Origin of the sequence: Stenotrophomonas sp. 2619, assembly GCF_040548725.1 — a bacterium.
GTDB classification, from domain to species: Bacteria; Pseudomonadota; Gammaproteobacteria; order Xanthomonadales; family Xanthomonadaceae; genus Stenotrophomonas; species Stenotrophomonas maltophilia_AP.
Map to the genome: position 1 here is coordinate 1 of NZ_JBEPSF010000015.1, position 57671 is coordinate 57671.

Annotated in this window: 44 protein-coding genes and 1 pseudogene (1 of these 45 running past the window's edge); 22 read left to right on the forward strand and 23 right to left on the reverse strand. The window is 67.6% G+C overall.

From position 1 onward, the window contains the following. Nucleotides 1-232: 232 nt before the first annotated feature. From ABIA71_RS15040 to ABIA71_RS15060, 5 genes are all read right to left on the reverse strand, one after another. Nucleotides 233-1567 (reverse strand): amidohydrolase family protein, encoded by a 1335-nt coding sequence (locus tag ABIA71_RS15040; RefSeq protein WP_354286233.1) that lies wholly within the window; start codon nt 1565-1567, stop codon nt 233-235. Between the two features lie 74 nt (nt 1568-1641). Beyond that, complete coding sequence (locus ABIA71_RS15045; protein WP_354286235.1) at nt 1642-2835, reverse strand: MFS transporter; 1194 nt, start codon at nt 2833-2835, stop codon at nt 1642-1644. Between the two features lie 137 nt (nt 2836-2972). Further along, nucleotides 2973-5657, reverse strand: a complete 2685-nt coding sequence (metH, locus tag ABIA71_RS15050) for a methionine synthase (protein ID WP_354286237.1) — start codon at nt 5655-5657, stop codon at nt 2973-2975. A gap of 57 nt (nt 5658-5714) precedes the next feature. Next, complete coding sequence (locus tag ABIA71_RS15055) at nt 5715-6824, reverse strand: homocysteine S-methyltransferase family protein (RefSeq protein WP_354286239.1); 1110 nt, start codon at nt 6822-6824, stop codon at nt 5715-5717. 8 nt (nt 6825-6832) lie between these two features. Next, complete coding sequence (locus ABIA71_RS15060) at nt 6833-7762, reverse strand: ArsR/SmtB family transcription factor (protein WP_354286241.1); 930 nt, start codon at nt 7760-7762, stop codon at nt 6833-6835. A gap of 149 nt (nt 7763-7911) precedes the next feature. Between ABIA71_RS15060 and ABIA71_RS15065 the strand changes: the two genes are divergently transcribed. Beyond that, complete coding sequence (locus ABIA71_RS15065; protein ID WP_128098236.1) at nt 7912-9060, forward strand: acyl-CoA dehydrogenase family protein; 1149 nt, start codon at nt 7912-7914, stop codon at nt 9058-9060. Between the two features lie 105 nt (nt 9061-9165). Continuing rightward, a complete protein-coding gene (locus tag ABIA71_RS15070; RefSeq protein WP_354286243.1) occupies nt 9166-9459 on the forward strand; it encodes a hypothetical protein in 294 nt (97 codons plus the stop codon). A 614-nt stretch (nt 9460-10073) separates the two neighbouring features. Here the strand turns inward: ABIA71_RS15070 and ABIA71_RS15075 are convergent. Genes ABIA71_RS15075 through ABIA71_RS15085 form a run of 3 tightly spaced genes read right to left on the reverse strand, consistent with a single transcriptional unit; the run spans nt 10074 to nt 15196 of the window. Further along, nucleotides 10074-13247 carry a multidrug efflux RND transporter permease subunit gene (locus ABIA71_RS15075; protein WP_354286246.1) on the reverse strand — a complete coding sequence of 1058 codons (3174 nt, stop codon included), beginning with the start codon at nt 13245-13247 and terminating at the stop codon, nt 10074-10076. A 15-nt stretch (nt 13248-13262) separates the two neighbouring features. Then, a complete protein-coding gene (locus tag ABIA71_RS15080; RefSeq protein ID WP_354286251.1) occupies nt 13263-14537 on the reverse strand; it encodes an efflux RND transporter periplasmic adaptor subunit in 1275 nt (424 codons plus the stop codon). Next, nucleotides 14537-15196, reverse strand: coding sequence for a TetR/AcrR family transcriptional regulator (locus tag ABIA71_RS15085; RefSeq protein ID WP_159497179.1), 660 nt, complete (start codon nt 15194-15196; stop codon nt 14537-14539). Before ABIA71_RS15085 ends, ABIA71_RS15080 begins: the two co-directional genes overlap by 1 nt. 346 nt (nt 15197-15542) lie before the next feature. Here ABIA71_RS15085 and ABIA71_RS15090 point away from each other — a divergent pair. The 3 genes and pseudogenes from ABIA71_RS15090 to ABIA71_RS15100 form a co-directional block, all read left to right on the forward strand. Further along, nucleotides 15543-20438, forward strand: a pseudogene (locus ABIA71_RS15090) (NAD-glutamate dehydrogenase); the annotation flags it as partial. A gap of 428 nt (nt 20439-20866) precedes the next feature. Next, the gene (locus tag ABIA71_RS15095; RefSeq protein ID WP_354286255.1) at nt 20867-21637 is read left to right on the forward strand and encodes an NAD kinase; all 771 of its coding nucleotides are present in this window, start codon (nt 20867-20869) and stop codon (nt 21635-21637) included. Between the two features lie 79 nt (nt 21638-21716). Beyond that, nucleotides 21717-22664 carry a 5'-nucleotidase gene (locus tag ABIA71_RS15100; RefSeq protein ID WP_128096738.1) on the forward strand — a complete coding sequence of 316 codons (948 nt, stop codon included), beginning with the start codon at nt 21717-21719 and terminating at the stop codon, nt 22662-22664. A 75-nt stretch (nt 22665-22739) separates the two neighbouring features. Here the strand turns inward: ABIA71_RS15100 and ABIA71_RS15105 are convergent, their stop codons facing one another. The 12 genes from ABIA71_RS15105 to asnS all read right to left on the reverse strand — a co-directional run bounded on the left by ABIA71_RS15105 (nt 22740) and on the right by asnS (nt 33984). Further along, the gene (locus ABIA71_RS15105; RefSeq protein WP_354286257.1) at nt 22740-23318 is read right to left on the reverse strand and encodes a DUF2939 domain-containing protein; all 579 of its coding nucleotides are present in this window, start codon (nt 23316-23318) and stop codon (nt 22740-22742) included. 63 nt (nt 23319-23381) lie between these two features. Next, the gene (locus ABIA71_RS15110; RefSeq protein WP_354286259.1) at nt 23382-24368 is read right to left on the reverse strand and encodes an aldo/keto reductase; all 987 of its coding nucleotides are present in this window, start codon (nt 24366-24368) and stop codon (nt 23382-23384) included. A 5-nt stretch (nt 24369-24373) separates the two neighbouring features. Further along, nucleotides 24374-25060 carry a DUF2461 domain-containing protein gene (locus ABIA71_RS15115; protein ID WP_313422320.1) on the reverse strand — a complete coding sequence of 229 codons (687 nt, stop codon included), beginning with the start codon at nt 25058-25060 and terminating at the stop codon, nt 24374-24376. After that, nucleotides 25057-26496 carry an exodeoxyribonuclease I gene (sbcB, locus tag ABIA71_RS15120; RefSeq protein WP_354286261.1) on the reverse strand — a complete coding sequence of 480 codons (1440 nt, stop codon included), beginning with the start codon at nt 26494-26496 and terminating at the stop codon, nt 25057-25059. Before sbcB ends, ABIA71_RS15115 begins: the two co-directional genes overlap by 4 nt. Further along, on the reverse strand, nt 26496-27860 hold the full coding sequence (locus ABIA71_RS15125) for an FAD-dependent oxidoreductase (protein WP_354286407.1): 1365 nt from the start codon (nt 27858-27860) through the stop codon (nt 26496-26498). The genes sbcB and ABIA71_RS15125 overlap by 1 nt, the downstream gene beginning before the upstream one ends. A gap of 38 nt (nt 27861-27898) precedes the next feature. Next, nucleotides 27899-29176, reverse strand: coding sequence for a kynureninase (gene kynU / locus ABIA71_RS15130; protein ID WP_354286263.1), 1278 nt, complete (start codon nt 29174-29176; stop codon nt 27899-27901). Between the two features lie 838 nt (nt 29177-30014). After that, on the reverse strand, nt 30015-30542 hold the full coding sequence (locus ABIA71_RS15135) for a 3-hydroxyanthranilate 3,4-dioxygenase (protein ID WP_354286265.1): 528 nt from the start codon (nt 30540-30542) through the stop codon (nt 30015-30017). Nucleotides 30543-30568: 26 nt separating this feature from the next. Then, on the reverse strand, nt 30569-31231 hold the full coding sequence (can, locus tag ABIA71_RS15140; RefSeq protein ID WP_128096417.1) for a carbonate dehydratase: 663 nt from the start codon (nt 31229-31231) through the stop codon (nt 30569-30571). 76 nt (nt 31232-31307) lie between these two features. Next, nucleotides 31308-31943 carry an FMN-binding negative transcriptional regulator gene (locus ABIA71_RS15145; RefSeq protein WP_354286267.1) on the reverse strand — a complete coding sequence of 212 codons (636 nt, stop codon included), beginning with the start codon at nt 31941-31943 and terminating at the stop codon, nt 31308-31310. A 6-nt stretch (nt 31944-31949) separates the two neighbouring features. Then, nucleotides 31950-32264 (reverse strand): hypothetical protein, encoded by a 315-nt coding sequence (locus tag ABIA71_RS15150; RefSeq protein ID WP_128096419.1) that lies wholly within the window; start codon nt 32262-32264, stop codon nt 31950-31952. Continuing rightward, nucleotides 32261-32566 (reverse strand): hypothetical protein, encoded by a 306-nt coding sequence (locus ABIA71_RS15155; protein WP_159497167.1) that lies wholly within the window; start codon nt 32564-32566, stop codon nt 32261-32263. Before ABIA71_RS15155 ends, ABIA71_RS15150 begins: the two co-directional genes overlap by 4 nt. Before the next feature lie 23 nt (nt 32567-32589). Further along, the gene (gene asnS, locus ABIA71_RS15160; RefSeq protein WP_354286270.1) at nt 32590-33984 is read right to left on the reverse strand and encodes an asparagine--tRNA ligase; all 1395 of its coding nucleotides are present in this window, start codon (nt 33982-33984) and stop codon (nt 32590-32592) included. A 129-nt stretch (nt 33985-34113) separates the two neighbouring features. Between asnS and ABIA71_RS15165 the strand changes: the two genes are divergently transcribed. The 6 genes from ABIA71_RS15165 to zipA all read left to right on the forward strand — a co-directional run bounded on the left by ABIA71_RS15165 (nt 34114) and on the right by zipA (nt 41066). Further along, complete coding sequence (locus ABIA71_RS15165; RefSeq protein WP_038687654.1) at nt 34114-34452, forward strand: HesB/IscA family protein; 339 nt, start codon at nt 34114-34116, stop codon at nt 34450-34452. 168 nt (nt 34453-34620) lie between these two features. Next, on the forward strand, nt 34621-35058 hold the full coding sequence (rpsF, locus tag ABIA71_RS15170) for a 30S ribosomal protein S6 (protein ID WP_038687655.1): 438 nt from the start codon (nt 34621-34623) through the stop codon (nt 35056-35058). Between the two features lie 11 nt (nt 35059-35069). Continuing rightward, nucleotides 35070-35300, forward strand: a complete 231-nt coding sequence (gene rpsR, locus ABIA71_RS15175) for a 30S ribosomal protein S18 (RefSeq protein ID WP_002804494.1) — start codon at nt 35070-35072, stop codon at nt 35298-35300. Nucleotides 35301-35451: 151 nt separating this feature from the next. Further along, nucleotides 35452-35904, forward strand: a complete 453-nt coding sequence (rplI, locus tag ABIA71_RS15180) for a 50S ribosomal protein L9 (RefSeq protein ID WP_128096425.1) — start codon at nt 35452-35454, stop codon at nt 35902-35904. 878 nt (nt 35905-36782) lie between these two features. Continuing rightward, complete coding sequence (smc, locus tag ABIA71_RS15185; protein WP_354286273.1) at nt 36783-40286, forward strand: chromosome segregation protein SMC; 3504 nt, start codon at nt 36783-36785, stop codon at nt 40284-40286. A 48-nt stretch (nt 40287-40334) separates the two neighbouring features. Beyond that, complete coding sequence (gene zipA / locus ABIA71_RS15190) at nt 40335-41066, forward strand: cell division protein ZipA (RefSeq protein WP_354286275.1); 732 nt, start codon at nt 40335-40337, stop codon at nt 41064-41066. A gap of 42 nt (nt 41067-41108) precedes the next feature. Here the strand turns inward: zipA and ABIA71_RS15195 are convergent, their stop codons facing one another. Then, entirely contained in the window at nt 41109-42215 is a 1107-nt protein-coding gene (locus ABIA71_RS15195) for a pyridoxal phosphate-dependent aminotransferase (RefSeq protein WP_354286277.1), read from the reverse strand. Between the two features lie 138 nt (nt 42216-42353). Here ABIA71_RS15195 and ligA point away from each other — a divergent pair, with 138 nt between their 5' ends. The 9 genes from ligA to ABIA71_RS15240 all read left to right on the forward strand — a co-directional run bounded on the left by ligA (nt 42354) and on the right by ABIA71_RS15240 (nt 55400). Continuing rightward, nucleotides 42354-44816, forward strand: a complete 2463-nt coding sequence (gene ligA, locus ABIA71_RS15200) for an NAD-dependent DNA ligase LigA (protein ID WP_354286279.1) — start codon at nt 42354-42356, stop codon at nt 44814-44816. 51 nt (nt 44817-44867) lie between these two features. Then, nucleotides 44868-45353: a GNAT family N-acetyltransferase gene (locus ABIA71_RS15205; protein ID WP_354286281.1), complete on the forward strand. Its 486-nt coding sequence runs from the start codon at nt 44868-44870 to the stop codon at nt 45351-45353. After that, a complete protein-coding gene (epmA, locus tag ABIA71_RS15210) occupies nt 45350-46294 on the forward strand; it encodes an EF-P lysine aminoacylase EpmA (RefSeq protein ID WP_354286283.1) in 945 nt (314 codons plus the stop codon). The genes ABIA71_RS15205 and epmA overlap by 4 nt, the downstream gene beginning before the upstream one ends. A gap of 225 nt (nt 46295-46519) precedes the next feature. Continuing rightward, entirely contained in the window at nt 46520-47164 is a 645-nt protein-coding gene (locus tag ABIA71_RS15215) for a DUF3011 domain-containing protein (protein WP_354286409.1), read from the forward strand. A 43-nt stretch (nt 47165-47207) separates the two neighbouring features. Continuing rightward, complete coding sequence (gene mtnA / locus ABIA71_RS15220; protein ID WP_038687670.1) at nt 47208-48269, forward strand: S-methyl-5-thioribose-1-phosphate isomerase; 1062 nt, start codon at nt 47208-47210, stop codon at nt 48267-48269. Nucleotides 48270-48561: 292 nt separating this feature from the next. Then, nucleotides 48562-51279: a DNA gyrase subunit A gene (gene gyrA / locus ABIA71_RS15225; protein WP_354286285.1), complete on the forward strand. Its 2718-nt coding sequence runs from the start codon at nt 48562-48564 to the stop codon at nt 51277-51279. Nucleotides 51280-51503: 224 nt separating this feature from the next. Beyond that, nucleotides 51504-54023 (forward strand): membrane-bound PQQ-dependent dehydrogenase, glucose/quinate/shikimate family, encoded by a 2520-nt coding sequence (locus tag ABIA71_RS15230; RefSeq protein WP_354286287.1) that lies wholly within the window; start codon nt 51504-51506, stop codon nt 54021-54023. Nucleotides 54024-54122: 99 nt separating this feature from the next. After that, nucleotides 54123-54503 (forward strand): energy transducer TonB, encoded by a 381-nt coding sequence (locus ABIA71_RS15235; protein WP_354286289.1) that lies wholly within the window; start codon nt 54123-54125, stop codon nt 54501-54503. A 444-nt stretch (nt 54504-54947) separates the two neighbouring features. Continuing rightward, nucleotides 54948-55400 (forward strand): REP-associated tyrosine transposase, encoded by a 453-nt coding sequence (locus tag ABIA71_RS15240; protein WP_354286291.1) that lies wholly within the window; start codon nt 54948-54950, stop codon nt 55398-55400. Between the two features lie 122 nt (nt 55401-55522). Here the strand turns inward: ABIA71_RS15240 and ABIA71_RS15245 are convergent, their stop codons facing one another. Together ABIA71_RS15245 and ABIA71_RS15250 are read right to left on the reverse strand one after the other, a co-directional pair. Next, nucleotides 55523-55912 (reverse strand): DUF3037 domain-containing protein, encoded by a 390-nt coding sequence (locus ABIA71_RS15245; protein ID WP_354286293.1) that lies wholly within the window; start codon nt 55910-55912, stop codon nt 55523-55525. Then, complete coding sequence (locus ABIA71_RS15250; RefSeq protein WP_354286295.1) at nt 55890-56666, reverse strand: HipA family kinase; 777 nt, start codon at nt 56664-56666, stop codon at nt 55890-55892. Before ABIA71_RS15250 ends, ABIA71_RS15245 begins: the two co-directional genes overlap by 23 nt. A 91-nt stretch (nt 56667-56757) precedes the next feature. Here ABIA71_RS15250 and ABIA71_RS15255 point away from each other — a divergent pair, with 91 nt between their 5' ends. Continuing rightward, nucleotides 56758-57126, forward strand: a complete 369-nt coding sequence (locus ABIA71_RS15255) for a hypothetical protein (protein ID WP_354286297.1) — start codon at nt 56758-56760, stop codon at nt 57124-57126. A 149-nt stretch (nt 57127-57275) separates the two neighbouring features. Next, nucleotides 57276-57671 carry the beginning of a S9 family peptidase gene (locus ABIA71_RS15260; protein WP_354286299.1) on the forward strand. It continues 2067 nt past the right edge of the window, so the window shows 396 of its 2463 coding nt (coding positions 1-396); its start codon is at nt 57276-57278; its stop codon lies off the right edge, out of view.

Sequence of the window (57671 nt, forward strand, 5' to 3'; positions counted from 1 at the left end):
AAGGAGGAGGCCGCGACGCGGCCGGGGGACATTTGCGCCAGGGGCCTACCGGCTGCTGCGGGGCCCTCACGCTCGCGACCGGCCCGATCGGAGACCCAAACCGCGCCTGCACACCCGGCCACCCGCGTAGCGTCGTGCTGACTCTGCGACGGCCCTCGCAGCAAGACGCTCCCCTTGGATGGAAGAAGAGCGCTCTTTTTAGGGCGTAGGGCCCCATCGTGCCGACCGGGGGTTAGTCCGTGATCGGCCCGGCCACTTCCTGCCCGGCCTGCCAGACCGCGCCGATGCGCTGGGTGTTGGCGATGTCGGTGAGCGGGTCCGCGTCCAGCACCAGCAGGTCGGCGCGCTTGCCGGCGGCGATCCGGCCACGGTCGGCCAGGCCCAGCAGGTCCGCCGCCTGCGAGGTGGCCACCTGCAATGCCTGTGCGGGGCTCAGCCCCGCCTGCACCAGCAACTGCAGCTCGCGGTGCTCGGCAACGCCGATCACCCGCTGCGGCATCGCACCGGCGTCGGTGCCGAAACCCAGCTTGACCCCGGCTGCCTGCAGGCGACGCACGTTCTCCAGGTTGGTCGCCACCGCGTCGCGCGCGGCCGGAATGCCGCTGCCGGCCAGTTGCGCGCGCTGCCACGCCGGCTGCGACCACCGGGCCAGCACGTCGCGGTGCAGGGCCTGGCGCAGGAACGGCTGCTGCAGCGCCTGCGGGTGCTCGGCGTACCAGTAGTTGGCCTCGTCGATGGCCAGCGTCGGGATGTACCACGTGCCCTGGTCGCGCATTTTCCTGGCCAGCATCGGATCGACCGCGCGGTCGCGGATGCCGTGGGCCAGGATGTCCACCTTGGCATCGACCAGGTCGCGGGCCTGGTCGAGGTCGTGGATGTGCGCGGCCACGGTGAGGCCGCGTGCATGCGCTTCGGCGATCGCGGCGCGGTAAACCTCCGGGGTCATCATCGGGCGCTTGCCGCCAAGGTCGTCCACCCACAGCTTGATCAGGTCGACGCCGTCGGCGTGCTGGGTGGCCACCGCCGCACGCGCCTGTTCGGCGGTGCGCGGGCGTGCGACCGGGTCGTGGCGCAGGCCCATGCTGTCGGCCGGTGGTGCGCCATCGGGCGCGCCGATCCCGCCGCCAGCACCGTACAGTTGCGCGCCCAGGGTGGGATCGGCGTTTACTTCCGTGCGGATGGCGAAGAAGTCGGCGCCATTCATGCCCAGCGCGGTAACGGTGGTGATGCCGTAGCGCTGGAACTGGCGCAGGTCACGCACCACGTTGTCGCGCGTGTAGTAGCGGTCGCCGTGCTCCAGTCCCTGCGTGTTGCCCACATGCGCGTGGTCGCTGACCAGCGCAGGCAGCAGCGTCTTGCCGGTGTAATCGATCCGGCGCGCGCCGGTGGCGGCAGCGGGCAGGGGCGTGCCGACATGCACGATGCGGGCGCCATCGATCAGCACCGGGGTGATGCCGCGATCGCGCTGGCCATCGAAGACGCGCGCGTTCTCCAGCAGGATCGGCTCGGCGGCCGCAGGCAGGGCGACGGTGGCAAGCAGCAGTGCCCATAGGCGGGTCGGTCGCATCGGCGGCTCCAGTCTTGGGGGAGGGGTGAGCCTACCCCATCGGACGGGTCGCGTTGCCGGCCAGCGGCCGACGATCACCTGCGCCTGTGGGCGCGCAGCAGGGGCAGGCTGATGGCGAAGAAGCACAGCAGGGCGCCGGCGAGCGCGAAACCGCTGCCCGCCAGGAAGGCGGTACGGCCCTGATCGATGCCCCACAGCTGGCCGGCGATCAGCGCGCCCAGCACGCCGCCCACGCCGGAGGAGAAACCGTACAGCAGTCCTTGGCCGTGGCCGTTGAGGCGACCGGGGAAATAGGTGGCCAGCATCTGCATCGCGGCTGCGAAGAATGCGGCAAACCCGAGGGCGTGCGCGGTCTGCGCCAGCAGCATCACCGGCAGGTTGTCCGGGAACAGCGCGGTGATAGCCCAGCGCACCGTGGAACTGAGCAGCGCGATCAGCAGCATCCAGCTGGCGTCATAGCGGCGGAAAAAGCGCCCGATGGTGAAGAACACGCCGACCTCGAACACCACCCCGATGGTCCACAGCAGCCCCAGCGTAGAGGTGGCATAGCCGTGGTGGTCCATGTAGACCGAGAAGAACGTGTAGTACGGACCGAACGACAGCTGTTCCATGAACGCGGCCAGGAAGAACGCCAGCACCTGCGGCTTGCGCACGATCTGCCAGAAGCCGGTCGCGTCGCCGTCGCTGCGCTGCAGGTTGCGCGCGTAGTAGTTGGCGAACCCCGAGGCGGTGAGCAGGCCGAACAGCGGCAGCATCAGCCACGGAAGCAGGTGTGCGTTGCCCGCGCCGCCGTCGCCTTCGATGATCCAGCCAAACAGCATCACCACCGCGATGAAGCCCAGCGAGCCCCACACCCGGATCAATCCGTAGCGATGGCTGTCGCTGCCCAGGTGGGTCAACGTGATCGATTCGAACTGCGGCATCACCGCGTTGTAGAAGAAGCAGAACGCGACCATCGCCGGGTACAGCCACGGTTGCGGCAGCGGCAGCAGGAACGCACAGAAGGTCAGTAGGGTCAGCACGCAGCCCAGCCGCAGCCAGAAGATGGGGCGCGGCGAGGCGGCGGCGAGCGAGGTCCAGGTGGTGGGCGCGACGATGCGGGTGGCATACCAGATGCCCATCATCACGCTGATTGCGGTGACGGTCATCCCGCGCGAGGTCAGGAACAGCGACCAGTACGGGGTGAACGCGCCCAGCGCGGCGTAGTAGACCAGGTAGAACGACGAGAGGCGGACGACCGGTACGGCGTCGCGGGTGGAGGCGGTCATGCGGGATCTCGGTGCGCGCGCACCCATCAACGGTGGGTACCAACCCCCACATTATGCCGGTAGCACCCGACCGTTGGTCGGGTGAACGACCCAGCGACCCCGCCGGTAGCACCCGACCGTCGGTCGGGGTGACGCCCTTATTCCGGATCGTAGTCCAGGTTCGACGCCAGCCAGCGTTCGGCCTGTGCCCGGTCCACGCCCTTGCGCTTGGCGTAGTCGGCCACCTGCTCGCGCGACACCCGCCCCACCACGAAATACTGGCTCTGCGGGTGGCTGAAGTAGTAGCCGGACACCGCCGCAGTGGGCAGCATCGCAAAACTCTCGGTCAGCTGCATATCGGCGTTGCGCTCGGCGTCCAGCAGTCGGAACAGCGTGGCTTTTTCACTGTGCTCGGGGCAGGCCGGGTAGCCCGGCGCCGGGCGGATGCCGCTGTATTTCTCGGCGATCAACGCCTCGTTGTCCAACTGCTCGTCCGGCTGGTAGCCCCAGTAGTCGGTGCGCACGTGCTGGTGCAGGCGCTCGGCCAGCGCTTCGGCGAAGCGGTCGGCCAGGGCCTTGAGCAGGATCGCGTTGTAGTCGTCGTGGTCGGCCTCGAAGCGGGCCACGTGCGCGTCGATGCCGATCCCGGCCGTCACCGCGAACGCGCCGATCCAGTCCTGCTTGCCGCTGTCGGCCGGGGCGATGAAATCGGCCAGGCAGAAGTCCGGGCGTTCGACCGGCTTGTCGACCTGCTGGCGCAGGAAGTGCAGCACCGCCGGGCCGTCATCGGTGCGCAGGTGCACGTCATCACCAACACTGTTGGCCGGCCACAGCCCGAACACCGCCTTGGCGGTCAGCCATTTCTCGCTGACGATGCGGTCGAGCATCGCGCGCGCGTCGCGGTACAGCTCGCTGGCCTGCGTGCCCACGATCTCGTCGGTGAGGATGGCCGGGTACTTGCCGGCCAGTTCCCAGGCCTGGAAGAACGGCGTCCAGTCAATCACGTCGACCAGGTCGGCCAGCGGGTAGTCGTGCAGCACGTGCAGGCCGGGCTTGTGCGGCGTGGGCGGGGTGTAGGCGGCCCAGTCGCCGCTGAAGCGCTGCGCGCGGGCCTTGGCCAGCGTCACCAGGCGCTTGGCGTCGCCACGGTTGCGATGGCGCTGGCGGATGTCGGCGTAGTCGGCCTCGTTGGCGGCCACGAAGGCCTCGCGCAGCTCGCTGGAGATCAGCGACTGGGCCACCCCGACCGCACGCGAGGCATCCTTCACCCACACCGTGGGCGCCTTGTAATGCGGGTCGATCTTCAGCGCGGTGTGCGCGCGCGAGGTGGTCGCACCGCCGATCATCAGCGGCATCGTGAAGCCCTGCCGCTGCATTTCGCGGGCGACGTGGCTCATCTCCTCCAGCGAGGGGGTGATCAGGCCGGACAGGCCGATGATGTCGGCATTCTCGGCGCGCGCGGCGTCGAGGATCTTCTGCGCCGGCACCATCACGCCGAGGTCGACCACCTCGAAGTTGTTGCAGGCCAGGACCACGCCGACGATGTTCTTGCCGATGTCATGCACGTCGCCCTTGACCGTGGCCATGATGATCTTGCCGTTGCTCTTGGCGGTGTCGCCGCTGCGCGCTTTCTCCGCTTCGATGTACGGCAGCAGGTAGGCCACGGCCTTCTTCATCACCCGCGCCGACTTGACCACCTGCGGCAGGAACATCTTGCCGGCGCCGAACAGGTCGCCCACGATGTTCATGCCGTCCATCAGCGGCCCTTCGATCACGTCCAGCGGGCGGCTGGACCGGGCGCGGGCTTCTTCGGTATCGGCTTCCACCCAGGCGTCCAAGCCATGCACCAGCGCATGCGCCAGGCGCGCGTCGATCGGCTTCTCGCGCCAGGCCAGGTCTTCGCCCTTGACCTCGCCCTTCTTGCCCTTGTAACGCTCGGCGATCTCCAGCAGGCGCTCGGTGCCGTCGCGGCGACGGTTGAGGATCACGTCCTCGACGCGTTCGCGCAGCTCCGGATCCAGCTCGTCGTAGATCGGCATGGCGCCGGCGTTGACGATGCCCATGTCCATGCCGGCGGCGATGGCGTGGTACAGGAACACCGCATGGATTGCCTGGCGCACGCTTTCGTTGCCGCGGAAGGAGAACGACACGTTCGAGACGCCGCCGGAGACATGGCAGTGCGGCAGGGTGCGCTTGATGATGCGGGTGGCTTCGATGAAGTCGACCGCGTAGTTGTCGTGTTCCTCGATGCCGGTGGCGACGGCGAAGATGTTCGGATCGAAAATGATGTCCTGCGGCGGGAAGCCGACCTCGTCCACCAGGATGCGGTAGGCGCGGGCGCAGATCTCCACCTTGCGCGCGCAGGTGTCGGCCTGGCCGTCCTCGTCGAAGGCCATCACCACCGCGGCCGCGCCATAGCGCAGCACCTTGCGCGCGTGCTCGATGAACTGCGCCTCGCCTTCCTTGAGCGAGATCGAATTGACCACGCTCTTGCCCTGCAGGCACTTCAGCCCGGCCTCGATCACGCTCCATTTGGAGGAGTCGACCATCACCGGAATGCGGGCGATGTCCGGCTCGGACATGATCAGGTTGAGGTAGCGCGTCATCGCCTTTTCGGAATCGATCAGGCCCTCGTCCATGTTCACATCGAGGATCTGCGCGCCGTTGGCCACCTGCTGGCGCGCCACGTCCACCGCCTCTTCGTAGCGCTCTTCCTTGACCAGCTTGCGGAACTGCGCGCTGCCGGTAACGTTGGTGCGCTCGCCGATATTGACGAACAGCAGGTCCGGCGTGATCACCAGCGGCTCGAGGCCGGACAGGCGGGTGGGGCGGGGAGTCGTCATGGGCGGGCTGGCACGTGCTGGCGGGGGAGGGTCAACGACAACGGGCGGCGGATGCGCTCACGCGGCATCCTCCAGGGCGGGGCCGGGCAGGGCGCGCGGCGGCAGGTCGGCCACCGCCTCGGCGATGGCGCGGATGTGCGCGGGGGTGGTGCCGCAGCAGCCGCCCACCAGGTTGAGCAGGCCAGCGCTGGCGAACTCGCGCAGGGTGCCGGCCATTTCCTCGGGGGTTTCGTCGTACTCGCCGAAGGCGTTGGGCAGGCCGGCATTGGGATGCGCGCTGACCAGGCAGTCGGCCACGATCGACAGGGTTTCCACGTGGGGGCACATGTCGTCGGCGCCCAGCGCGCAGTTCAGCCCGACCGACAGCGGCCGGCTGTGCGCCACCGAGGCATAGAACGCCTCGGCGGTCTGCCCGGACAGGGTGCGCCCGGACGCATCGGTAATGGTGCCGGAGATCATGATCGGCAGGCGCGCGCCGCGGTCGTCGAAGGCTTCTTCGATGGCGTACAGAGCGGCCTTGGCATTGAGCGTGTCGAAGATGGTTTCCACCATCAGCGTGTCCGCGCCGCCGTCGATCAGCCCGTCGATGGCTTCGCGGTAGGTCTCGCGCAGCGCATCGAAACTGGTATTGCGGAACCCGGGGTCATTCACGTCCGGGCTGATCGAGGCGGTGCGGCTGGTGGGCCCCAGCACGCCGATCACGAAGCGCGGCTTGTCCGGGGTGGTCGCGGCAACCGCGTCGCAGCACGCACGGGCGACCGCCGCGCCAGCTTTGTTGAGTTCGTAGACCAGGTGCTCCAGGTGGTAATCGGCCTGACTCACCGAGGTGGCATTGAAGGTATTGGTCTCCACCAGGTCCGCGCCTGCTTCCAGGTAGGCGGTGTGGATGCCGGCGATCACCTCCGGCTTGCTGAGCAGCAGCAGGTCGTTGTTGCCTTTCAGGTCGTGGCCTTCGGGGGCGGCGTGGTCGCAGCCGGCGCCATGCACATGCGCCACGTGGGTGCTGTCGTAGCCATCGACGAAGCGCGCGCCCCGGTAGTCGTCTTCCTGCAGACCGTGGCGCTGGATCATCGTGCCCATCGCGCCGTCGATGATCAGGATGCGCCGGGCAAGCGCTTGCTGCAGGGCGTGGACGCGATCGGGGTGCAACCAGGGCAGGGACGACATGGCGGGCCTCAGGGTTTGGTGGCGATCAGCGAGATGACTTCGAAATGCGGCGGGCGCTTCTCGCGGGTCACCGTTTCCAGGTTGGACACCACCAGCCCGGCCTTCTCGGCGAACTTGCGCAGTTCCTTGTCCGAGAAGCCCAGGTTGACGTGGCCGTAGGCATCCACGGCGGCCTTGTGTTCGTGCCGGGCCAGGCTGCACAGCAGCAGGCGCCCGCCCGAGCGCAGCACGCGCGCGCCTTCGGCCACGGCCTGGGCCGGCTTGGCCGCGTAGGTCAGGGCGTGCATCAGCACCACCAGGTCGAAGCTGCGGTCCTTGAACGGCAGCGCATGCATGTCGCCTTCGCGCACTTCCACGTTGGCCAGGCGGCGCAGGCGCTCGCTGGCGGCGGCCACCACGCGCGCGCTGGTGTCGATGCACACGTAGCGCTTGGCGTGCGGGGCGACCAGTTCGGCCAGCACGCCGTCGCCGGAGGCGATGTCGAGCACGTCGCCGGTTTCCAGCAGCGGCAGCGCGGTGCGCGCCAGCGCCTCCCAGGTGCGGCCGGGCGAGTAATGGCGCTCCATGTCGCCGGCGACGCTGTCGGCCCAGTTCTGGTCGGCCGCGCGGCTGGCCAGCACGGCCGCCACGCGTTCAGCATCCTGGCGCAGCAGCGGGTCGTCGCTGCCGGTGCTCAGGGCATGCCACAATGCCCGCTGGGCGGGGTCCAATGCGACATCGTCAAACCGGTAGTACGCCGACACTCCGGCGCGGCGGTCGCGCACCAGCCCCGCTTCCTTGAGCCGGGCCAAGTGGGTGGACACGCGTGGCTGGGCCAGCGTGGTGATGGCCGACAGCTCGGCCACGGTCAGTTCTTCCTGCTCCAGCAGTGCCAGCAGGCGCACGCGGGTGGCGTCGGCGAATACTTTCAGCCGGATCGACCAGTCCTCAAGATCCATAAATATCTACCTATCGCGATATAGAGATATTTTCGTCCCTGGCCGGGGTGGGGTCAAGTCAGCCGGGATTGCCCGCCCCCCGGTACAATCGCGCCACCTGGACGCGCGTTGCGCGGCCATAAAAATCACCATGTTCCCGGGAGGGTGTTGTGGATTTCAGTTTTACCGAAGAGCAGCTGATGCTGCAGGACGTTGCGCGCCGGATCGCGCAGGAAAAGATCGCGCCGAGCGCCGAACACCATGACCGTACCGGCGAATTCCCGCTGGACAACATCCGCCTGCTGGGTGAAAACGGCCTGATGGGCATCGAAGTGCCGGCCGAATACGGCGGCGCGGGCATGGACCCGATTGCCTACGTGCTGGCGATGGTGGAGGTCGCCGCTGGCGACGCAGCGCATTCGACCATCATGTCGGTCAATAACTCGCTGTTCTGCAACGGCATCCTGACCCACGGCAGCGAAGCGCAGAAGCAGAAGTACGTGCGCGCCATCGCCGAGGGCGAGGCCATCGGCGCGTTCGCGCTGACCGAGCCGCAGTCCGGTTCGGACGCCACCGCCATGCGCTGCCGCGCGGTGAAGCAGGCCGACGGCACCTTCGTGATCAACGGCAAGAAGAGCTGGATCACCTCCGGCCCGGTCGCCAAGTACATCGTGCTGTTTGCGATGACCGACCCGGAGCAGGGCGCGCGCGGCATCACCGCCTTCATGATCGACACCGACAAGGCTGGTTTCCACCGCGGCAAGACCGAGCCCAAGCTCGGCATCCGCGCCTCGGCCACCTGCGAGATCGAATTCCAGGACTACGTGGCCAGCGCCGACGAAGTGCTGGGCAAGGAAGGCGAGGGCTTCAAGATCGCCATGGGCGTGCTCGACGCCGGCCGTATCGGCATCGCGTCGCAGGCCATCGGCATCGCCCGCGCTGCCTATGAAGCGACCCTGGAGTACGTGCGGGACCGCAAGGCCTTCGGTGCGGCCATCGGCACCTTCCAGATGACCCAGGCCAAGATCGCCGACATGAAGTGCAAGCTGGACGCAGCGCTGCTGCTGACCCTGCGCGCGGCATGGGTGAAGGGCCAGGGCAAGCGTTTCAGCAATGAGGCGGCCATCGCCAAGCTGACCGCCTCTGAAGCAGCCATGTGGATCACCCACCAGGCCGTGCAGATCCACGGCGGCATGGGCTACTCCAAGGAAATGCCGCTGGAGCGCTACTTCCGTGATGCCAAGATCACCGAGATCTACGAGGGCACCTCGGAAATCCAGCGGCTGGTGATCGCGCGCAACGAGACCGGGTTGCGCTGATGTCGCCGGGCCACGACCCTCGGTCGTGGCCTTCCGGGCAGGTGCCGACCGTCGGTCGGCACGCCGGTGAGGCAGAATGTGCCCTCGTTTTTTGCCGGACATTCCATGCTCATCTACCGAGGCGCAGGTTTCCTGACCCTGCTCACCCCCATCGCCACGTTGCTGCTGCTGATGTGGCTGTGGCCCGATCCTGCCGTTGCCAAGGGCAACACCTCGCTGACCCAGTTACTGATCGGATTCGGCATCGGCGCGGCCATCAATGTGCTGCTGGGCCTGGTGCTCAACCGCGGCCCGCGCGCGCCGGGCGAGCATGCCCGCCATCATTTCTTCTTCGTGCCGATGCAGTGGCCGTCGCTGGTGATCGTGGTCGCCTGCGCCGCCGTGGCGCTGCTGCGCTGAGCGGCACTGCCGGCCGCTGGCCGGCAACCAAGCGGTCCGTGCACATCAGGGTAGTGCCGGCCGCTGGCCGGCAACCAGGCGGTCCATGCAATCAGGGTAGTGCCGGCCGCCGGCCGGCAACCAGGCGGTCCGTGCACATCAGGGTAGTGCCGGCCGCTGGCCGGCAACCAAGCGGTCCGTGCACATCAGGGTAGTGCCGGCCGCCGGCCGGCAACCAAGCGGTCCATGCATGGCACGTATCTGGAGGTGCCGGCCAGCGGCCGGCACTACCGGATCCAGGCATGCATCCGAACATGCGCCCGCCGATGAAGGCTGTACCACCCGGCAATGCACCGCCCACAAAAAAGTGCACGTAGATCAGGGTAGTGCCGGCCGCTGGCCGGCAACCAGGCGGTCCGTGCACATCAGGGTAGTGCCGGCCGCCGGCCGGCAACCAGGCGGTCCATGCATGGCACGTATCTGGATGAGCCGGCCAGCGGCCGGCACTACCGGATCCAGGCATGCATCCGAACATGCGCCCGCCGATCAAGGCTGTACCGCCCGGCAATGCACCGCCCAGAAAAAAAGCCCCGGCGCGTGCCGGGGCTTTTCCGTTTCAGCGCATCACCGCCGGATCAACGATCCGGGCGGTGCGTCGCGTTGGCTTCGCTCTGGCGCTCGACGAACTCCTTGGACGGCTCGTCCAGCTTGTCGCCCAGCATGCGGCGGACCACGATGAAGAACACCGGGATCATCAGCAGGCCCAGGAAGGTGGCGAACACCATGCCGCCGATCACGCCGGTACCGATGGCGTGGCGGGCATTGGCGCCCGCACCGGTGGAGATGGCCATCGGCACCACGCCGAGGATGAAGGCGAAGGAGGTCATCAGGATCGGACGGAAGCGCAGGCGGGAGGCCTCGATGGTGGCCTCGCGCAGGGTCTTGCCGGCCGCACGCTGTTCCACCGCGAACTCCACGATCAGGATGGCGTTCTTGGCCGCCAGGCCGATCACGGTGATCAGGCCGATCTTGAAGTACAGATCGTTGGGCAGGCCACGGGCCAGCGAGAACGCCAGCGCACCGAGCACGCCCAGCGGCACCACCAGCAGCACCGCCACCGGGATCGACCAGCTTTCATACAGCGCGGCCAGGCACAGGAACACCACCACGATGGACAGCACCAGCAGCAGCGTTGCCGCGTTGCCGGCCAGGATTTCCTGGTAGCTCATGCCGGACCAGTCGTAGCCGAAGCCGGCCGGCAGGTCGTCGCTGACGATCCGCTCCATCGCCTGCATCGCCTCACCCGAGCTGCGCCCCGGTGCCTGCGAACCGACGATGTTGACCGCCGAGTAGCCGTTGTAGCGGCTCAGCGACGGCGGTGCGGACACCCACTCGGACTTCACCACGGTGCTCAGCGGAATCATCGCCGGGGTGCCGTCTGCGTTGGTCTGCAGGCTGCTGGGCGTGTAGAAGCTGTTGAGCGACTCGGCACCGGTGCGATACGGGCCGTCGGCCTGCATGGTCACGCGCTTGATGCGGCCTTCGTAGAAGAAGTCGTTGACGTACACCGGGGCCAGCATCAGCTGGATGGTGCTGTACACGTCCGACACCGACAGCCCCATCGTCTGGGCCTGCACGCGGTCCACGTGCAACTGCAGCTGCGGGGCATTTTCCAGGCCGTTGGGACGCACGCCGGTGAGCAGGTCGCTTTCCTCGGCCGCCTTGCCCAGCAGCACGTTGCGGGCCTGCGTCAGCTGTTCATAGCCGGCGCCGCCACGGTCCTGCAGCCACATGTCGAAGCCGCCGAACTGGCCCAGGCCCTGCACGGTGGGCAGGTTGACCACGAAGATCTGCGCTTCCTTGATGCCGTAGAAAGCACCGTTCATGTTCTGGATGAACTCGGGCACGGTGACCTTGCGGTCGGCCCACGGCTTGAGCCGGATGAAGCCCATGCCGACGTTTTCACCGGAGCCGACGAAGCTGAAACCGGCCACCTGCAGCATGCCTTCGAAGCCTTCCTGGTCCTTGAGCACGCCACGCATCTGCGCGAAGGCCTGGTTGGTCTGCGACTTGGTCGAGCCCGGGGGCAGCTGCACGATCGCCAGCGCATAACCCTGGTCTTCCTCGGGCAGGAAGCTGCCCGGCATGCGGGTGAACAGGAAGCCGCACAGCACGGTGAGCACCACGAACAGGATCATCCAGCGCGGGGCATGGCGCACCGCCGAGGTGATGTGGCCCACGTAGGTGCCGCTGATCTTGTCGTAGTACTTGTTGAAGGTGCGGTAGACGACGTTCGGCTTGTCGGAGTGGGTCGGCTTGAGGAAGGTCGCGCACAGGGCCGGGGTGAAGCCCAGCGCCAGGAACGCGGAGAAGCCCATCGCGATGGCGATGGTCAGCGCGAACTGCTTGTAGATCTCACCGGCCGCACCGCCCTGCAGGGCCGACGGAATGAACACCGCCGCCAGCACCACGGTAATGGCGACCACCGCACCGGTGATCTGGGTCATGGCCTTCTGGGTGGCGGCCTTGGGCGGCAGCTTCTCCTCGGTCATGATGCGTTCGACGTTCTCGATCACCACGATCGCGTCATCGACCACGATGCCGATCGCCAGCACCATCGCAAACAGGGTCAGCTGGTTGATGGTGAAGCCGATGACGCTCATGCCCAGGAAGGTGCCGAGCAGGGCCACCGGGATGACCAGGGTGGGGATCAGGGTGGCGCGGAAGTTCTGCAGGAAGATCAGCATCACCAGGAACACCAGCACGACCGCTTCGATCAGGGTCTTGACCACTTCCTCGATCGAGATCTTGACGAAGGTGGTGCTGTCGTACGGCGAGAACCAGCTGACACCGGACGGGAAGCTCGGCGACAGTTCGTCCATCTTGGCAGTGACCGCATTGGCCACGTTCAGGGCGTTGGCGCCCGGCAGCAGCTGGATCGCGAAGGCACCGGTCGGCTTGCCGTTGTACTGGGTGTCAAAGCCGTAGTTGTTGGCGCCGAAGGCGATCCGGGCGATGTCCTTGAGCATTACCCGCGAGCCGTCGGCATTGGCGCGCAGGATGATCTGCTCGAACTGCTCAGGCGAGCTGAAGCGGCCTTCGGCCGAGACCGTGGCGGTGAAGTAGTGGCCCTGCGGGGACGGGTCCGAGCCCAGCGAACCGGCCGCGAACTGCACGTTCTGGGCCTTGATCGCCGCCAGTACCTGGCTGGCCGACAGGCCGTAGCCCTGCATCTTCTCCGGGTTGAGCCAGATGTTCATGGCGTACTCGGAACCGAACTGCTGGGTGCTGCCGACGCCGGGGATACGCGAGATCTGGTCGAGCACGCGCGAACCGACGATGTCGTTGAGGGCGTCACGGTCGATCGAGGCGGTGTCGGACTGCAACGCCACCACCATCAGGAAGCCGGCGTTGGCCTTGGCCACCACCACGCCCTGCTGGGTCACTTCGGTGGGCAGGCGCGGGGTGGCCAGCGACACCTTGTTCTGCACCTGGACCTGGGCGATGTCCGGATCGGTACCGGTCTCGAAGGTCAGGGTGATCGAGGCGCGGCCATTGGAGGCCGACGACGAACTGAAATACAGCAGATGATCGATACCGGTCAGCTGCTGTTCGATCACCTGGGTGACCGACTTTTCGGTGGTGTCGGCGCTGGCGCCGGGGTAGGTGGCGCTCACCGTCACCTGGGGAGGTGCGATGCTCGGGTAGGACTCCACGCCCAGACCCAGGATCGAGATCACGCCCGAAAGCGAAATCAGGATCGCGACCACCCAGGCGAAGACCGGGTGTTCAATGAAAAATTTAGGCATGACGGAGGGTTCCCGTTATTGCTTGTTCGGTTCGGCAGCCGGAGCGGCGTCGGACGTTTTGGCGGCGGCGTCGGCCGGGGCAGCAGCATCGGGCTTGGCCGCGGCGACCGGTGCGGCACCGGCCGGCGCAGCACCCGCAGGCGCCTTGCCATTGGCCGCGGCGGCGTCGGGGTTCCACGGGGTGGCCTTGGCCGGGGCGCCTTCCTTGACCTTCTGCACGCCGGCCACGATCACCTGGTCGCCGGCTTCGAGACCGCCACTGACCAGCCAGTTGGTGCCTTGCTGGCCTTCGCTCTTGACGTTCTTGCGCGCCACCTTGCCGTCCTTGCCGACCACCAGCACGTAGCCGCCGGTGGTATCGCGCTGCAGCGCCTGCAGCGGCACCAGGTAGGCGTTGTTGCGCTCACCCAGCGTGGCCTGGAAGCTGACGAAGGCACCCGGCAGCAGGATCTGCTGCGGGTTGGGCAGCACCGCGCGCAGCGACACCGCGCCAGTGGTGGGGTCCACCGTGGTCGAGGAGAAGTCCAGCGTGCCCGGCTGGTCGTAGACCGTGCCGTCGGACAGCTTGACCTGCACGGTGGACTTGCCGTCCCCGCTCAGGGCCAGCTGGCCCTTGGCCTGCGCGGCGCGCATCTGGGTCAGTTCGTCCACGCTCATCGAGAAGTTCACGTACAGCGGGTCCAGCTGGTCCACGGTGGTCAGCAGGGTCACATCGCCCTGGCCCACCAGCGCGCCTTCGGTGACCTGCTGCTTGCCGGCGCGGCCACTGATCGGCGCGGTCACTTCGGCGTAGCCGAGGTTGATCTTCGCGCTGGTCAAGGCGGCCTGGGCCTGCTGCACGGCGGCAGCGGCGGTCCGCTCGGTGGCTTCGGCCGCGTCCAGGTCGGACTTGGACACATACTTCTGCGGGGCCAGCGAACGGGCGCGGTTGGCCGCGGCCTTGGCGTTGGCGTAGGTCGCCTGGGCCGAGGCCAGTTCGGCCTGCGAGGCATTCAAGGACGCGCGCAGCGGGGCCGGGTCGATCAGGAACAGGACCTGGCCCTGCTTGACGTCGGCGCCTTCCTGGTAGACACGCTTGAGCAGCACGCCGGGCACGCGGGCGCGCACATCGGCGCTGCGGTACGGCGACAGGCGGCCGACCAGCTCACGCTGCAACGGCAGGGTCTGCGGCTTGGCATCGATCACGCCCACTTCCGGCGGCGGGGGCGTCTGCTGCTCTGGCTTCTTGCAAGCGGTCAGTGCAACAGCAACTGCGCAGGTCAGGGCAAGGCTGCGGAGTGGGGCGATCATCAGGAAAAACTCCGGTGTTGGTTTGAATGCAATGCCGCGGCGGTTTCCGGCGTGGCAAACGCGCGCAGGAAGCTGTCAACGGAGAATTCGGCCCAGCGGCGGCGCTCGGTGGCGTCGGCGCGATGGGGGGTATGGAAGCGTTGTTTCTCGAAATCCACGCCGGCGATCATGCTCAATAGCAGTTCGGCCATGAAGTGCGGGTCGTCATGCCTGAGCTGGCCTTCCTCACTGCGCACGGCAAGCCATTCAGCCACGTGAAGAACCAGCGCGCCGGCCCCGTCCCGGTAGAGCGCACGCGCTTCCTGCGGGAACTGGGCGGTGTCGGTGGCGATCAGCCGGCGGGCCTGCATCACGTGTGGCTGGTTGCAGTGCTCCAGGTACTCGGTGGCGAACCGCAGCAGGCTGCCGCGCAGGTCGCCCTGCTCCAGGCTGTGCAACCCGGCGGTGGCGCGACTGACGTGGCGCTGCATCACCCGGCGCAGCAGTTCCTGCTTGCTGCCGTAGCGGCTGTAGAGGGTCTGCTTGGAACACCCGGCCTGCTGGGCCACCGCATCCATGCTGATCTGCATGCCCTGGGTGGCGAAGAGGTCGCGCACGGCATCGAACACGCGCTGGTCGCGCGCATCCAGGGTGCTGGCGGCGGGGTGGGGGGGATTCACGCGGTGGACTATACCGTCCAGTTCAGAATTGGAGAAGCCTTGTGTTTGCGCGGGATCTGATACCCATCGTCAAGTTGCCACGAACGTGGCCGATGCTTGGCTGCGTGTGGATCTCCCACGCGAACGTCCGTACCCGTGCGGATTGACCATCGCGACGTAAACGCCACCCAACCCGAATCACCTTATTCCGTCCTGCAGCAAGGTATTTTTGTGCGGTAGGCCTACAATTTCATTTTCCCAACTGAGCAACACGCACCGCTCCGTCATGAAATCGCAGAAACCAGCAGCCAAGACCGTGAAAAACAAATCCAAACCAGCCGATACGCAGACTGTTTCGCCAGTGGGCTTCTCGCTGGAGCCGGTGTACACGGCCTTGCGCAAGCGCTACCCGGCGGCCGGGCAGGCCGAGGCCGTCGCATTTGCCGCCGACTTCTACAAGCGCATGGAGGCGGACGAGTTCCCGCACCACACCGCCGAGGAGTGGGCCGCCCTGGCGGCCGACACGCTGGAGTTCGCCCGCGTGCGCAAGTCCGGCAAGGCCAATGTGCGTGTGTTCAACCCGACCCTGAAGGGCAACGGGTGGGAGTCGCCGCATACGGTGCTGCAGATCGTCAATGACGACATGCCGTTCCTGGTCGATACGGTGACCATGTCGCTGGCCGAGCATGGCATCGGCGTGCACGTGCTGGGCCACCCGGTGATCCGCTTCGCGCGCGACAAGGCCGGCAAGCTGAGCGGTGTCAGCGACGGCAACGCCGAATCGGTGATGCTGCTGGAAATCGACCGCCAGCCGGCCGAAGCCATGGCCGACGTCGAGCAGGCGATCGTCAAGGCGCTGGACGAGGTGCGTGCCATCGTCGGCGACTGGGACGCGATGCGCAGCAAGGCCAAGAGCCTGGCCGACGACCTCGGCACCCGCCAGCTGCCGATCGACGCGGCCTCGCGCGCCGAAGCACAGGAATTCCTGCGCTGGGCCGCCGACAACCACTTCACCTTCTTCGGCTACCGCGAATACCGCGTGGAGAAGCAGGGCAAGGAAGACGTGCTGGCGCCGCTCAACGAGACCGGCCTGGGCCTGATGCGCGGCAAGGACAAGTCCGCCGCCCGTCCGGTCAAGACCCTCGCCGCGCAGGGCCTCAACGCCACCACCGGGTTGAAGGACGCGCTGATCCTGACCAAGACCAATGCCCGTTCGCGCGTTCACCGCGCCGGCTACATGGACTACATCGGCGTGCTGGAATTCGACGCCAAGGGCAAGATCATCGGCGAGCAGCGCTTCCTGGGCCTGTTCACCTCCAGCGCCTACAACCGTCGCCCGTGGGAAATCCCGCTGGTGCGTCAGCGCCACGAATATGTGATGAGCCACTCCGGCCTGGCGCCGAGCAGCCATAGCGGCAAGGCCCTGCGCCACATCCTGGAAACCCTGCCGCGCGAAGAGCTGTTCCAGTCCAGCGAGGACGAACTGTTCCGCACCGCCATGGGCGTGCTGGGCCTGCAGGAGCGCGTGCGCAGCCGCCTGTTCCTGCGCCGCGACAAGTACAGCCGTTTCATCTCCGCGCTGGTCTACCTGCCGCGCGAACGCTTCAACACCGACGTGCGCCTGCGCATCGAAGCGATGCTCAAGGACGCCCTGCAGGGCGAGTACGTGGACAGCTCGGTGGTCCTGGGCGAATCGCCGCTGGCCCAGGTGCACCTGATCGTGCGCCCGAAGGCTGGCCAGACCCTGGAAGTGGACACCAGCGCGCTGGAACAGAAGCTGGCCCAGGTGCTGCGCAACTGGCAGGACGACCTGCGCGAAGCGCTGGTGGCCCGCCACGGTGAAAGCGAAGGCCTGCGCATTGCCGCCCGTATCGGCAAGGCCCTGCCGGCCGGCTACATCGAAGACTCGAGCACCGAGATCGCGGCCAACGACGTCAGCCAGCTCGACGCCCTGACCGGTCCGGACGACCTGCGCCTGAGCCTGCAGGCCGTGCAGCGCGAAGGCGGCGACGGCCTGCGCCTGAAGCTGTACCGCCAGCTGGACGACATTCCGCTGTCGGACGCGCTGCCGATGATGGAAAACATGGGCCTGCGCGTGATCGCCGAGCGTCCGTACCGCCTCACGGTGGACAACGCGCCGGTGTACGTGCAGGACTTCGAAGTGGAATCGGTGGCCGGTGCGATCGACGCCCCGAGCGTGGATGCCGCCTTCGGTGAAACCTTCGCCCGCGTGTGGCACGGCGATGCCGAGAACGACGGCTTCAACCGCCTGGTGCTGGCCGCTGGCCTGCATTGGCGCCAGGTGGCGATGCTGCGTGGCTACTGCAAGTACCTGCTGCAGACCGGCGTGCCGTTCTCGCAGGCCTATGTGGAAGGCACCTTCACCCGCTACCCGCTGCTGGCGCGCCTGCTGGTGGAACTGTTCGAAGCCCGCTTCGACCCGGCCACGGGCCACGAGAGCAAGGACGCCATCGCCGAGGGCCAGGCCCAGCTGCGCGAGCACCTGACCGTGCTGGCCGGCGGCGACGAGGCCACCCTGAAGGTGCTCAAGACCGTGGTCGACGCCCGCAAGGGCGACCGCAAGGCACAGATGGATGCCGCGCGCGACGCGCTGCTGAAGCTGATGGACCGCGTTTCCAGCCTGGATGAAGACCGCATCCTGCGCAGCTTCATGGGCGTGATCGACGCCACCCTGCGTACCAGCTACTACCAGACCGATGCCAACGGCCAGCACGGCCATGTCATCAGTTTCAAGTTCGATTCGGCGCTGGTGCCGGACCTGCCCAAGCCGCGCCCGTACCGCGAAATCTTCGTGTACGGCCCGCGCGTGGAAGGTACCCACCTGCGCTTTGGCGCAGTGGCCCGTGGCGGCCTGCGCTGGTCGGACCGTCGCGAAGACTTCCGCACCGAAGTGCTGGGCCTGGTCAAGGCGCAGATGGTCAAGAACACGGTCATCGTGCCGGTTGGCGCGAAGGGCGGCTTCTTCGCCAAGGTGCCGCCGGCCAGCGGCGACCGTGATGCGGTGTTCGCCAACGGCGTGGCCTGCTACAAGCTGTTCATCCAGGGCCTGCTGGACATCACCGACAACATCGTCAACAACAAGATCGTGCCGCCGGTGGACGTGGTCCGCCACGACATGGACGACCCGTACCTGGTGGTGGCGGCCGACAAGGGCACCGCGACCTTCTCCGACATCGCCAACGGCCTGGCCATCGCGCACGGCTTCTGGATGGGCGACGCGTTCGCCTCCGGTGGTTCGGTCGGTTACGACCACAAGGGCATGGGCATCACCGCGCGCGGCGCGTGGGAGTCGGTCAAGCGCCACTTCCGTGCCCTGGGCCGTGACAGCCAGAGCCAGGATTTCACCACCGTGGGCGTCGGCGACATGTCCGGCGACGTGTTCGGCAACGGCATGCTGCTGTCGCGCCACATCCGCCTGGTGGCCGCGTTCGATCACCGCCACATCTTCCTGGACCCGAACCCGGATGCGGCCACCACGTTCGTCGAACGTGAGCGCCTGTTCACCGTGCCGCGTTCCAGCTGGGCCGACTACGACGCCAAGCTGATCAGCAAGGGCGGTGGCGTGTACCCGCGCAGCCTGAAGTCGATCGAGATCACCCCGCAGGTGCGTGAGGTGCTGGGCCTGGACGAGAACGTCAAGGCGATGTCGCCCAACGACCTGATGAGCGCCATCCTCAAGGCCCCGGTGGACCTGCTGTGGAACGGCGGCATCGGCACCTACGTCAAGGCCGCCAGCGAGCAGCACAGCGACGTGGGCGACCGCGCCAACAACGCGCTGCGCGTCAATGGTGGCGAGCTGCGCTGCAAGGTGGTGGGCGAGGGCGGCAACCTGGGCATGACCCAGCTGGGCCGCATCGAGGCTGCCCAGGCCGGCGTGCTGCTCAACACCGACTTCATCGACAACTCGGCCGGTGTGGACACCTCCGACCATGAAGTCAACATCAAGATCCTGCTCAACGATGTGGTGCGGGCCAAGAAGCTGACCGTTGAACAGCGCAACAAGCTGCTGGCGTCGATGACCGACGAAGTGGCCGCGCTGGTGCTCAACGACAACTACCGCCAGAACCAGGCCCTGAGCCTGATGGAGCGGATGGCGGTCAAGCGCCTGGGGTCCAAGCAGCACTTCATCCGCACGCTGGAGCAGCAGGGCCTGCTCGATCGCCAGATCGAGTACCTGCCCTCCGATGCGGAGCTGTCGGCACGCAAGGCGCGCGGCCAGGGCCTGACCCGTCCGGAACTGTCGGTGCTGCTGTCCTATTCCAAGCTGGTGGCGTTTGCCCAGCTGCTGGATTCGGACATCCCGGAAGATCCGTACCTGTCCAAGGAACTGCAGCGTTACTTCCCGACGCCGCTGCAGAAGAAGTACGCCGACGCGATGGAGCGTCACCGCCTGAAGCGCGAAATCATCGCCACGGCCGTGACCAACCAGACCATCAACCGGATGGGCGCCACGTTCCTGATGCGCATGCAGGAAGACACCGGCCGCAGCGTGGCCGAGGTTGCCAAGGCCTACACGATCAGCCGTGAAACGCTGGACGCACGTGCACTGTGGGCGCAGATCGATGCGCTCGACGGCACGCTGCCCGAATCGGTGCAGATCGATGCGCTGGAAGTGATCTGGAAGCTGCAGCGTTCGTTCGTGCGCTGGCTGCTGTCGCGCCCGGGCACCATGCCGGGCATCACCGAGGCGGTGAACCGCTACCAGGCCGCGTTCAACGACATCCGCGTGGCGTCGGGCGTGCTGCCCGATTCGCAGCGCCCGGCCTACGAGGCGAGCGTGGCCGAGTGGAAGGAAAAGGGCCTGCCGCCGGCACTGGCGCAGCAGCTGTCCGAGCTGCAGTTCCTGGAACCGGCGTTCGACATCATCGAACTGGCCCGGACCCGCAAGCTGAAGCCGGTGGACGTGTCCAAGATCCACTTCCGCCTGGGCGACGCCCTGCAGCTGCCGTGGCTGTTCGAGCAGATCGACGCGCTGGAGGTCAACGGTCGTTGGCATGCCGTGGCACGTGGCGTGCTGCGCGACGAGCTGGCCGCCCACCATCGCAACCTGGCTGCCCAGGTGCTGTCGATGAAGGGCAGCAGCGCCGAAGCCAAGGTGGCCGCCTGGATCGGCCGTGACGACAGCAGCCTGCGCTTCACGCTGTCGATGCTGGCCGAACTGGCCGAGCAGAAGACCCTGGACTACCCGACCGTCTCGGTCGCGGTGCAGCGCCTGGGTCAGCTCGCGGCGCATGGTGCGTAAGCGCATTCGCGCTGACGCCCCACGGTGTGCGCTGCACACCGTGGGCCCCATGCGGACCGTGCTTCCAGACCCCCGCGCCTGCGGCGCGCCCCCCTGACTCAGGGGGGCTCAGCTCCAAAGGCGTGCCTGGCACGTGCATGAAAACCAACGGCCCCGCTCACGCGGGGCCGTTTTTGTTTGGTTGTTTGGCTTGGTGCGGCAAAGGCGAAAAGCAGCGCGTGCCGTTTGCTCCTGGGCTGGGCGGGGCTGTGTGGGTTCACGGGACACGCCGCAAGTACGTCCTTGTAGGCTCCGCCACCGCATCCATGCGGTGGAGGGTCCCGTGAACCCACACCCCCCGGCCCAGCCCAGGAACAGAGAGCGACGGCTGCTTTGCCGTGGTGCGGCAGGTATGCTCTGTGCAACAAACTGCCGCACCGGATCCACCGATGAGCGCTTCCCCCCGTATCGCCTTCCTGGCCAGCAACACCGAGCCCGCGCAGCAGGCGCTGGCGCAGATGCTGGCCCGCTATGGCGATTGCACGCCCGAGCAGGCCGATGTGCTGTGCCCGCTGGGGGGCGATGGCTTCATGCTGCAGACCCTGCATCGGCATGCCGCGCTGGGCAAGCCGGTGTTCGGCATGAAGCTGGGCACGGTCGGGTTCCTGATGAACCAGTTTCGTGACGACGACCTGCCGGCCCGCCTCGCGGCGGCCGAGCCCGCGCACCTGCGACCGCTGGAGATGCTGGCGCTGACCGAGTCGGGCACCACCACCGGCTCGCTTGCCTACAACGACGTCTCGCTGCTGCGCCAGACCCGCCAGGCCGCGCATATCGGCGTGGACCTCAATGGGCAGGAGCGTGTGGCCGAACTGATCGGTGACGGCGTGCTGGTGGCTACCCCGGCCGGCAGCACCGCCTACAACTATTCCGCGCATGGACCGATCCTGCCGCTGGGCTCGCATACCATCGCGCTGACCCCGTTGGCGCCGTACCGGCCGCGCCGGTGGCGCGGAGCGATCCTCAAGGCCGACACCGAGGTGCGCTTCCGCGTGCTCGACCCGTACAAGCGCCCGGTGAGTGTCACCGCCGACTCGCACGAAACCCGCGACGTGGTCGAAGTGACCATCCGCGAATCGCGCGAGCGCCGTGTCACCCTGCTGTTCGACCCGGAGCACAATCTGGAAGACCGCATCCTCAGCGAACAGTTCATGTTCTGAACGGGTCGGGCCGTAGCAGCCATCCACTGTGGGACAATGGCTGGCCGGCCGCTGCGGCCGCATTGGATTGCTGAGTGCCATGGGCGACAACACCCCCCGTCTGCTGACCGTCGCGGTAACCTCGCGCGCGCTGTTCGATCTCGAAGAAGGCCATGCGCTGTTCGAGGCCGAGGGCGTGGATGCCTACGCCGAGTACCAGCGCAAGCATGAGGACGACGTGCTGCGGCCCGGCGTGGCCTTCCCGGTGGTACGCAAGCTGCTGGCGCTCAACCAGGGCCAGTCGCCGGAGCAGCCGCGGGTGGAAGTGATCCTGCTGTCGCGCAACTCGGCCGACACCGGCCTGCGCATCTTCAACTCGATCCAGCATTACGGCCTGGGCATCATCCGCGCCACCTTCACCGCCGGCGAGCCTACCTGGCCCTACGTGAAGCCGTTCGGCACCGACCTGTTCCTGTCGGCCAACCCCGAGTCGGTGCGCCGCGCGCTGTTGCACGGCATTGCCGCGGCCACGATCCTGCCCAAGCCGCCGGGCGAGACCATCGCCGCGGCCGAGCAGGTCGACCTGGGCCGGCCGCTGGGCCAGCTGCGTATTGCCTTCGATGGCGACGCGGTGATCTTCGGCGACGAGAGCGAGCGCATCTCGCGCGAGCAGGGCGTGGAAGCGTTCGGCCGGCATGAGCGTGAGAATGCGCGCGAGCCGCTGAGCGGCGGCCCGTTCCGCAACTTCCTGTCTGCCCTGCATACCCTGCAGGCGGTGTTCCCGTCGGGCGAAGATGCGCCGATCCGTACCGCGCTGGTGACCGCGCGTTCGGCGCCGGCACACGAGCGGGTCATCCGCACCCTGCGCGAGTGGGGCGTGCGCCTGGACGAGGCGCTGTTCCTGGGCGGGCGGCACAAGGGACCGTTCCTGGAAGCGTTCGGCGCGGACATCTTCTTCGACGATTCGCAGCACAACATCGACAGCGCCCGCCAGCACCAGAGCGTGGCCGCCGGGCATGTACCCCACGGCGTCGCCAACGACGGGTAGGCCCTGACCGTGGGTCATGGCGGGGGGCAACCGGCGCACCGACCCACCATCAACGTACCGACCAACGGGCGGTACCTACCGGATGGGGAGACCTGTCGGCTGTTGGGGTGCGGCGTCCGATAGCGGCAGGCGGATGTCCACCAGCTTCCAGCGCAGGCCGAAACGTTGCAGGACGAACACGATCGGTGCGCCGCTGGCGGTATGCGTGGTGGCGGTGAAGCGTGACAGCGATTCGAAATGGTGCTCGGCGCCCTGCAGCGGGCGCGGCTTGCGCGGCGCGGCGTAGGCGTCGTTGCTTTCCAGGTCGTTGCTGGCCCGTTTCCACACGGTGTGGCCTTCCAGCAGTGCGCCGATGCCGGTGGGCGTGGCCATCGCATCCACGGCGGTGCCGGTGAGCTTCTCGCTGGCCGACAGCAGCAGTGCACCCAGCAAGTTGGACTGCACCTCCGGGCCGGCCTGGCGCACTACGTAGTCGTTGAGCTGGGCGCGAAGGTTGGCGCGCAGCAGCGGGAAGTCGACGTAGCGGTCCAGTTTGGCGGTGTCGCGGGTTTCAATGGCCTGGGCCAGCCCGCGCACGGTCAGGTAGGGCCCGCTGAAAAACAGGCCTGCCAGCACCAGCAGCAGAGCCAGCAGCAACCATGGAAGTTTCTTCATCGATCCGGTACCTGCAGGAGACTGCCCCGAGCTTGCCGCAGCCCCGGTGGAGAAGTGTGAACGCTACTGGCTGGGCGAGCTGCCGGCGCGCTGGAAGGCGGCCACCAGGCGGGCGCGTTCCTCGGGCTGCAGGGCGTCCACGCGGGTGTCCAGGATCTGGTCGAGGTTGCCCACCCGGGTCGTGCCCAGCACGCCACTGGCGATCCCCGGGTTCTGCAGCACATAGGCGAACGCGGTCTGCCCGGGCAACTGCGAGTGCACGCTGGCCACTGCCTTCTGCAGGGAGCGCGCGCTGCGCATCAGCTGGCGGCTGGAGGGCTTCAGCCACGCGCGGGCCAAGTACCAGGCGTCGGCCAGCCTGGGCAGCCGCACCCGCGCCGGCAGCAGGTGGCCCTGGGCCAGCACGGTGCCGGCCAGCACCCCGATGCCCGCCGCGTGCATGGCGGCGATCAGCGGTTCGCGGTCCTGCTGCAGCACGTTGTAGTCGATCAGCGCCACGTCGAACAGGGTGGGGTGGTCGGCAATGTGCTGCATGATCGCGCCGGTATGGGTGTTGATGCCCAGCAGGCGGAACATGCCGTTGCGGCGCATGCGCTCCAGCGCGGTGAGCAGTTCGTCGCTTAGTTCGTGCAGGCCGATGCCGTGCAGCTGGAAGATGTCCAGGTGGTCGCAGTGCAGGTTGCGCAGCGAGGCGGCGCAGCTGCGCTCGATGTTCGCCGGCGAAAAGTCGCGTTGCTCGGCGCCGCTGATGCCGGCCTGGCCGGTCAGCGTACCGGCCTTGCTGGAGATCACCAGCCCGTCGCGCGGGTGGCTGGCATAGGCGCGCTGCAGGATGCGCCCCAGCCGTGGCTCGGCGTTGAACGCCGAATAGTTGTGGCCGGTGTCGAACAGGTTCACGCCGCGCTCCAACGCGCGGCGCACGATGCGTTCGGCCTGGCCTTCGGCGAACCGATGGTTGCCCCAGAACCCGGAGCAGCCCAGCGCCACCTGCGATACCTGCAGGCCGCTGCGCCCCAGCGGGCGCGTCGGAATGGCGGTATGCGTGGGCACGGTGCTCAGAATTCCAGGTCCAGCGCCGCGCACAGGTAGTCCACGAACGGCCCCAGCGTGACCAGGTCCGCCGCGATGGTCTGGCGCAGGCGTGGGCCGGTCATCACCGCATCGTCCAGCGAGCGCCAGAACACCCAGTTGCGGTGCTTGAGGTCGTCGATGAATTCGAAGTCCGGTTCGAAGCCGCGCGGCGGGCGCACCAGCTTCTCGCTTTCCTCGAAGTCGAACTTCTTGCGCAGCACCGGCGAATGCGCGGCCGCCTTCCAGCTGCCGGGGTTGTCGACGATGAAGTGCCGCACCTTGCGCTGCGTGGCCGGCTCGGGATGCCACAGGCCGGCACCGACGAAGCTCTCGCCGGGTTGCAGGTGGATGTAGAACGACGGGGCCGGTACCTGCTTGCGGCGCTCATGGAACAGCCGCGCGCCCTGCCAGCTCTTGTACGGCGACTTGTCGTTGGAGAAGCGCGCGTCGCGGTAGATGCGGAACAGCGAACCGCCGACGCCGCGCGGGTCGGCGCGGAAGTGCTCGCTGACCGCGGCCAGGTCCGGTTGCAGGTCGGCGATCAGGCGCAGGAACGGCTGGCGAACGTGCTCTTCGTACTGCGGCTTGTGGTCGTTGAACCAGGTCTTGTCGTTGTTGCGGGCCAGGCCGCGCAGGAAGGTGAAGCTCTTCGGGCTGAAATACGTGCTCACAGGCTCTGCTCCAGGTGGGTGCCCCAGTCGCGCAGCTGCTGCAGCAGGGCGAGCCTGGCCGGATCGGCGGCATGCTCGGTGGCCAGTGCGTCCAGCTGCGCGCGGAACTGCGGCAGGGTCTGCTCGCCCAGCGCGGTGTCGCCAAGCAGGCGCTGGCGACGGTAATCGTTCCAGCGTGAGCGTTCGGTCGCGTCCAGGGTCTGCGGGTGGTTGCGCGCGCGGTAGCGGAACAGCAGCTCGGGCATGCGCGGGTCGCGCAGGCGTTCGGCGTAGCTGGCCAGCTCGGCCGGCGGGCTGGTGCGGATACGGGTCATCAGGGCCTTGTCGCCGTCGGCCAGGAAGCCGTCGTACAGCGAGGCGTCCACGTCGCTGGGGGGCAGCACGCGCTCGCCGCCGAACACCTGGCGCACCTTCTCGGCCAGGGTCGGGCCCAGATCGCGCAGGCGGGCGGCCTTGGCCTCGATCGCGGCCGGGTCGATGCCCAGGCGGGCGTGATCGGCCGGGCGCAGGTGGTTCCAGGCCACCAGTGCCGGCACCTTGTTGAGGTGCACTTCCTTGAGCGGCACGCGCTGCTCGCCTTCGGCCAGGTCGGCGGCGCGGGTGTAGAGGCGCGCGGCGAGGGTATCGGCCGGCAGTTCCAGCAGCGCGTCGATGTCGCCGTCCAGGTCGAGCGCGATGATGCGGTTGTTGATGTACGGGTGGCGCGCCAGCGGCAGTACCGGGGCAGCGCACATGCGCTGGGCCGGGTAGCGCATCGAAATGTGCAGCACCGGCTGCAGGGCGTCCACGTCGAGCAGGCCGGCCACAAAGCGCTTGTCGCGCAGCTTCAGTGCGTAGTCCCACAAGCGCGGCTGGGCCTGCTTGAACAGGCGCGCCAGGCCGATGGTGGCATGCACGTCAGACAGCGCTTCGTGGGCATCGCCCTGGCGGACGTTGTTGGCGGTGGCCAGGTGCTCAAGCTTGAACGAGGTGGCGCCATCTTCGCGCTGCGGCCACACCACGCCTTCGGGGCGCAGCGCATGCAGCAGCCGCATCATGTCCAGCAGGTCCCAGCGCGAATTGCCGTTGCGCCACTCGCGCTCATACGGGTCGTAGAAATTGCGGAACAGCCCGTGGCGCACGAACTCGTCGTCGAAGCGCAGCGTGTTGTAGCCGAGCGAGCAGGTGCCCGGGCGCGCCATCAGGTCGTTGATACGCGCGAACGCCTCGGCTTCGCTGACCCCCGCGGTCAGCGCATGCTGCGGGGTGATGCCGGTGATCAAGGTGGCCACCGGCGAAGGCAGCAGGTCGTCGGCGGGCTTGACGTAGAAACTGACCGGTTCGTCGATGACGTTCAGGTCGGCGTCGGTGCGGATCGCGGCGAACTGGGCGATGCGGGTGCGGCGCGGGTCCTGGCCGAAGGTTTCCAGGTCGTAGAACAGGAAGCTGTCTGCCATCAGTGCGCGCCCTCCAGCACGGGCAGCTGCGCATGCACGATGCGCTCCAGGGCGGCCCAGTCGATGTGGTCCAGGCTGTCGTGCCCGGCGGTGGCGTCTTCGAGGATGCGACGCTGCAGTTCGGTGCGTGCGTGCGCTACCGCATACGGCGTGTGCAGGAAGGTCACCATGGTGTAGTGCGGCACGAAACGCGTGGGCCAGCGCGCCTGCAGGGCCTGTTCCAGTTCGCGCTGGAGCAGGAAGGCCGGGTCGGCGACGCGATCGCGCATTTCAAGGTAGTTGTCCAACGCCATCTGCTGGATCGCTTCGGCGTTGGGCTTGCGGTCGGCCTCGAAGGCGGCGAAGGCCGCGGCCAGCGTGTCCTGTTCAAGCAGGTGGCCGGCCAGCGCCACGCAGTCTTCAAACGCGCAGTTCATGCCCTGGCCGTGGAAAGGCACCATCGCGTGCGCGGCGTCGCCGAGCAGCACGGCGCGGCCCTGCAGATGCCAGTGCTTGAGATGCAGTGTGCCGAGCAGGCCGGGCGGGTGTTCTTCCCAGTCGCGGCGCAGGTTGGGGATCAGCGCCAGCGCATCGGGGAAGTCCCGCGCGAACAGCGCTTCGGCCTCGGCACCGCTGGTGGTGGTGGCAAAGCTCGGGTCGCCTGCGTTGGGCAGGAACAGGGTGACGGTGAAGGTGCCTTCGTCGTTGGGCAGTGCAATGCACATGTAGTGCCCGCGCGGCCAGATGTGCAGGGCGTTGGCTTCGATGCGGAAGCCGCCGTCGGCGGTGGGCGGGATCTCCAGCTCCTTGTAGGAGTGGTCGAGGAACTCGATGCGCTCATCCAGCGGCTGCTTGCGGTTCATCGCCGCGCGCAGCGCCGAGCCGGCCCCGTCGGCGCCGATCAGGGTGTCGAACCGGATGTCGTGCGGCTGGTCGTCGCGGTCGTCGATGAAGCGGGCATAGCCGGCATCGAAATCCACGGTGTGCAGGCGGCGGTGGAAATGCACCTGCGCGCCGGCATCTTCGGCCAGCTGCAGCAGCGTGGTGTTGAGGTCCTTGCGGTGGATCGACCAGATCACTTCACTGTCGTCGCGGCCGTAGCGTTGCAGCTGCGGTTCGCCCTGGCGCGGGTGCACCATGCGCCCGCGCATCATCACCGCCTTGGCCATGACCGCCTCTTCGACGCCGGCCTGGCGCAGCGCATTGCGGCCGCGTTCGGCCAGGGCCAGGTTGATCGAGCGGCCCGACTCGTAGTCGCTGATGCGCGGGTCGCCGCGGCGTTCGTACAGGGTGATCCGCCAGCCCTGGCGGGACAGCAGGATGGCGAGCAGGGAGCCGGCCAGGCCAGCGCCGATGATGCTCAGCGAGCGGGAAGGGGGTGCGATCACATCGATGTCCGTGGGGGCGGGGAGGGCGGGGATGATTACAGCCCTGCCCAGGCGTCCACTTCGTCGACGAAGTGGTGCAGGTCCTGGTAACGGTTGTAGAGCGGCGTGGGCGAGATGCGGATGACGTCCGGTTCGCGCCAGTCACCGAGCACGCCGACGGTCTGCAGGTACTCGAACAGGCTGCGGCCACGCTCGCGTCCCCCCACCACGCGCAGCGAGAGCTGGCAGCCGCGGCGGTCCGGTTCGCTGGGGGTGAGCACCTCGAGCACACCGGTCAGGCGGGCGCGCACCAGCGCGTCGAGCAGGCCGGTCAGGCGCAGCGACTTTTCGCGCAGGGCCGTGATGCCACCGGCCTTGTCGACGACGTCGAGCGCGGCGCGCAGCGGGGCCAGGCCGAGCACGGGCGGGTTGCTGAGCTGCCAGCCTTCGGCGCCGACGGCGGGCACGAACTGCGGGGCCATCTTGAAGCGGGTGGCTTCCTCGTGGCCCCACCAGCCGGCGAAGCGCGGCAGGCTGGTGTCGCGGTGGTGGCGTTCGTGGACGAAGCAGCCGGCCACGGCGCCGGGGCCGGCGTTGAGGTACTTGTAGTGGCACCAGACGGCGAAGTCGGGGGCGATGTCGTGCAGCTGCAGGGGAACGTTGCCGACCGAGTGGGCCAGGTCGAAGCCGACGCGGGCGCCCTGGAGGCGGGCCATGCGGGTGATGGCCTCGAGGTCGAAGACCTGGCCGCTGCGGTACTGCACGCCGGGCCACAGGACCAGCGCCAGGCGCGGGCCGTGTTCGTTGATGGCGCGCTCGATGGCCTGCAGGGATATGGTGCCGTTGGGTTCGTCAGGCTGGACTTCGATGAGGTCGGTGGCCGGGTCGAAGCCGTGGAAGCGGATCTGCGATTCGACGGCGTGGCGGTCGGTGGGGAACGCGCCGGCTTCGATGAGGATGGCGGGGCGCTCGCGGCTGGGCCGGTAGAAGCTGACCATCATCAGGTGGAGATTGACGCTGAGGGTGTTCATGGCGACCACTTCGCTGGGCAGCGCGCCGACGACGCGGGCAAGCTGTTCGCTGACGAGGCGGTGGTAGCGGAGCCACTGGGTATCACCGGTGAAGTGGCCTTCGACGGCGAGGCTGGCCCATTTGTCCATGACGTCCTGGACGGCGGCCCGGGCGCCGCGCGGCTGCAGGCCCAGCGAGTTGCCGACGAAGTAGGTCTGGTCGCGGTGGTTGTGCTGGGGGAAGACGAACTCGCTGCGAAGGGTGCGCAGGGGGTCGGCAGCGTCCAGGGCAACGGCATGGGTGCGGCTGAGAAGTTCGGACATGGTGCAACCAGCGGTGACAGTGACGGACAGTTTATCCGGGTGGTGGGGGTGTGGGCTGAATCCCGTGGTTGGGGTGGTTTTTTGTTTTTTTCGAGGCGTGAGGCAACGGCAACGGCAACGGCAACGGCAACGGCAACGGCAACGGCAGAAGCGTGGTGTCTGTGCGGTGGCTGGGTCGGCGCGGTGCGGGTGGGTGGCCGGGACACGCCGTAAATCCGTCCGTGGAGGCTCCGCCACCGCATCCATGCGGTGGAGGGTCCCGGCCACCCACCCGCACCACGCCCTGACACAGGGTCGGTGCTCAGGGGAACGCGGGTAATGCGGGTAACGGGGATAAAACGCGGGTATTGCGGGTAATGCGGGTAACGCGTTGGTTGTTGTCACGTGGGGCTGCGCGGGCCGCGGGGCCGGTGACGCTGGATGGGGCGGGATGGGGCGGGATGACGCGGGATGACGCGGGATGGGGCGGGATGATGCGGGGCCAGGTGGGTAGAGCCGACCGTTGGTCGGCTGCGCTCCGCTCGGAGGTCATGCTGCCATCGAACGGGGAAGACGTATCGGCAGTCGATCGGGGATCGACCCTACCAAAGTCGTGGTTGGGATCGTGGTTACGCGGGGCCGCGGGGTCACGTGGCGTCACGCGAGGTCGCGCGGGTGATGTGGCGTCACGCGGGGTTACGCGGATCATGTGGCGTCACGTGAGGTGACGCGGATCATATGGCGTTAAGTGAGGTGACGCGGATCATGTGGCGTCACGCGAGGTGACGCCGGTAGAGCCGACCGTTGGTCGGCTGCGCTCCGCTCAAACGCGCGCACGCAGCGCGGCGCTTTTCATTGCTCAGTCTTCAACCGCACCAGCCGCAGGCAACGGGTCCACGTGTCCGCACGCCTCACACGTGCGCATCTCCAGCGATGCCTGGTACCGCGCAAACACCTTCGGGAGGTCCGTTTCGATGTTTTCCAGTGCGAAGTATTCTTCGTACAGTTTGTGGTTGCAGCGCTCGCAGAACCACAGCAGGCCGTCGCGTTCGTGGGCGAGGCGCTTGCGCTCCACTACCAGTCCCACGCCGCCGGGCGGGCGGCGCGGGGAATGCGGCACTTTGCCCGGTAGCAGGAAAATTTCGCCCGCGCGGATCGGAATGTCGCGCACGGCGCCGTCTTCCTGCACCTTCAGCACCATCTCGCCTTCGAGCTGGTAGAACCACTCCGGGCCCTCGTCGTAATGGTAGTCCGTGCGGCTGTTCGGCCCGCCCACCACCATCACGATGAAGTCCCCGTTCTCGATCATCTTGTTGCCCACCGGCGGCTTCAGCAGATGCCGGTTTTCTTCGATCCAGCCCAGCAGGTTGATCGGCATGGGAAGCATGGTGCGATGTCCGTAGTGGGGAAGGGTCAGTCGCGCTTGCCGCGGCGCGGCACATGCGCCAGCGCCCGCTCGTAGGCTGCCTGCAGGTCTTCCGGCGCGCCCACGTCGATGCCCATTTCGCGCACCCGGCCGTCCTTCAGGCTGTAGACCCAGCCGTGCACCATCAGTTTCTGTCCACGCGCCCAGGCGTCCTGCACGATCGTCGACCGGCAGGCGTTGACCACCTGCTCGATCACGTTCAGTTCGCACAGCCGTGCATGTTTCAGGTCCGGATCGTCGATCGCATCCATGATCGATGCGTGCTTCTGTGCCACATCGCCCACGTGCCGCAGCCAGTTGTCGGCCAGGCCCACCCGCGTGTTGTGCAGGCTGGCGTGCACGCCGCCGCAGCCGTAATGGCCCACGATCAGGATGTGCTTCACCTTCAGCTGGTCCACCGCGTACTGGATCACGCTCAGGCAGTTGAGGTCGGTGTGCACCACCACGTTGGCCACGTTGCGGTGTACGAACACTTCGCCCGGCGCCATGCCGATGATCTGGTTGGCCGGCACGCGCGAATCCGAGCAGCCGATCCACAGGTATTCCGGATGCTGCTGCTTGGCCAGCTGGTGGAAGAAGTCGGGGTCTTCCTTCTCGATCCGGTCCGCCCATTCGCGGTTGTTCTGCAGCAGCTTGTGGATGTCTTTCATGGGGCAGGTGTCCCTGACGTGAGGTGGGGGCAAGGCGCGGCCAGCCTGGCCGCAACGTCGCGGAAAACGGGGAGGGTCAGCCGGCGGTGCCGCCGTCGCGGCGCCAGCGCATCCACTGCGCCAGCTCGCGGGAAGCCGGAGCGTCCAGCGCCGACAGCGCGTCGATCACGCTGCGCTGGTTCGCCTCCGGGTGGTTCTGGCTCAGTTTGAGCTTGATCTGTACCCGGGCCGGGCGGAAGCGGAAGCCGACGATGCCGGCCAGCATGCGCTGTTGGCGCGGCTCGATCGGCAGCAGGTCCCAATCGCCGCCCACGGTGCCTTCGTAATGCGTGCTCAGTGCGTCCAGCATCGCTACCAGCGCGTCCGGGTCGGTGACCGGTTCCAGCACGCCGCGCAGTTCGGCCGCGGCGTAGTTCCAGGTGGGGACGCGCGCCTGCGCCTCTTTGTCCGGATACCAGCCCGGCGACACATACGCGTGCGGGCCGTTCACCAGCAGCGTGGCCGGTCCGGCGTGGCCAGCCTGCGGATTCGGTTTGGCCCAGTGGCCTTCGATCAGGATGCCGTCGGCATCACGCGTGTACACCACCGGCAGGCGCGTGGCCTGCGGGTAGCCGTCGGCGCCGTTGGTCACCAGGGTGACGAACGCATCGCGCGCCAGCAGCCGGTCCAGCCAGATCAGGTCGGTCTCGGCGAAGGCGGACGGAATGAACATCGTCGGTTAGGCGCGGGCGCCCAGGCTCTGCACCATGCGGCCCTGCAGGTCGGCATCGCTGGCGCCCTGCGGCGGCTGCACTTCATGCAGCGAGAAGCCGCGGATCAGCGCGTCTTCCTCGTCCAGCCCGTCATAGGAGACGAATTCGGCGTCGAACAGCTGCGAGCGCGCGGTGTCTTCGCTGTCGTAGCTGAGCGTGTTGCCGTCGCTGTCGAGCACTTCGGCGGTGCCCGCCGGGCGGACCCGCAGGCGGGCCCAGATCAGCGTGTTGCCCAGGCTGGCCAGGAACCACTCGTCGCGGTCGGGGGAGGTGTCGTTCATATCAGTACCATCGAAAGCAGCCAGAGCAGGGCAGCCATGCCCAGCCCGGCCAGCAGGGTCAGCAGCGACACCCAGGCCGGCGTTGCCAGCCCGGACAGCGCCCGGTCGGGGGTTTGCCGGTAATCACGGCCCAGCAGCCATCGCAGCGCGTCCGGGCGCAGGAACGCACCGTTGCCGAAGCGTTGCGCCAGCAGCGGGTGGCGGTCGCGGATGTGGACCAGGGTGAGCGGCCAGAAAATCACGAAGGCACTGAACCCGGCGATCGCCACGCCGACGAAGCACAGCGCGAAGAACAAGGTCATGGGTCAGTGCCTCCGTAGGTGGATCAGAACTCGGCGGTGCCCGGTGCGCGCGGGTAGGCGATCGCATCGCGGATGTTGCCCAGCCCGCAGACGTAGACCACCAGGCGCTCGAAGCCCAGCCCGAAGCCGGCGTGCGGCACCGAACCGTAGCGGCGGAAATCGCGGTACCAGCCGTAGTGCTCGCGGTCCAGGCCGAACTGCGCCATGCGCGCGTCCAGCACGTCCAGGCGCTCTTCGCGCTGGCTGCCGCCGATGATCTCGCCGATGCCCGGGGCCAGCACGTCCATCGCGGCAACGGTCTTGCCGTCGTCGTTCAGGCGCATGTAGAACGCCTTGATGTGCTCGGGGTAGTTGGTCACCACCACCGGGCGGCCGATGTGTTCCTCGGTCAGCCAGCGCTCGTGCTCGGTCTGCAGGTCCAGGCCCCACTCGACCGGGAAGTCGAACGTCTTGCCCGAGTTCTGCAGCAGCTTCACCGCCTCGGTGTAGTCGATCTGCTCGAACGGAGCATTGATGAAAGCCTCCAGCTTGGTGATCGCGTTCTTGTCCACGCGCTCGGCCAGGAACGCCAGGTCGTCGCCACGCTCGTCGAGCACCGCGCGGAACAGGTACTTCAGGAACTGCTCGGCCAGGCGCGCGTCTTCGGCCAGGTCGGCGAAGGCGATTTCCGGCTCGATCATCCAGAACTCCGCCAGGTGGCGGGTGGTGTTGGAGTTTTCGGCGCGGAAGGTCGGGCCGAACGTGTACACCTTGCTCAGGGCCAGGCAGTACGCCTCGACGTTGAGCTGGCCGGACACGGTCAGGAAGGTTTCCTTGCCGAAGAAATCGCGGCTGAAATCGACCTCGCCCTTGTCGTTGCGGGGCAGGTTGGCCATGTCCAGGGTGGACACCCGGAACATCTGGCCGGCGCCTTCGGCGTCGGAGGTGGTGATGATCGGGGTGCTGATCCAGTTGAACCCGTTCTCGTGGAAGAACCGGTGCACGGCCTGGGACAGGCAGTTGCGGATGCGGGTGACCGCGCCGAACAGGTTGGTGCGCGGGCGCAGGTGCGCCACTTCACGCAGGAACTCGGCGCTCATCGGCTTGGGCTGGATCGGGTAGGTCAGCGGGTCTTCGACCAGGCCGACGATCTCGATGCTGCTGGCCTGGATCTCGAACGACTGGCCCTTGCCCTGCGACTTGACCAGGGTGCCGCGGGCGATTACCGAGCAGCCGGGGGTGAGGGCCTTGATCGCGTCGAAGTTGTCCAGGGTGTCATTGGCCACCACCTGGATGGGGGCAAAGCAGGAGCCATCGGTGACATTGACGAAGGCCAGTGCTGCCGACCCACGCACCGTACGCACCCAACCGCGTACGGTTGCCTCGCCGCCTTCCGGGATCTTCCCGGCAAGCGCATGTTCAACGCTGACCACCGTCATGACTTGAATCCTCTATTGATCGACTCGATCTCTGAACGAGGAGTTTAACGGGTGCAGCGTTCTGCTTGCGAGGCATTTTTAGCCGCCGCGGACTCCTATAATGACCCCGATCCGCTGGAGTTGCCTGTCATGGCTGTAAGCCTTACCCCTGTTGCCTTTGCCCGTGTGCAGAAGTTCGTCGCCCAGACCCCGGGCGCGCTGGGCCTGCGTTTCGGCGTCACCCGTACCGGTTGTTCGGGCTGGGGCCACATCACCGACCTGGCCCGCGACGAGCGCCAGGGCGACACCGTGTTCGAGCAGGACGGGGTGCGCATCTACGTGGATGCCGACAGCCTGGGCCTGGTCGACGGCACCGAGATCGACTTCGGCAAGCACGGGCTGAGCGAGACGTTCACGTTCAGGAACCCGAACGCCACCGCCGAATGCGGCTGCGGCGAGAGCTTCACCACCGAAGCCGACAAGGCCTGATCCGGGCCGGGGCGGGGCGCTTGGCCCCGCTGCTGCTTGCCTGCGGCCGCCTCTGCTGCCATACTTTGCGGCTTCCTGCCTGATTCCGGGCAGGACCCTTGCCCCACCGCGTTCATCTGCGGGGGGCTGTCCGGCCCCCAAAGGGCCACATCCGAAAGGTAAAAACACATGAGTCGTCATTACGAAGTCGTGTTCCTGGTCCATCCGGACCAGAGCGAACAGGTCCCGGCCATGATCGAGCGCTACAAGGCGCTGGTCGAGAACGGCAACGGCACCATCCACCGTCTGGAAGACTGGGGCCGTCGTCAGCTGGCGTACCCGATCCAGAACCTGGTGAAGGCCCACTACGTCATGCTCAACATCGAGTGCGACCAGGCCGTGCTGAGCGAGCTGGTGGAAAGCTTCCGCTTCAACGATGCCGTGCTGCGCAACCTCGTCATCAAGCGTGACGAAGCTGACACCGAGCAGTCGCTGATCATGAAGAGCAAGGACGAGAAGGGTGACAAGCCCGAGCGTGGCGAGCGTCGTCGTCGTGATGACGAAGAAGGTGAAACCACCCCCGCCGCTGACACCGATGCCGGCGAAGACGCCGCTTCGGCCGCTTAAGGAGCACTGACATGTCCAAGTTCTTCCGTCGCCGCAAGTTCTGCAAGTTCACGGCCGAAGGTGTCAAGGAGATCGATTACAAGGATCTCAACACTCTGCGCCAGTACCTGACCGAGAACGGCAAGATCGTGCCGAGCCGCGTCACCGGTACCAAGTCGAAGTACCAGCGCCAGCTGGCAACGGCCGTCAAGCGCGCCCGTTTCCTGGCCCTGATTCCGTACACCGACAACCACGACGTCTGATGAAAGCCGGCGGCTTCGGTCGCCGCTTTCGTGGACCTGGCCGCCCGCGCTGCAAAGCGTCGGGCGGTTTCACGGTCTACCGTTCGGATATTCGGACAGCCATCGCTGCGGGGCCACGCCTCGCTAACGAATACATATTTGGAGCTACACCATGAAGCTGATTCTTCTCCAGAAGGTCACCAACCTCGGCGGTCTGGGCGATCTGGTCGACGTGAAGCCGGGCTACGGCCGCAACTTCCTCGTCCCGACCGGCAAGGCCGTTCCGGCCACCGCCACCAACGTTGCCGAGTTCGAAGCCAAGCGCGCCGACTACGAAGCCAAGGCCCAGTCGATCCACGCTGACGCCGAAGCCCGCAAGGCACAGCTGGAAGGCAAGAGCGTCACCATCGCCGCCAACGCGTCGACGGAAGGCAAGCTGTACGGTTCGGTTGGCCCGCGCGACATCGCCGAAGCCTTCACCAAGGCCGGCCTGCCGCTGGAAAAGAGCGAAGTGATCCTGGGCGAAGGCGCTTTCCGCAACGTGGGCGAGTACGAGGTGACTGTTCACCTGCACGCCGACGTGGAAACCACCGTCAAGGTGGTTGTGGAAGCCGAAAAGGCCTGATTCCTGCCGAAAGGCTGGCGTCACCAGAACGGGTGCCCGCAAGGGTGCCCGTTTTTGTGTTTGGGGGTTTTGTTTTTTAAAAGCTTAAAAGCTTAGAAGCTTGAAGCCAGATCAACGGCGGGTGCCGGCGCTTTGGTTCTTCCGGTGGGAGGGTGCCGGGTGGCCTTGGCCGGGACACGCCGTAAATCCATCCCTGGAGGCTCGTGGGCGCCATCCATGGCGCCCAACGGTCCCGGCCAAGGCCACCCGACACCCTCTGCCGGGATGTCCGATGCGGGCGGGTAGAGCCACGCCATGCGTGGCTGGGGCGAGAAGCGGTCGATAGGGTTGCGTGATGGGTGAGGCGGGTAGAGCCACGCCATGCGTGGCTGCTCTCATTTGCGTATCCCGATAGCCACGCATGGCGTGGCTCTACCCCCCCCTTCAATCCCCCCTTTATCTCGACATCCCCGGTCACGTCGCAAAGCAACGTCGGGAATCCGGATTTCGCCTTTCCCTTGCGTACCGACCCACTATCGACGGTCGGGGTGGGTGGGGTCGCGGGACCGTTGGGCGCCATGGATGGCGCCCACGAGCCTCCAGGGATGGATTTACGGCGTGTCCCGCGACCCCACCCATCCCGGCCGCCCAGACGGAGCCAGCACGCAAAGGCTTTGGCTCCAGCTCTGGCCCCGGCTCTTGCCCTTCGCCTCTAACCGAAACCCAAACCAACCCACCCCCACAGCCCGTGGAACAGCCGCCCCGTTATACTCAGGCTATCGCGTCGCCCTTGGGGCCATTGAAACCCAGCAACATCAATGGCTTGAGGGTGGGAATCGCTCCGACATCCACCCTGGCGGGGGTCGCTTCAGGCCCTTGCCCCGGAAACCAATCCCGCCATGCGTCTGTCCACGATCAAGCTGTCCGGCTTCAAGTCCTTCGTCGATCCGACCACGCTGCACCTGCCGACCAACATGACCGGCGTGGTGGGGCCAAATGGCTGTGGCAAATCCAACATCATCGACGCCGTCCGCTGGGTCATGGGCGAAAGCTCGGCCAGCCGCCTGCGCGGTGACTCGCTCACCGACGTCATTTTCTCCGGCTCCTCGGCACGCAAGCCCGTGTCCCAGGCGACCGTCGAACTGATTTTCGACAACACCGACCACACCATCACCGGCGAGTACGCCTCCTTCAACGAAATCTCGGTCAAGCGCCAGGTCAGCCGCGACGGCAGCAGCAACTACTACCTCAACGGCACCAAGTGCCGCCGCCGCGACATCACCGACCTGTTCCTCGGCACCGGCCTCGGCCCGCGCAGCTACTCCATCATCGAACAGGGCATGATCAGCCAGATCATCGAAGCCCGTCCCGAAGACCTGCGCGTGTACTTGGAAGAAGCCGCCGGCATCTCCAAGTACAAGGAACGCCGCAAGGAAACCGAAACCCGCATCCGCCACACCCGCGAAAACCTCGACCGCCTTGGCGACCTGCGCGAGGAAATCGGCAAGCAGCTCGAGCACCTCAAGCGCCAGGCGCGCCAGGCCGAGCAATACCAGGCCCTGCAGGAAGAGCGCCGGGTCAAGGACGCCGAGTGGAAGGCGCTGGAATACCGCGGCCTCGACGGTCGCCTCGGCGGCCTGCGCGAAGCGCTCTCGCAGGAAGAAACCCGCCTGCAGCAGTTCATCGCCGAACAGCGCGACGCCGAAGCCCGCATCGAAACCAGCCGCGTACGCCGTGAAGAAGCCGCCGATGCGCTGAGCACCGCCCAGGCCGAGGTGTACCAGGTGGGCAGCACGTTGGCCCGCCTGGAACAGCAGATCCAGCACCAGCGCGAAATGTCGCAGCGCCTCAACAAGGCGCGCGATGAAGCCCAGCAGGCCCTGGCCGAACTGGGCCAGCACATCAGCGGCGACGAAGCCAAACTGATGGTCCTGCGCGAAGCCGTGGACGAGGCCGAGCCGCGCCTGGAACAGCTGCAGGAAGAAAACGAAATCAAGCAGGAAGCCCTGCGTGATGCCGAGGCCCGCCTGGCCGACTGGCAGCAGCGCTGGGAAGCCCACACCCGCAGCACCTCCGAAGCCTCGCGCGCCGGCGAAGTCGAACGCACCCGCGTCGATTACCTCGACCGCCAGGTACTGGAAGCCGACCGCCGCCGCGAAGCGTTGAGCGCCGAACGCGCCAGCCTGGACCTGGACGCGCTGGCCGAGGTGTTTGAAGAACTGCACCTGCAGCACCAGACCCAGAAAGAGGCGCTGGACGGCCTCAACGAGCAGGTTGAAGAACGCAAGCAGGCCGTGGCCGGCCTGCAGGACCGCCAGCGCACCGGGCAGACCGAACTGGCCGAGATCCGCAAGCAGGCCCAGGCCGCGCGCGGCCGCTTGTCGTCGCTGGAAACCCTGCAGCAGGCCGCGTTGGGCCAGGAGCAGGGCGCGGCGGTGGCGTGGCTGAAGGCGCGCGGGCTGGATTCGGGCGCGCGCGTTGGCGAACGCCTGACCGTGGAAAGCGGCTGGGAAAACGCCGTGGAAAGCGCGCTTGGCCAGCTGATCGAAGGCGTGCTGGTCGACGCCCCCGAACAGCTCGTGGCCGAACTGGCCGAGCTGGGCGAGGGCCGCATTGCGCTGGTCTCCGACAGCCAGGCGCCGCTCAGCGTGGCACCGACCTCGCTGGCCGCCAAAGTGCAGGGCCCCACCGCGATCCGCCGCCTGCTGGCCCGGCTGCATGCCGCCGAAGACCTGGACGCCGCGCGCACCCTGCAGGCCACGCTGGGCGAGGGCGACTCGGTCATTACCCGGGGCGGCGAACGCCTGGGCGATGGCTGGGTGCGCGTCTCGCGCTCCGGCGCAGCCAAGCAGGGCGCGCTGCTGCGCGAGCGCGAGATCGTCACCCTGCGCGGTCAGATCGACACGTTGCAGGAGCGCGAGGCCGAACTGGAGCAGCAGCTGTCGGCGTTCCGCGAGCAGCTGCTGGCCGGCGAACAACATCGCGAAGACGCGCAGCGGCAGCTGTACCAGGCCCATCGCAGCGTCTCCGAACTGGGTGGCCAGCTGCAGAGCCAACAGGGCAAGGTGGAGGCGGCGCGAACCCGCATCGACCGCATCGAAGGCGAGCTGCTGCAACTGCAGGAAACCCTGGATACCGGTCGCGAACAGGTACGCGAGGCCCGTGCGCGGCTGGACGATGCGGTCACCAGCATGGGCGACCTGGAAGCGGTGCGTGCGGCGCTGGAAGGCGAACGCCGCCAGCTCACCGATGCCCGCGACCAGGCCCGTGACCATGCCCGCAACGTGCGTGAGAGCGCGCATTCGTTGGCGCTGACGCTGGAATCGCAGCGCACCCAGATTGCCTCGCTGAGCCAGGCACTGGAGCGCATGAGCACCCAGCGTGGCCAGCTCGATACCCGCCTTGGCGAACTGCATTCGCAGCTGGACCAGGGCGATTCGCCGGTGCAGACCCTGCAGGCCGAACACCAGAATGCCCTCAGCGAACGCGTGCGCGCCGACCGCGTGCTGGGCGAAGCACGCACCCTGCTGGATGGCATCGACGCCGAACTGCGGAATTTCGAACAGACCCGCCACAAGCGCGACGAGCAGGCACTGGCCCAGCGCGAGCGCATTTCCCAGCGCAAGCTGGACCAGCAGGCGCTGGTGCTGAGCGCCGAGCAGCTGTCGGCGTCGGTGGAGAAGGCCGGCTTCGTGCTGCAGGACGTGATCAACACGCTGCCCGAAGATGCCCGCGTAACCGACTGGGAACAGACGGTGCACCAGATCGACGGCCGCATGCGCCGCCTGGAGCCGGTCAACCTGGCCGCCATCCAGGAGTACGGCGAAGCGTCGCAGCGCTCGGAGTACCTGGATGCGCAGAACACCGACCTGACCACCGCGCTGGAAACCCTCGAAGACGCCATCCGCAAGATCGACCGCGAAACCCGCGGCCGCTTCAAGGACACCTTCGACCGCGTCAACGCCGGCGTGCAGCAGCTGTACCCGCGCCTGTTCGGCGGTGGCCATGCGTACCTGGAATTGACCGGTGAAGACCTTCTCGACACCGGTGTAGCCATCATGGCGCGGCCGCCCGGCAAGCGCGTGTCCAGCATCTCGCTGTTGTCCGGTGGCGAGAAGGCGATGACCGCGGTGGCGCTGGTGTTTGCGATCTTCCAGCTCAACCCGGCGCCGTTCTGCCTGCTGGACGAGGTGGACGCGCCGCTGGACGAAGCCAACGTCGGCCGCCTGGCCAACATGGTCAAGGAAATGAGTGAAAAGGTGCAGTTCCTGTTCGTCAGCCACAACAAGGCCACCATGGAAGCGGCGCACCAGTTGTCGGGCGTGACCATGCGCGAACCGGGCGTCAGCCGTCTGGTCAGCGTGGACCTGGAAGAGGCGGCACGATTGGCGGGCGCCGCCTGACGTGCCATCCTTAGTACCTGAACGTATTTAGCCGGAGACCCCCACCGAATGTCCGACATGGCACTGCTCCGCATCGGCATCCTGGCCGCCGGCCTGCTGTTGATCGCCGCGATCTTCCTGTTTGGCCGTCCGAAGAAAAAGTCGCAGGGTCGCCGCGTCGACACCGCCGAGAGCGGCACTGGCGCGCGCCGTGAGCCCAGCCTGGGCGAGGGCGAGGGTGGTGATGTCGCCACCGGCAGCGCCGGCGACGACGGCGTGACCCAGCCCGAACTGGGCCTGCCCGATGTCGATGGCGCCGCCAGCGACCTGGGCAAGCGCGCCAGCCAGGATTTCGACAAGATCGTGTCGTTGTTCGTGGCCGCCCGCGCCGGTGAACAGCTGCGTGGCGAAGACATCGTCGTGGCCGCTGAAAAGACCGGCCTGGTGTTTGGCCACATGAACGTGTTCCACCGCCTGGTCGAAGGCCACCCCGAGCGCGGTCCGATCTTCTCGATGGCCAGCATCATGAAGCCGGGCAGCTTCGACATGGCCAATATCCGCGAGATGGAAACCCCGGCGATCGCCTTCTTCCTCACCCTGCCGGCGCCGCTGACCGCGCTGGACGCGTGGGAAAAGATGCTGCCGACCGTGCAGCGCATGGGCGAACTGCTCGACGGCGTGGTCCTGGACGACAGCCGCAATGCCCTGGGCCGCCAGCGCATCGCGCACATCCGTGACGAGCTGCGCGCCTACGACCGCCAGCACCAGGCCCCGCCGCTGACCAAAGCCCCGCGCTGGTAATCCAAGCGCGGTGGGCATCGAGCAGCCGACCGACGGTCGGCTCTACCCGGTGACTGCGGCGAACGCGTCGCGGAACCGCGCCATTTCCGCCGCCGTGCCCACGGTCACCCGTACCCGCTGCGGCCAGATGGGCCAGCTGCGGCCGATCACCACGCCCTGTTCGGCCATGGCGGCCGCGAACGCGCTGCCGTCGCGCTTGACGTCCACCACGAAGCAATTGGCTTCGGTCGGCACGCAGGCGAATCCGCGCGCGACCAGCCAGGCCACGGTGGCCTGCCGCACCTGCGTGTTCTCTGCCTTGCGCTGCGCCACCAGGCCCGGCGCGCGCAGGCTGGCCAGCCCGGCCGCGAGCGCGGTGACCGGCAGCGGGTTGTCGCCCAGGCTGGCCAGTTCGCGCAGTCGGTCCGGGTGCGCCGCGGCCACGCCCAGGCGCAACCCGGCCATGCCGTACAGCTTGGAAAACGTACGCAGCACGATCACATCGTCGCGCTGCATCACCTGGGCGATCACCGAGCGCTGATCGCTGTACTGCAGGTAGGCCTCGTCGACCAGCACCCGCGTCTGCCGGGGCTTGTTGGCCAGCAGCCAGGCGATGTCCGCGGCGGGGGTGATCGACCCGGTGGGGTTGTTCGGATTGCACAGGTACAGCAGGCCGGCGTTGATCCGTGCGGCTGCAGCGGCCATCGCGCGGACGTCATGCGCGCCGTCCTCGCGCAGCGCGATCCTGGCGACGGTGGCGCCGCGCGCGGCGGCCAGGTCGCCCAGCGCTTCGAAGGTGGGGTCGGCCACCACCAGCCCGGCGCTGGCCGAGGTCCACAGGATCGCGGCGCGGTTGAGCGGTTCGCTGGAGCCCGGGTACAGCCGCACGTGGTCCTTGCTGATGCCTTCCTGGCTGGCGAACAGGTCGCGCAGCTCACCGGCCAGTGCGAATAGATAGCGCCCGCTACCGGCCACGATCTCGCGCGCCGCAGCCTGCGCCACCGGCGCCGGGCCATACGGGCATTCGTTGAAGTTCAGCAGCACCGGGCCGCCGACCGCGCTGGCACGCGGCGAGGCGGCCGACACGGTCGACACGCCCAGCCCGGACAAGGCCAGACCGGTGCCGGCCAACTGCAGGAATGAACGGCGGGAAGGAGCGGCAACGGTCACGGAAACACCTGCATGGAGGGACTTGGCGCACGCTAACCCTGTGCCGGGTTGCCGGCAATAGCCACGCCGCACCGCAGCGGGGTGGCTGCCGGGGACGGCAGGCCATAAAATCAACAGCCCTTTCAGGATGCCTCCCGGATGAGCCCCAGCCCCGCTGAACGTGCCGAGGCACTGCGCCGCCAGATCGATGACGCCGGCACGGCCTACCACGAGCGCGACGAGCAGCTGATCCCGGATGCGGAGTACGACCGCCTGGTGCGCGAGCTGGAAGCACTGGAGCGCGACCACCCGGAACTGGCCGTTGCCGATTCCCCCACCCAGCGCGTCGGCGGCAAGGCCTCCTCGCGCTTTGCCGAAGTGCGCCACGCGGTGCCGATGCTGTCGCTGGGCAATGCCTTCAGCGACGAGGAAGTGCAGGATTTCGTGCGCCGCATCAGCGAGCGCCTGCGCCGCGATGCGCTGTATTTCTCGGCCGAACCCAAGCTCGATGGCCTGGCCATCAGCCTGCGCTACGAAAACGGGCGCTTCGTGCAGGGTGCCACCCGCGGCGATGGCAGCACCGGTGAGGACGTCAGCGCCAACCTGCGCCAGATCGCGGTGATTCCGCAGGAACTGCAGGGAGCGGGCTGGCCGGACGTGCTGGAAGTGCGCGGCGAGGTGTACATGGCGCGCGCCGATTTCGAGGCCTACAACGCACAGGCGCGCCTGCACGACGGCAAGGTGCTGGCCAACCCACGCAACGCCGCGGCCGGTTCGCTGCGCCAGCTGGACCCGAAGATGAGCGCCAGGCGCAAGCTCAGTTTCTACGCCTACGGCACCGGCCAGGTGGAGGGCGGCGAGTTGCCGCCTACCCACTCGGCCACGCTGGCGCAGCTGCGTGCGTGGGGCTTCCCGGTCAGCGAACTGTGCCAGGTGGTGGAGGGCAGTGCCGGCCTGCTGGCCTATTACCGCGACATTGGCGAGCGTCGCGATGGACTGGCGTTCGACATCGACGGCGTGGTCTACAAGCTGGACGACCGCGCCGGCCAGGAAACCATGGGCTTCGTATCGCGCGCGCCGCGCTGGGCAATCGCGCACAAATTCCCCGCGCAGGAACAGACCACCACGGTGGAGGCGATCGAAATCCAGATCGGCCGCACCGGTGCCGCCACCCCGGTGGCGCGCCTGAACCCGGTGGCCGTGGCGGGGGTGATCGTGTCCAACGCCACCCTGCACAACGCCGACCAGATCCAGCGCCTTGACGTGCGCGTGGGCGACACGGTGATCGTGCGCCGCGCCGGCGATGTGATTCCCGAAGTGGTCAGCGTCATCGCCGAACGGCGTCCGGCCGGCACCACGCCCTGGCAGATGCCGGCGCAGTGCCCGGTGTGCGGGTCGGAGATTGTGCGCGAAGAGGGCGAGGCCGTGTGGCGTTGCTCGGGCGAACTGAGCTGCCCGGCGCAGCGCAAGGAGGCCATCGCGCACTTCGCCTCGCGCCGCGCGATGGACATCGACGGCCTGGGGGGCAAGTACATCGAGACTCTGGTCGACGCCGGCATCGTACGAAGCGTGGCCGACCTGTACCGGCTCACCCGCGACCAGCTGCTGCACCTGAAGCTGGTGCTGGACGCCGAAACGCCTGAGGCCCTCGCGGCACAGATCGGCCTGCACCTGCCGCCGGAAGGCAGCGGCGACTACCTGCGCGCCATTCTGCAGCTCGATGGCAGCGACGCTGGCTGGCGCGCCAAGGCACTGGCAATGCCGGCGGCCTTTGCCTGGAACACCCGGAAGATCGCCACGCGCTGGGCCGACAACCTGATCGCGGCCATCGACGCCAGCCGCGACACCACGCTGGAACGGCTGCTGTTCGCGCTGGGCATCGAGAACGTCGGCGAGAACACCTCCAAGGGACTGTCGACCTGGTTCGGCGACCTCGAGCTGATCCGTCACCTGCCGTGGCCGCTGTTCAAGCGCGTGCCCGACATCGGCGGGGAAGTGGCACGTTCGCTGGGCCACTTCTTCGAGCAGTCCGGCAACCAGGACGCCATCGATGCCCTGCTGAAGGTGGGGCAGGTGCGCATCGGCGATACCCACGCGCCGTCGGCCAAGCTGCGCGACGGCCTGGATTTCGCCCAGCTGCTGGTAGAGGCCGAGATTCCCGGCATCACCCGCCTGCGCGCCGAAAAGCTCACCGCCGCACTGCCCGATGCGGCCGCATTGGTCGACGCCGAGCCCGTGCGTTTCGTGGCGGCCGGGCTGCCCAACGAAGTGGCGCTTGGCCTGGCCGACTGGCTGGACCGCGACGGCCATGCACAGATGCTGCTCAAGGCCGACGACTACCGCCGCACGCTGCTGACCCGCGCGCCGGAGCAGACCGAGCAGGTGGCCGGCCCGCTGGATGGCCAGACCGTGGTGCTGACCGGCACGTTGGCGCAGATGACCCGTGACGAGGCCAAGGCGCGGCTGGAAGCGCTGGGCGCCAAGGTGTCCGGCAGCGTCTCCAAGAAGACCGCGTTCGTGGTGGCCGGCACCGAAGCCGGGTCCAAGCTGACCAAGGCCGGGGAACTGGGCATCGAGGTGTGGGACGAAGACCGCCTGGTCGCTTTCCTGGCGCAGCACTGAACCCACGGCGGGGCCGTTGCGCCCCGCCGTCCCGCATCACCGGAGAACCCCATGCACACTGCCGTCCTCGACTTCCGCCTGGCCACCGTGGCCGACACCGACCTGCTGATCGGGCTGATGCGCGAGTTCTACGCCGAAGACCAGCTCGACTTCGATGATGCGCGGGTCCGCACCGCGCTGGCCGCGCTGCTGGAAGAGCCGCGCAACGGCGAAGTGCTGCTGTGGCTGGACGAGGCAGGCAGCGTGGTGGGCTACGCGGCGCTGGCGATGGGCTTCAGCCTGGAGCAGGGCGGTCATTTCGCGCTGCTCGATGAGCTGTACCTGCGCCATGCCGCGCGTGGCCGCGGCCGTGGCAAGCAGGCGCTGGCCATCCTGGAACAGCGCGCCAATGCGCGCGGGGTGGCGCGCATGCGGCTGGAAGTGAACCACCACAACGAACTGGCGCGGCGGCTGTACCTGGCCACCGGCTACGTCGACGACACCCGCGACCTGCTCACCCTGCCGCTCGCGCAGCGACTGAAGGACGCGCGCGCATGATCGCCGCGCTGCGCCAGCGTGCCGCGCTCAACGCGTTGATCCGGTCGTTCTTTGCCGCGCGCGACGTGCTGGAAGTGGAAACGCCGATCCTGTCGGCGGCCGGCAACACCGAGCCGAACATCGACAGCTTCCACACCCGCTTCAGCGGCCACGTTGACGCCGGCAGCGCACAACGCTGGTTGCGCACCTCGCCCGAATACCCGCTCAAGCGACTGCTCGCCGCCGGCGTGGGCGACTGCTACGAACTCGGCCGGGTGTTCCGCAACGGCGAAGCCGGTGGCCGCCACAACCCCGAGTTCACCATGCTGGAGTGGTACCGGGTGGGCTGGGACCACCACCGGCTCATCGAGGAAACCGTTGCGCTGGTCCGCGCCGCACTCGGCCTGGTGCAGCGCACCGCCGATCTGCGCGTGGTCGACTACCGCAGCCTGTACCAGCAGCAGCTGGGCGTGGACCCGTTCGACGCATCGCTGGCGCAGCTGCAGGCGCCGCTGGCCTCGGTCCGCATTGACGCAGACGGCCTCACCCGCGACGACTGGCTGGACCTGCTGATGACCCATTGCATCCAGCCCACGTTTGATGACGACAGCATGACCGTCGTCCACGACTGGCCGGCCAGCCAGGCCGCGCTGGCGCGTATCCGCCCGGGCACGCCGCCGCTGGCCGAGCGCTTCGAGCTGTACCTGGGCGCGGTGGAACTGGCCAACGGGTACCACGAGCTGAACGACGCTGCTGAACAGCGCGCGCGCTTCACCCGCGACCACGCCGTACGTGCGGCGCGTGGCGATGTGATGCCGCCGCTGGACGAGCCGTTGCTGCAGGCCCTGCCGGATCTGCCCGATTGCGCCGGCGTTGCGGTCGGGGTGGATCGCCTGCTGATGGCGATGAACCGCACCACGCGGATTGCCGATGTACTGGCGATCGATTTCGCCCAAGCCTGAACGCACAACGCGCGTGATTGTCGCGTGTACGTCTTGCGCGACCTGCACGATGATGCTCTGATCACAGCGCATGCCCGATGGTAGGCGCGTGATCGTTCAGTTGCGGCGGGGAAAGGGTTGATGAAGCTGTGGGAAGTTGCCGAACTGCCATCATGGAGCGCGCCGCGCTGGACGTGGACGTGGTGGACGCTGGTGTTGTGGAGCAGCGTGCTGCCTGCCACGGCGATGGCCGACCAGACCGGGTACGAAGCGCAGGTGGTGCGCTGCCAATCGCGTGACATGGAATGGGTGCACTGCGACATGCCGGTGGCCAACGGCGTGGACCTGATACGCCAGTTGTCCGACAGCAGCTGCATCCGCGGCACCGAATGGGGCACTGATCGTTCCGGCGTGTGGGTCACGCTGGGCTGCCGTGCCGAATTCCGCAGCCGACCGGCAGGCGGCGCCAGCACCGGCGCCGTGCGGCAGGTGCGCCGGGTGCTGCGCTGCGAATCCAATGGACGTCCGCAGAGTTGCCCGGTGGCACTGCAGGGTGCGCCGGTCAGGCTGCTGCGCCAGCTGTCGGCCATGCCGTGCCGCGAAAACCACAGCTGGGGCGTGCGACGCAACGAAGTGTGGGTCACCCGCGGCTGCCAGGGCGACTTCGAAGTGGGCGCTGCCGACGGCTCCGGGTTCCTCGATGCGCCTCGCACGCTGGTGTGCGAATCCAAGTCGCGCCAGCGGCGTTTCTGCGGGGCGACCATCGGCAAGGGCGCGCGCTTGTCCAAACAGTTGTCCGGCAGCCCCTGCGAGGAAGGCCGCAGCTGGGGCTGGGACGTGCGTGGGGTGTGGGTAGACAACGGCTGCCGCGCTGAATTCCAGGTCAATTGAGCCGCGCTTTGGCGGCTTGGGCGTGCGCCGCTACAATGCTGCGATGAACGCATCCACCGACATCGACTACGCCCGTTACGACCATATCCGCCCGATCCTGTGGACCGGCGATACCCTGCAACTGCTCGACCAGCGCAAGCTGCCGTTCGTGGTGGAGCACGTGGAATGCCGCGACAGTGACGCCGTGGCCGAGGCCATCCATGCGCTCACCGTGCGCGGCGCGCCGGCGATCGGCATTGCCGCCGCCTGGGGCGTGGTGCTGGCCGCGGCCGGGGTGCAGGCCGACGATGGCGCCCAGGCGCTGGCCAAGCTGGAACCGGCCCTGCAGCGGCTCAACGCGTCCCGCCCGACCGCGGTGAACCTGGCCTGGGCGCTGGCCCGCATGCGCCGCGCGCTGGCCCCGGCCGGTGCCGACTGGCAGCAGGTGCTGGCCACCGAGGCCCAGGCCATCGCAGATGAAGACCTGGCCGCCAACCGCCACATGGGCGCGCTCGGCGCCGGCCTGATCGAGGCCGGCAGTGGCGTGCTCACCCACTGCAATACCGGCTCCCTGGCCACCGCCGGGTTCGGCACCGCGTTGGGGGTGATCCGCGCGGGCATGGCCCAGCACCGTATCGCCAAGGTCTTCGCCGGCGAAACCCGGCCGTGGCTGCAGGGCGCGCGCCTGACCGTGTGGGAGCTGCAGCAGGACGGCATCGACGCCACCCTGATCGCCGATTCGGCCGCCTCGCACCTGATGAAGACCGGCGCGGTGCAGTGGGTGATCGTCGGTGCCGACCGCATCTGCGCCAACGGCGACACCGCCAACAAGATCGGCACCTACCAGCTGGCCATCGCCGCCCGCCACCACGGGGTCAAGTTCATGGTGGTGGCGCCGTCCTCCACGGTGGACATGGACACCGCCGACGGCGAGCAGATCGAGATCGAGCAGCGCGATCCGGGCGAGCTGTACGGGGTAGGGGGCACGCGCACCGTGGCCGAGGGCATCGCCGCCTGGAACCCGGTGTTCGACGTCACCCCGGGCAGCCTGATCGATGCCATCGTCACCGAGCGCGGGGTGATCCTGAATCCGACGGTGACCAACATGCAGGCCGCGTTCGGCTGATTTCCGCCGCCATGTGCCACGACCAACGGTCGTGGCCTACCGGGATCGGGTGGGTGGCCTGGCCTCCTCCCGGGCAGGTACCGACCGTTGGTCGGTACGCCTTTCCCGGCCGAACCCGGCCCACACCCGCAACGCCCCCGTAAGTTCCTGATTCTTGCCGGTAAAACGCCCGTAAAAGCAGGCGGGAAACGGGCCGTTGTGGTAGACTTCAACGGTTAATCGAGATTCCGGCGCGGCCGCCCCGAAAGGGCTGGCGCGACGGACTGGACCGCTCCCAGACAACGGAACCCGAATGGCAGAAACCGCCAAGGAAATCATCCAGGTCAACCTGGAAGACGAGATGCGCAAGAGTTACCTCGATTACGCGATGAGCGTGATCGTGGGCCGCGCCCTCCCGGATGCGCGCGATGGCCTCAAGCCGGTGCATCGCCGCGTGCTGTTCGCGATGAGCGAGTTGAACGCGCACAGCAACAAGCCTTACTTCAAGTCGGCCCGTATCGTCGGTGACGTCATCGGTAAGTACCACCCGCATGGCGATCAGTCGGTGTACGACACGCTGGTGCGTCTGGCACAGCCGTTCTCGCTGCGCTACATGCTGGTCGATGGCCAGGGTAACTTCGGTTCGGTCGACGGCGACTCCGCCGCGGCCATGCGATACACCGAAGCCCGCATGTCCAAGCTCACCCATGAGCTGATGGCCGACCTGGACAAGGAAACCGTCGATTTCCAGCCCAACTACGACGAAAAGGAACTGGAGCCGACGGTCATGCCGACCCGGTTCCCGAACCTGCTGGTCAACGGTTCGGCCGGTATCGCGGTGGGCATGGCGACCAACATTCCGCCGCACAACCTCACCGAGTCCATCAACGCCTGCATCGCGCTGATCGACAACCCCGAGATCGACGTCGACGGCCTGATGGAGTACATCCCGGGCCCGGACTTCCCGACCGCGGGCATCATCAACGGTACCGCCGGCATCGTCGCCGGTTACCGGACCGGGCGTGGCCGGGTGCGCATCCGCGCCAAGGCGGAGATCGAAGTGGCCGACAACGGCCGCGAATCGATCATCGTCACCGAGATCCCGTACCAGGTGAACAAGGCCCGGTTGATCGAGAAGATCGCCGAGCTGGTCAAGGAGAAGAAGCTCGAAGGCATCAGCGAACTGCGCGATGAGTCCGACAAGGACGGCATGCGCATCTTCATCGAGATCAAGCGCGGCGAGTCGGCGGAAGTTGTGTTGAACAACCTCTACCAGCAGACCCAGATGGAGTCGGTGTTCGGCATCAACATGGTGGCGCTGGTCGATGGCCGCCCGCAGTTGCTGAACCTCAAGCAGATGCTCGAGGCGTTCGTGCGCCATCGCCGCGAAGTGGTCACCCGCCGCACCGTGTACGAGCTGCGCAAGGCGCGCGCCCGTGCCCACGTGCTGGAAGGCCTGACCGTTGCGCTGGCCAACATCGACGAGATGATCGAACTGATCAAGACCTCGCCCAATCCCGGTGAAGCACGCGAGCGCATGCTGGCGCGCTTGTGGGAGCCGGGCCTGGTCGGGTCGATGCTGGGCGCTGCCGGTGCGGAAACCTCGCGTCCGGAAGACCTGCCCAAGGGCGTGGGCCTGATCACTGGCGGCTACCAGCTGACCGAGATCCAGGCCACCCAGATCCTGGAAATGCGCCTGCACCGCCTGACCGGGCTGGAGCAGGACCGCCTGACCGAAGAGTACAAGCTGCTGCTGGAAACCATCGCCGGGCTGATCCACATCCTGGAAGATCCAGACCGCCTGCTGCAGGTCATCCGCGAAGAGCTGATCAACGTGCGTACCGAGTTCGGCGACGAACGCCGCACCGAGATCCGCCACAGCGAAGAAGACCTGGACATCCTCGACCTGATCGCCCCGGAAGACGTGGTGGTCACCCTGTCGCACGCCGGTTACGTCAAGCGCCAGCCGGTCAGCGCCTACCGCGCCCAGCGTCGTGGTGGCCGTGGCCGCAGCGCGGCGTCGACCAAGGAAGAGGATTTCATCGAGCAGCTGTGGCTGGTCAACACGCACGACACGCTGTTGACCTTCACCAGTGCCGGCAAGGTGTTCTGGCTGCCGGTGCACCAGTTGCCCGAAGCCGGTTCCAATGCGCGTGGTCGCCCGATCATCAACTGGATTCCGCTGGAACCCGGTGAGCGGGTGCAGGCCGTGCTGCCGGTGCGCGAGTACGCCGAACGCCAGTTCGTGTTCTTCGCCACCCGCAACGGTACCGTCAAGAAGACCCCGCTCAGCGAGTTCGCCTTCCGCCTGGCGCGCGGCAAGATCGCGATCAACCTGGACGAAGGCGATGCGCTGGTCGGCGTCGGCCTGACCGACGGTGAGCGCGACATCCTGCTGTTCGCCTCCAACGGCAAGACCGTGCGCTTTGGTGAAGACAAGGTCCGCTCGATGGGCCGTACCGCCACCGGCGTGCGCGGCATCAAGATGGCCAAGGGCGAAGAGGTCGTGAGCCTGATCGTGGCCGAGAGTGCCGGCGGCAACGAGGACGAGAACGAGGACGACGGCAGCGTCGAAGAAACCGTGATCGAGAACGGCGATGCCGTGATCGAGGTCGGCGACGACGACAGCATGCTGTACATCCTGACCGCCACCGAGAACGGCTACGGCAAGCGCACCCCGCTGCCGGATTACCCGCGCAAGGGCCGCGGTACCCAGGGCGTGATCGGCATCCAGACCACCGAGCGCAACGGCAAGCTGGTCAGCGCGGTGCTGATGGGCGCAGCCGATGAAGTGCTGCTGATCTCCGATGGCGGCACCCTGGTGCGGACCCGTGGTTCGGAAATCAGCCGCGTCGGCCGCAACACCCAGGGCGTCACCCTGATCCGTCTGTCCAAGGACGAGAAGCTGCAGGCGGTTGAACGCATGGATGCGTCGATCGGTGACGACGAACTGGTGGACGTGGTGCCGGTTGCCGGGGAGGCTGCGGCGGCCGAACCTGCCGCCACCGACGAGCAGACCCCGCAGGGCTGATCGCGCTGACAGGCAGTACCACGACGACGCCGGCCTTGTGCCGGCGTCGTCGTTTCTGCCTTGCACGGGGCGCTACCTTGCCTATCGTGGCGGCCCGTTGAAAGAACGCATGTACTTCACGGTGACGGTGGGATAACGGCTCCCGAACCAGCGGACATTCGCGTCCGCGATGGCAGTCCACCAGTGGCCGGACCCCGTTCGCGCCACGCCGCATGGAGACCCCGATGTCCGCCGCCGCCCGCGCCGCCCGCCCCGATCCTTCGTCCACCGCCCGGCGCCCGCGCCACGCGCTGGTGACCGTGTTGTCCCTCGTCCTGATGCTGCTCGGCCTGGTGCTGGGCGGGCTGGGTGCGTGGCTGGCCACCCTTGGCGGCTCCTGGTACTACGTGCTGGCCGGCGTCGGCCTGCTGGTGGCCGGCGTGCTGCTGTGGGGCAACCGGCGCGCCGGTGCACTGTGGTTCGGCGCGGTGTTCGTGGGCACCTTGCTGTGGACAGGGTGGGAGTCGGGCAGCGACTACTGGCGCTGGGTGCCGCGGCTGGGCCTGATCGTCGGCATCGGCCTGGTGCTGTCGCTGCTGCTGCCGACGCTGGACCGGCCGTTCTCGCGGCGGCTCTCGCGCAGCATTGCCGGCGTGCTGGCGCTGGTGTTCGTGGCCGCCTTCGCGCTGGCGTTCGTGCCGCATGGGGTTACCGCTGCCAGCGGCAACTTCCCCGAGGCGATGACCAGCACCGGCCTGGCGCCGACCGCCGACGCACCGCTGCAGCCCGCCGACAAGCCGGGCGACGACGACTGGGCCGCGTACGGTCGCAACAACGCAGCCACGCGTTTCTCGCCGCTGCAGCAGATCACCCCGGACAACGTGGCCACGCTCGAACAGGCCTGGCTGTTCCGTACCGGTGACCTGCCGCAGAAGCGCTGGGGTGCTGAAACCACGCCGCTGAAGGTGGGCGACACGCTGTACCTGTGCACCGCGCGCAACCAGCTGGTGGCGCTCAACGTTGCCGACGGCACCGAGCGCTGGCGGTTCGATCCGAAGATCAAGGACAAGTCGATTCCCTACACCGCCGCGTGCCGTGGCGTGTCGTACTACGAAGTACCCGCGACCGCGCAGCAGGCCGCCGATGCCGACGTCGCCGCCGACCTCGCCTCCGGGCTGTCGCAGGTGCCGGTGCTGACCCAGCTGCCGCGCAGTGCCTGCTCGGCCCGCATCATCGAAGGCACCCTCGATGGCCGCCTGATCGCCGTGGACGCGGCGACCGGCAAGCCGTGCGCGGGCTTCGGCAACAACGGCCAGGTCGACATCACCCTGGGCATGGGCGACAGCCCGGCCGGGTATGTGTCGATCACCTCGCCGCCGGCGATCGTGCAGGGCGTGATCGTCACCGGTCACCAGGTGCTGGACGGCCAGCGCCGCGACGCGCCCTCCGGCGTGATCCAGGCCTACGACGCGATCACCGGCAAGCTACGCTGGGCCTGGGACATGGACCAGCCCGAACTGACCGGCCTGCCGGCGCAGGGCAAGACCTACACGCGAGGTACCCCGAACATGTGGACCACCGCCACCGGCGATGACCAGCTGGGCCTGGTGTACCTGCCGATGGGCAATTCGGCCGGCGACTACTGGAGCGGGTCGCGTACCGAGAACCAGAACAAGTACGCCACCTCGCTGGTCGCCATCGACGTCAACACCGGCAAGCCGGTCTGGCATTTCCAGGCGGTACGCAAGGATGTGTGGGACTACGACATGGGCTCGCAGGCCACGCTGGTCGATTACCCGACTGCCGCGGGCAAGGTGCCGGCGATCCTGCTGCCGACCAAGCAGGGCGACATGTACGTGCTCGACCGCCGCACCGGTCAGCTGCTCACCCCGGCCGAAGAGCGCAAGGTGCCCACCGGCGGCGTCGAGCCCGAGCAGCGTTCGCCCACGCAGCTGTTCTCGCTGTACCACACGCTGCGCAAGCCGGACCTCACCGAGCGCGACATGTGGGGCATCACCCCGATCGACCAGCTGGTATGCCGCATCCAGTTCCGCAAGGCCAGCTATGAAGGCTTCTACACGCCGCCCACCGCCGACCGGCATTCCATCGAGTACCCCGGCTACAACGGCGGTTCGGATTGGGGCAGCGTGTCGGTGGACCCGCGTCGTGGCGTGATCGTGGCCAACTACAACGACATGCCCAACTACAACCTGCTGGTGCCGCGTGCCACCGCCGACAAGCTGGGCTGGGTGCCGCGCGAAGATGTGCGGGCCGACAAGGGCGGCGCCGAAGGGGCAGGGGACCCGCAGACCGGCACGCCCTACGCGATCGACGTCAACGCCGGTTGGCGCCTGCCGTTCACCAAGCTGCTGTGCAAGCAGCCGCCGTACGGTGGCATCCGCGCGGTGGACATGCGCACCGGCAAGACCCTGTGGGACCGCCCGTTCGGCAGCGCCCGCGGCAACGGCCCATTCGGCATCCGCTCCGGTTTGCCGATCGAGATCGGTACGCCCAACAACGGCGGCTCGGTGGTCACCGCCAGCGGCCTGATCTTCATCGCCGCGGCCACCGATGACCTGCTGCGCGCCATCGACCTGAAGACCGGCAAGGAACTGTGGCACGCCAAGCTGCCGGCCGGTGGCCAGGCCAACCCGATGATCTACGCCTTCGGTGGGCGCCAGTACGTGGTGATCATGGCCGGTGGCCACCACTTCATGGAAACCCCGGCGGGCGATTACGTGATTGCCTACGCGCTGCCGAAGTGATCGGCGGCGGGGTGGACGCATCGGCGACGATGCGCCCATCCCGCCCAAGCGGGTACGATGGGGACTCCCGACCAAGGGTAGACAAGGACGAGCATGCACGTGACCCTGTTGCGTACCACCGTACTCGCGCTTGCGTTGGGGCTGTCGCCCGCAGCGTTGGCCGCAGATCCGGCACCGCTGGAGCTGACCCCTGCCGAAGGGCTCAGCTACTGGACCCCGGCCCCCGGCACCTTTACCCCGCCCATGACCGTCGACCCCAAGCGGGTGGCCTACGCCGAAGAGGTCACCCTGGCGTACACGATCACCCCGCGTGGCCGTACCGCCGACGTGCAGATCATCGACGCCAAACCGGCGGGCGCACATGCCGACTGGGCGGTCGACGCGATCAAGGCCATGCGCTTCGAACCCACCCAAAGCAACGCCCAGCGCACGCCGATCCGCAGCCAGGTCACCAGCCGCTGGGCCGGCCCCACCCCGTAGCGCCGGGCTCTGCCCGGCCGCTGTTGCCCTTCGTTGTAGCCCGAAAGGCAGCCGGGTAAAACCCGGCGCGACGCGAGGATCAACGCCTGCGCCCGTAGCGCCGGGCTCTGCCCGGCCGCTGTTGCGCGTCGTCGTAGCCCGAAAGGCAGCCGGGTAGAACCCGGCGCGACGCAAGGATCAACGCCTGCGCCCGTAGCGCCGGGCTCTGCCCGGCCGCTGTTGCCCTTCGTTGTAGTCCGAAAGGCAGCCGGGTAGAACCCGGCGCTACGCAAGGATCAACGCCTGCGCCCGTAGCGCCGGGCTCTGCCCGGCCGCTGTTGCCCTTCGTCGCAGCCCGAAAGGCAGCCGGGTAGAACCCGGCGCTACGGCGCGATGCATTTTTCCTACACGCAGGCACGGTGTTGGCCGCTGCGACAAGGCGCTGGGTTGTCGCACGATGCCGCGATGGCCAGCCCCGCATTGCAACGTGGACGATTTTCCTGCCAAGGGCACTGCTACGTCGTCACTACGGTCACTGCACGTCGGCAACGTCTCTTCGCCGTTGCCGCCAACGCGGACGAAATGATCCGCTGGATGCAGGCGTCGGATCGTGAAGGCCGCACGCGATCCATGGCCTGGGTGGTCATGCCAGACCACGTGCACTGGATGTTTACCTTGCGCAGCACGACGTTGGCCACCGTCGTCCGCACCACCAAATCGCGGGCAGCCAAGGCGATCAATCAGCGCAATGGCACGCACGGAGCGATCTGGCAGCCCGGCTACTACGATCAACTGCAGCGTGACGAACGCCAGTGGCTGACCGAGGCGGACTACATTCTTTCCAACCCGGTGCGCGCCGGGTTGGCGACGGCGGTTGGGGAGTACCCTTTCGCGTGGTGCCGCTGGCCAACTCCGTAGCGCCGGGCTCTGCCCGGCCGCTGTTGCGCTTCGCTGTAGCGTTGGAGGCAGCCGGGTAGAACCCGGCTCTACGGGCAGCCGGGTAGAACCCGGCTCTACGGGCAGCCGGGTAGAACCCGGCGCTACGGCACCCGCACCATCTTCGTCAGCAGGTGCGCCACCACGCCGGCCGGGTCGGCGGTGCGGCCCACGTGCGTGCTCGACATCTGCACCACCGAGCTGCGCTTGGCGGTGAGGAAGTGGAAGCGCGCCCGGGCCGGGAGCTGTGCGATCGGGCCGGCGCCTGCGTCGCCGCGGCAGATGGCCACGATGGCATCCAGCCACGGCTGCAGGGCGTCCAGGTCCAGGGACGGGGCGAATGCGTGCATCCGCGCCGGGTCGATTTCGATCGCCGCATCCAGGTGCTTGGCCCCCGGGCACGACACGATCACCCCGACGTTGATGAACTCTTCGCGTTCAACCCGCGGCACTACGCGGATCACCGCGTAGTCATACGTGTGCAGCGTGGGCACGGACGGCCTCCTGGACGAAGACGGCACGCACCTGCAGGCGTCGCTTGAGATAGTCGATATATGCCTGGCGGTACTGCGCCGGGCTGTCGAAGGCGGGCTCGTCGACCAGCCAGCTGTCCGGCACCAGGCCGACGATGCGTTCGATTTCGGCATCGGGCAGCGCGGCGGCCAATGCCGCGTCCACCTCGGCGATCTGCGTGGCGAACGGCAGCAGCACATGGTCGCGGATCAGCACGAACGGCTTTTCGCAGGCTTCGCCGGCGTTGGCCCAATCGTGGTGGAAATACATCGCCGCACCGTGATCGATCAGATGCAACTTGCGGTGCCACACCATCAGGTTGGGGTTGCGCGCAGTGCGATCGACGTTGCTGGTCAGCGCGTCGAACCACACGATCCGCGAGGCCAGCTCGGCATCCACCGGCATGGCCGCCGGGTCGTAGTTGATCGCGCCGGGCAGATAATCGCTGCCGAGGTTGGTGCCTTCGCTGGCGCGGATCAGGTCCTGGATCTCCGGGTCGGGCTCGGTGCGGGCGAACTCGCGGTCGAGTTCGACGAACATGATCTCCGGGATCGGCAGGCCAACACTGCGCGCCATCTCACCGGCGATCAGCTCGGCGATCAGCGCCTTGGGGCCTTGCCCGGCGCCCCGGAACTTGAGCACGACCATGCCGTCGTCGTCGGTTTCGACCACGGCGGGCAGGGAGCCGCCCTCACGAAGGGGCGTGATGTAACGAAGGGCGTGGAGTGTGCGCACGGAGCGTCCATTGACGAGGCTGCAGCGTCATCTTACCGTGGCCGGCAGTCCGGTACGGATCCGGATGCAGGCTGCGGCACAGGAAGGACACATGGGCAAGGGAATGGCAACTCTGGTGTTGGTCGTCCTGGGCGCGCTGCTGCTGTGGTACAGCGGCCTGCTGGATGAATTCCGTGCAGGCAGCAACCTGCAGGCACGGGAAACCTTCTGGCGCGAGCAGGTGCAGGCCGCCGCACTGGACGGCGGCTCCCGCGCGGCGGTCGAGCAGTTTGCCGCGCGCCATCAGCTGACCCTGCAGTGCGACGCAGTTCCCGCCGGCTCGGACATCACCGAGTGCCTGGCCGACGATCCGCAGGCCAGGGGCGGCACCGCCACCCATCCGATGACCCTGCAGCTGTTCTTCATGTTCTACGGCGACCGCCTGCACACCTTCACCAGCACCCCGCGCTCGCTGGAGTGACGGCGCTGCGGCGCCAGTCCCGCCGGCCCGCAGCGGCGGCGGCGTGCCAGTGCTTTCGGCCCATTCCGACCCGGACGCCCGGTGCTAGATTCGACGTTTGCCCGGCGACGTCCCTGCCGCCGGGTACCCACCATCGCAAGGGGACCCACATGCCGATCCGTCGTACCACCCTGGCCGCAGCCGTTGCTGTTGCCACCTTCAGTCTGTTCGCTACCGCGCCGGCCTTCGCCGACTACGCCAAGCCGCCGGAGCACCTGCTCAAGGTGCTCAAGGCCCCGCCGCCGCCGGCGCCCAGCCTGGACCCGAGCGGGCAGCGCCTGTTGCTGACCACCGCACAGACCTATCCCTCGATCGAGCGCGTGGCCCAGCCGTACCTCAAGCTGGCCGGCGTGCGCCTGGAGCCGAAGAACCGCAGCCGCCATGACACCCAGGGCGGCTATGGCATCCCGGCCTGCGTGGCCGACTTCACCCTGGTCGACGTGGGCACCGCCAAGCACACCAAGGTTGCCCTGCCGCAGGGCTGCGCGGGTGCGGCGCAGTGGTCT

Excerpts from the sequence above, each read along its gene's own strand:
- mtnA (WP_038687670.1), top strand. The coding sequence starts at position 47,208 with ATGAACGCATCCACCGACATCGACTACGCCCGTTACGACCATATCCGC.
- ABIA71_RS15155 (WP_159497167.1), bottom strand. The coding sequence starts at position 32,566 with ATGACCTTGTTCTTCGCGCTGTGCTTCGTCGGCGTGGCGATCGCCGGG.
- ABIA71_RS15055 (WP_354286239.1), bottom strand. The coding sequence starts at position 6,824 with ATGTCGTCCCTGCCCTGGTTGCACCCCGATCGCGTCCACGCCCTGCAG.
- ABIA71_RS15205 (WP_354286281.1), top strand. The coding sequence starts at position 44,868 with ATGCACACTGCCGTCCTCGACTTCCGCCTGGCCACCGTGGCCGACACC.
- rplI (WP_128096425.1), top strand. The coding sequence starts at position 35,452 with ATGAAGCTGATTCTTCTCCAGAAGGTCACCAACCTCGGCGGTCTGGGC.
- ABIA71_RS15070 (WP_354286243.1), top strand. The coding sequence starts at position 9,166 with ATGCTCATCTACCGAGGCGCAGGTTTCCTGACCCTGCTCACCCCCATC.
- ABIA71_RS15240 (WP_354286291.1), top strand. The coding sequence starts at position 54,948 with ATGGCCAGCCCCGCATTGCAACGTGGACGATTTTCCTGCCAAGGGCAC.
- epmA (WP_354286283.1), top strand. The coding sequence starts at position 45,350 with ATGATCGCCGCGCTGCGCCAGCGTGCCGCGCTCAACGCGTTGATCCGG.
- rpsF (WP_038687655.1), top strand. The coding sequence starts at position 34,621 with ATGAGTCGTCATTACGAAGTCGTGTTCCTGGTCCATCCGGACCAGAGC.
- can (WP_128096417.1), bottom strand. The coding sequence starts at position 31,231 with ATGAAAGACATCCACAAGCTGCTGCAGAACAACCGCGAATGGGCGGAC.
- ABIA71_RS15145 (WP_354286267.1), bottom strand. The coding sequence starts at position 31,943 with ATGTTCATTCCGTCCGCCTTCGCCGAGACCGACCTGATCTGGCTGGAC.
- metH (WP_354286237.1), bottom strand. The coding sequence starts at position 5,657 with ATGACGACTCCCCGCCCCACCCGCCTGTCCGGCCTCGAGCCGCTGGTG.
- kynU (WP_354286263.1), bottom strand. The coding sequence starts at position 29,176 with ATGTCCGAACTTCTCAGCCGCACCCATGCCGTTGCCCTGGACGCTGCC.
- ABIA71_RS15080 (WP_354286251.1), bottom strand. The coding sequence starts at position 14,537 with ATGATCGCCCCACTCCGCAGCCTTGCCCTGACCTGCGCAGTTGCTGTT.
- ABIA71_RS15040 (WP_354286233.1), bottom strand. The coding sequence starts at position 1,567 with ATGCGACCGACCCGCCTATGGGCACTGCTGCTTGCCACCGTCGCCCTG.
- ABIA71_RS15255 (WP_354286297.1), top strand. The coding sequence starts at position 56,758 with ATGGGCAAGGGAATGGCAACTCTGGTGTTGGTCGTCCTGGGCGCGCTG.
- ABIA71_RS15105 (WP_354286257.1), bottom strand. The coding sequence starts at position 23,318 with ATGAAGAAACTTCCATGGTTGCTGCTGGCTCTGCTGCTGGTGCTGGCA.
- ABIA71_RS15150 (WP_128096419.1), bottom strand. The coding sequence starts at position 32,264 with ATGAACGACACCTCCCCCGACCGCGACGAGTGGTTCCTGGCCAGCCTG.
- ABIA71_RS15230 (WP_354286287.1), top strand. The coding sequence starts at position 51,504 with ATGTCCGCCGCCGCCCGCGCCGCCCGCCCCGATCCTTCGTCCACCGCC.
- smc (WP_354286273.1), top strand. The coding sequence starts at position 36,783 with ATGCGTCTGTCCACGATCAAGCTGTCCGGCTTCAAGTCCTTCGTCGAT.
- ABIA71_RS15215 (WP_354286409.1), top strand. The coding sequence starts at position 46,520 with ATGGCCGACCAGACCGGGTACGAAGCGCAGGTGGTGCGCTGCCAATCG.
- sbcB (WP_354286261.1), bottom strand. The coding sequence starts at position 26,496 with ATGGCAGACAGCTTCCTGTTCTACGACCTGGAAACCTTCGGCCAGGAC.
- ABIA71_RS15045 (WP_354286235.1), bottom strand. The coding sequence starts at position 2,835 with ATGACCGCCTCCACCCGCGACGCCGTACCGGTCGTCCGCCTCTCGTCG.
- ABIA71_RS15165 (WP_038687654.1), top strand. The coding sequence starts at position 34,114 with ATGGCTGTAAGCCTTACCCCTGTTGCCTTTGCCCGTGTGCAGAAGTTC.
- asnS (WP_354286270.1), bottom strand. The coding sequence starts at position 33,984 with ATGACGGTGGTCAGCGTTGAACATGCGCTTGCCGGGAAGATCCCGGAA.
- gyrA (WP_354286285.1), top strand. The coding sequence starts at position 48,562 with ATGGCAGAAACCGCCAAGGAAATCATCCAGGTCAACCTGGAAGACGAG.
- ligA (WP_354286279.1), top strand. The coding sequence starts at position 42,354 with ATGAGCCCCAGCCCCGCTGAACGTGCCGAGGCACTGCGCCGCCAGATC.
- ABIA71_RS15060 (WP_354286241.1), bottom strand. The coding sequence starts at position 7,762 with ATGGATCTTGAGGACTGGTCGATCCGGCTGAAAGTATTCGCCGACGCC.
- ABIA71_RS15135 (WP_354286265.1), bottom strand. The coding sequence starts at position 30,542 with ATGCTTCCCATGCCGATCAACCTGCTGGGCTGGATCGAAGAAAACCGG.
- ABIA71_RS15100 (WP_128096738.1), top strand. The coding sequence starts at position 21,717 with ATGGGCGACAACACCCCCCGTCTGCTGACCGTCGCGGTAACCTCGCGC.
- ABIA71_RS15095 (WP_354286255.1), top strand. The coding sequence starts at position 20,867 with ATGAGCGCTTCCCCCCGTATCGCCTTCCTGGCCAGCAACACCGAGCCC.
- rpsR (WP_002804494.1), top strand. The coding sequence starts at position 35,070 with ATGTCCAAGTTCTTCCGTCGCCGCAAGTTCTGCAAGTTCACGGCCGAA.
- zipA (WP_354286275.1), top strand. The coding sequence starts at position 40,335 with ATGTCCGACATGGCACTGCTCCGCATCGGCATCCTGGCCGCCGGCCTG.
- ABIA71_RS15075 (WP_354286246.1), bottom strand. The coding sequence starts at position 13,247 with ATGCCTAAATTTTTCATTGAACACCCGGTCTTCGCCTGGGTGGTCGCG.